Genomic DNA, 56,284 nt, shown 5'->3' on the forward strand with positions numbered 1-56,284 from the left:
CGCCCGGTTACATTCCGAACCCGGAAGCTAAGCCTTACAGCGCCGATGGTACTGCAGGGGGGACCCTGTGGGAGAGTAGGACGCCGCCGAACAATTTTTGGAAGGACCCCTGGTCCCCAGCGTTCAGCTGGGGCCAGGGGTCCTTTTGTTTTTCCGGAGCGCGACGGGTACCCGATTGCGCGAGAATGACTTGCAGTACCGAAGACAGGAGTCACCGATGTCCACCAACTCTCCCGACGACCGACCGGAGCGCGACCAGCGGCGACGGGACAGTGGTGACCGCGGAGATCGGGGCGACCAAGGCGGCTACCGCGGGGACCGCGGCGGAGACCGTGGCGGGGTCCGCCGGGACAACGATCGTCGCGACAGTGGTCGTGGTGGTAACGACCGCGGTGCCCAAAGCCGCGGTGCCAATGACCGTGGCAGTGGCGATCGTGGTGGTGACCGCGGGGGTTTCGTCCGCCGCGATGACCGGCGGGACGACCGTCGCGACGATCGCGGAGTCGGCGGTGATCGCGGCGGCTTCCGCCGCGACGACAATCGCGGGGGCCCGCGCCGGGATGACCGCCGTGACGACAACCGCGGGGGCGGCCCGCGTCGGGACGACCGCCGTGATGACCGTCGCGGCGACGACCGTGGGGATCGTGGTGGGTTCCGTCGCGACGACAGCCGTAGCGCCCCCGGTGGCCGGCGTGACGATCGGCCTGCTGACCGTCGAGTCGGCGGTGACCGCGGGCCTCGTCCGGCGTTCCGGCGGGACGACCGTCCTACTGGGCCGCGTCGGGACGACCGCGGCGGTGGCTTCCGGCGTGACGGTGACCGTCCTCCCTTCCGTCGTGATGACCGTCCCGACCGCCCCGACCGTGGGGAGCGCGTAGAGCGTCGGGGCGACGACCGGGGGGACCGCGGTGGTTTCCGCCGCGATGACAACCGTGGCGGGTCCGGCGCTCGGCGGGACGACCGTCGCGGTGACGACCGTGGTGGCTTCGCTCGCCGCGATGACAGGCGGGACGATCGCCCCGCAGAGCGCCGTGACAGCGGCGACCGCGGTGGCTTCCGTCGTGACGAGCGTGACCGCGGGGTCCGCAGCGATGACCGTCCTCCCTTCCGTCGCGACGACCGCGGTGACCGTGGGGGTTTCCGTCGTGACGACCGCGGCGATCGCGGTGGGTTCCGTCCCGCCGACCGTCGGGATGACCGACGCGACGACAGCCGTGGCGACCGGGGCGACCGTGGTGGGTTCCGTCCCGCCGACCGTCGGGATGACCGGCGTGACGACAGCCGTGGCGACCGGGGCGGTGAGCGCGGTGGGTTCCGTGGTCGGGACGACCGTGGCGGGCCCCGTGGGCCCCGGCGTGACGACCGTGGTGGACGTCCCGGTGGCTTCCGTGGAAGTGATGACCGTCGCGGTGGCGGGCGTTTCCGTGACGAGCGCGACCGGGACCGCGAGCCGATCAAGCGGCTGCCGATCCCCGAGGACGTCACCGGCGAGGAGATCGACAAGGACGTACGGCAGGAGCTGCAGAGTCTGCCGAAGGGGCTCGCCGAAGACGTCGCCAAGAACCTGGTGATGGTCGCGCGGCTCATCGACGAGGAGCCGGAGAGTGCCTACGCCTACTCGAAGGTGGCTTTGCGGCTGGCGTCGCGCGTGGCTGCCGTACGAGAGGCCGGCGGGTTCGCGGCGTACGCGAACCAGAAGTACAGCGAGGCGCTCGCCGAGTTCAGGGCCGCGCGGCGGATGACGGGCGGTGTCGACCTGTGGCCCGTCATGGCGGACTGTGAGCGTGGGCTCGGGCGGCCTGAGAAGGCGCTGGAGATGGCCGGTGCGCCCGAGGTGCGCAAGCTGGACAAGGCCGGGCAGGTCGAGATGCGGCTGGTCGCGGCCGGCGCCCGGCGTGACATGGGGCAGCTGGAGGCGGCCATCGTGACGCTGCAGAGCCCCGAGCTGGCCTCCAACTCCGTACAGCCGTGGACCGCGCGACTGCGGTACGCCTACGCCGACGCACTGCTGGCGGCCGGTCGTGAGGACGAGGCGCGGGAGTGGTTCGCGAAGTCCGCGGAGGCCGACAAGGACGGCGGCACGGACGCCTCGGACCGGCTCGCCGAGCTGGACGGGGTGGAGTTCGTCGACGCCTTCGACGAGAGCGAGGCGGAGGCCGAGGCCGAGGTCGAGGCGGAGGTCGACTCTGAAGTCGAGGCTGACGACGACGTCGAGTCCCACGACGCCCCCGTGCAAGCCGTCGAGGACGACGAGTACGACGAGGACGACGAGGACGCCGACGGTGACAAGGGCGAGTACAAGGACTGACGTCCTTGAGTGAAAGGGCGGGACCCCGGGTATGGGGTCCCGCCCTTTCGCATGTCAGGCGTTCAGTGAGCGCAGCACCAGGCCCGAGGCCGGCTTCGGGCCGAACGACGTCGACTTGCGGGGCATGGTGACGCCCTGGCGGGCGAGGTCGCGTACGACCTCCTCGAGGACCGGGTGCATCAGGACCGCCGTACCGCCGTCGCGTTCCGCCTTCTCGACCGTGGCGGCCGTGTCGTGGATGTAGGCGATGTGGGCGGGGGAGTCCTCGGGGATGTGCCAGACGTGGTCGAGGAGGGTGGCGTGCAGGACCGTCGCGTCCAGGGTGCGCCAGGCGGCCGGGCGGTCCGGGGGGATCGTGCGGGCCAGCACGGCGGGGTCGGGACGGTCGACGAGGTGGAAGGCACCGTCGCCGGCCAGCAGGAACGCGTTGCCCGCGCGGGCCGCGTCGGCCAGGGCGTCCAGGGCGTCGGCCAGCGGGACGTCGAGGTGGCGGACGCGGAAGAGGCCCTCCAGGGGCGCCAGGGCCTGTGTGACCGGCAGGTCGTGCAGGAGGCGGTGGATGGCGCGGACGCGCAGCGGGTAGCGGGCCGTGTCGACGAGGAGGACCAGGCCGTGGTCCCAGGGGCTGGGGGAGGGGTGCTCCGCGCGTAGACGCCGGTAGGTGGCCCAGCGGTGGTGGCCGTCGGCGATGAGGGCCTGGCGGTCGGCGAGGTCGGAGCGGATGCCGGCCAGGTCACCGGGATCGGTGACAGACCACAGGCGGTGGCTGAAGCCGTCCTCCGTGGTCGTCGCGAGCAGGGGAGGCTGTGCGGCCGTGCGTTCGACCACCTCGGCGGTGGCGGACGCGGATCCGTCGCCGCGATACGTCAGGAGCAGGGGCTCCAGGTTCGCGGAGGTGGCGCGCATCAGGGCCGCGCGGTCCGCGACGACGTGCGGCATGACGTCCTCGTGGGGCAGGACCACGCCCTCCGACGGTTCCGACAGGAGCAGGGCGCCGATGATGCCGCGCTGGAGCATGCCGTCGCCGTCGCGCTGCTCGTAGACGTACAGGCCCGGTTCGGGGTCGGTGGTGAGGATGCCCTCGGACAGCCATCGGTGCAGGGTGTCCGCGGCCTGTTCGTTGCGGACGTCGGGGGTGGCGGCCTGGGGCAGGATCAGCCTGACGATGTTGTACGGGTCGGCGGACTGGAGGTGGTACAGGCCGTCGGGGCGGACGACGACGTCGTACGGCGGTGAGGTCACGGCGGCCAGGCTGCCGACCCGGTCGGGGTCGTAGCGCAGGCCTCGGAACGGGGTGAGTTCCAGGCCTCGGCGCGCCGTTGCTTCCGAGTGACCTGCTGTGTTCATCCCGGCATCGTACGGGTGTCGGTGGCATGCGCGATGATCGGGGGAAAGCGAGCTAACGAGGAGCGATGCGGAATGAGCCAGGCCGTGAGGACGAAGCCCGAGGGCATGGGGCAGGCCCTGAGCGAGGAGTACGACACGGCGCTGCTCGATCTGGACGGGGTGGTGTACGCGGGAGGTAACGCGATCGCGTACGCCGTCGAGTCGCTCGCGACCGCGCGGGCGGGCGGGATGCATCTCGCGTACGTCACCAACAACGCGCTGCGGACGCCCGACGCCGTGGCCGACCACCTCACGGAGCTGGGTATACCGACGGAGGCGTCGGACGTCATCACCTCCGCGCAGGCGGTGGCCCGGCTGATCGCCGAGCAGGTGCCGGCGGGAGCGCGGGTGCTGGTGATCGGCGGGGAGGGGCTGCGGGTGGCGCTGCGCGAACACGGGCTGGAGCCCGTCGAGTCGGCGGACGACGATCCGGCGGCGGTCGTGCAGGGGTTCGGTGGGCCCGAGCTGCCGTGGGGCCGGTTCGCGGAGGCGAGCTACGCCGTCGCGCGGGGGGTGCCGTGGTTCGCGTCCAACACCGACCTGACGATTCCCAGCGCGCGCGGGATCGCGCCGGGCAACGGCGCGGGGGTGGCGGTCGTACGGATCGCCACGGGTGCCGAGCCGCAGGTGGCGGGCAAGCCGTTGCCGCCCATGCACCGGGAGACCATCCTGCGGACCGGCGCCGAGCGGCCGCTGGTGGTCGGGGACCGGCTGGACACGGACATCGAGGGCGCGTTCAACGGAGACGTGGACTCGCTGCTCGTCCTCACCGGGGTGACGGACGGCGCGCAGTTGCTCGCCGCGCCGCCGCAGCACCGGCCGACGTATGTCGACGCCGATCTGCGGGGGATGCTCACCGGGCAGCCCGAGGTCACCGAGGAGGGCGACGGGTTCCGGTGCGGTGGCTGGACGGCGGTGGCGGGTGCCGAGCGGCTGGAACTCGACGGTGAGGGCGAGTCCCTGGACGGGTTGCGCGCGCTGTGCGCGGCGGCCTGGACGGCGGCCGGAGAGGGTGTGTGCGCGCTGGACGGGGGAAAGGCGCTGGCGCGGCTTGGTTTGTGAGCCGTGGGCGCGGCTACCCGGGCGATCGTGACACGGGATCGTGGCCAAATACGAGGGTAGGCTAACCTAACCACGTGTTGGTCGACATTCCCCCCGAACAGCGCGCGGAGGCTGCCCCCGCGCCCCCGAACCGCCAGGCGATACGCGCCGTTGGGCTGCTGGTCTCCGTGGTGATCCTGGTGGTCGTCGCGTCGGCGAGCATCGCGATCGGAGCCAAGGCGCTGTCCATGGGGCAGGTCTGGCACGGCCTGTTCCAGGATTCGGGGACGTACGGCGACGTCGTGGTCGCCGACCGGCTGTCGCGGACCGTGCTGGGGCTGCTCGCCGGTGCCGCGCTCGGCCTGTCCGGGGCCGTGCTCCAGGCCCTCACGCGCAATCCGCTGGCCGATCCCGGACTGCTCGGCATCAACGCGGGAGCGTCCGCCGCGGTCGTCACCGCCATCACCTTCTTCGGCGTCACCTCGCTGAGCGGCTACGTCTGGTTCGCGTTCGTCGGTGCTGCCACGGTCGGGGCGATGGTCTGGTTCCTCGGCGGCAGCCGGGGAGCGACCCCGGTGCGGCTGGCGCTCGCCGGAACCGCGATCAGCGCCGCGCTCTACGGCTATCTCCAGGCCGTGATGATCATGGATGACGTGGCGCTGTCCAGGATGCGCTTCTGGACCGTCGGTTCGCTGGCCTCGGCGAACAACTCGGCCATCCTGCAGGTGCTGCCGTTCCTCGCGGTGGGCACCGTCCTCGCGCTCGCGCTCGCCCGGCCGCTGAACGCCATGGAGATGGGCGACGACACCGCCAAGGCCCTGGGCGCCAACCTCAACCGCACCCGGGCACTGGCCATGCTCTCCGCGACCGTGCTGTGCGGGGCGGCGACCGCCGCGTGCGGGCCGATCGTGTTCGTCGGTCTGATGGTCCCGCACGTCGTACGGTCCTTCACCGGGCCCGACCTGCGCTGGATCCTGCCGTACGCGACCGTCCTGTCGCCCGTGCTGCTGCTCGGTGCCGACGTCCTCGGCCGGATCGTCGCCCGGCCCTCGGAGCTCCAGGTCGGCATCGTCACCGCGATCCTCGGCGGCCCGGTCTTCATCTATCTCGTACGACGGCGGAGGACGGCGCAGCTGTGAAGACCAACCGTGCCCTCAGGACTCCGGGCGGGCTCTCGCTCCGTGTGGACGTCCGTGCCGTCACCGTCGTGGGCCTGCTGCTGCTCGCCGCGCTCGCCGCGAGCGTCGTGCTGATCGGCACCGGCGACTTCCCGATCCCGGCCGCCGACGTACTGAAGACGCTCGTCGGCGACGGCAACGCGGGACAGGAGTTCATCGTCAACGAACTGCGGCTGCCGCGGGTCCTCGTGGGGCTCCTGGTCGGCGCCTCCCTGGGCGTCGGGGGTGCGCTGTTCCAGGCCGTCTCCCGCAATCCGCTGGGCAGTCCGGACGTGCTCGGGCTCGGGCAGGGCGCCACGGCCGGCGCGCTCGTGGTGATCGTGCTGTTCTCCGGCAGCGCGGCGCAGGTCACCCTCGGCGCGCTCGTGGGCGGACTCGCGACCGGATTCGCCATCTATCTGCTCGCCTGGAAGCGGGGTGTGCACGGGTACCGGCTGGTTCTGGTCGGTATCGGTGTCTCCGCGATCGTCACCGCGATCAACGGCTATCTGCTCACCGTGTCCGACATCGTGGACGCCGCCCGTGCGGTCGTGTGGATGACCGGCTCGCTCGCCGGGCGTGACTGGGAGCAGGTCTGGCCGCTGCTCACGCTGTGCGCCGTGCTCGTGCCGCTCGTCCTCGCCAACGCGCGTGGGTTGCGGATGATGGAGATGGGCGACGACGTGTCCTACGCCCTCGGGGTGCGCGTCGAGCGCGTACGGCTGCTGCTGCTGGTCGCCGCCGTCCTGCTCACCGCGACCGCCACCGCGGCCGCCGGCCCCGTCAGCTTCGTGGCGCTCACCGCACCGCAGCTGGCCCGCCGCCTGACCCGCTCGCCCGGCCCGAACCTCCTGCCGTCCCTGTGCATGGGCGCCGCCCTCCTGGTCGCCGCCGACTGGGTCTCGCAGCGCACCTTCGGTGCGGACCAGGTGCCCGTGGGCGTGGTCACCGGTGTCCTCGGCGGCGTCTACCTGCTGTGGCTGCTGGTCGGCGAGCGCAAGGCGGGCCGGATATGAGCCCGCGGAAGCCGGAGACGAGCCCGCAGAAGGAACCCCGGCCCGAGACCCGCGGCACGGCGAACGAGAACCCCCGAAGGAGCACTGTGAACCGCCTGTCCGCCGAGAACGTGACCCTCGCCTACGACCAGCGGGTCATCGCCGAGGAACTGTCGGTCGAGATACCCGACAACTCCTTCACCGTGATCGTCGGCCCGAACGCGTGCGGCAAGTCCACGCTGCTGCGGGCGCTGTCGCGGATGCTGAAGCCGAACCAGGGCCGGGTGCTCCTCGACGGCGACGTCATCCAGTCGATGCCGGCGAAGAAGGTCGCGCGCACCCTCGGACTGCTCCCGCAGTCGTCGATCGCGCCCGACGGCATCACCGTCGCCGACCTCGTCGGCCGCGGCCGCTATCCGCACCAGGGCATCCTGCGCCAGTGGTCCACCGAGGACGAGCGGGTCGTCCAGGAGTCCATGACCCAGACCGGGGTCGCCGAACTAGCCGACCGGTATGTCGACGAGCTGTCCGGCGGTCAGCGCCAGCGCGTGTGGATCGCGATGGCGCTCGCCCAGCAGACCCCGCTGCTGCTGCTCGACGAGCCGACGACCTTCCTCGACATCCAGCACCAGATCGACGTCCTCGACCTGTGCGCCGAGCTGCACGAGGAGCAGGGCCGGACCCTGGTCGCCGTGCTGCACGACCTCAACCACGCCGCCCGGTACGCCACGCACCTGATCGCCCTGAAGGACGGCACGATCACCGCCGAGGGCGCCCCGAACGACATCGTCACCGCCGAACTGGTCGAGGAGGTCTTCGGGCTGCGCTGCCAGGTCATCGACGACCCGGAGACGGGCACGCCGCTGGTGGTGCCGGCGGCACGGAAGGCGCGTACGGAGGCGAAGGTCGTGGCCGCGGAAGCGAAGGCCGGGGCCGCCTGAGCGACGGTCGTGGCTAAAGGAGCTTCCTGAGCTGGAGCAGGTCCCGTAGGCCGGCCTCCAGCTTCACCCGGCCCGAACCCCAGGCCTTCGCGAAGTTGAGCTCGCCTGCGACCAGCGCCACCAGGTCGTCGCCGGCCATCGTCAGTCTGATCTGGGCCTTGTCCGGCGGAGGACCCTGGAGCGTGTCGGTCACCCGGATCCGGCCGCCGGTCATGCGGCCGACGAAGGTGACGTCCAGGTCGGTGATACGGCAGCTCACCGAGCGGTCCAGGGCCGCCGCCGTGCGGACGTCCCCTTCGGCGCTCTGCATGTTGTCCGAGAGCTTCTCGAGTGCGGCGCGGCACTCCTCGATCGTGGCCATCGCGCTCGACGGTACCGCAGCGCTTCAAGGTAGCGTCTGGGCATGAGCGACACAGTGCCGGAGAACGAGGCACCGCAGGACGCGCCGGTGGAGCCCGACGACGACCCCGCCGCCCCCGCCCCGCTGAACGTGCCCCGCGGCCCGACGGGCAACGCCGAGGTCGACGCCCTGCTGGAGCGGCTCGCCGATGCCGACCACCTCGCCACCGACGGACACCTCGAGGTGTACGAGGATGTACACGGGGGGCTGCGTGACGCGCTCACCGCGCTCGACGCCCGCCCGGGACCTCCGGCGCCCCCCGCGCCGTACCAGAGCAGGAGCTGAACCGAACGTGGCAGGAGTCGCACGCCGTCGTCTCGACGCGGAGCTGGTCCGCCGGAAGCTGGCGCGCTCGCGCGAACACGCCAGCCAGCTGATCGCCGACGGGCGGGTCACCGTCGGCAAGGCCGTCGCGACCAAGCCCGCCACACAGGTGGAGACCGCGGCGGCGATCCTGGTCGCGGTCGACGACGGCGATCCCGACTACGCCTCGCGCGGCGGCCACAAGCTGGCCGGCGCGCTCGAGGCCTTCGTGCCGGAGGGGCTGGTCGTCGAAGGGCGGCGGGCGCTGGACGCCGGCGCTTCCACCGGGGGCTTCACCGACGTCCTGCTGCGGTCGGGCGCGGCGCACGTCGTCGCCGTCGACGTCGGTTACGGCCAACTCGCGTGGTCTCTGCAGAGCGATGAACGCGTCACCGTCAAGGACCGTACGAACGTACGCGAGTTGACGCTCGAAGCGATCGATGGGGAGCCTGTGGATCTTGTCGTGGGGGACCTGTCCTTCATCCCGCTCGGCCTGGTACTGCCCGCCCTGGTGCGGTGCGTGAAGCCGGATGCCGATCTGGTGATGATGGTCAAGCCACAGTTCGAGGTGGGGAAGGAGCGGCTGGGCAGTGGGGGAGTCGTACGAAGTCCGCAGCTGCGGACCGAGGCCGTGAGCGCGGTGGCGCGGCGGGCGTGGGAACTGGGGCTCGGCGTGAAGGGTGTCACCGCCAGTCCGCTGCCCGGGCCGTCCGGGAATGTCGAATACTTTCTGTGGCTGCGGTCGGGGGCACCACCCCTGGACCCGGCCGACGTTGACCGTGCAGTGGCGGAGGGGCCGCGTTGAGCCAGAACCGAGCTCGTACTGTTTTCCTGCTCGCCCACACCGGGCGGCCCGCGGCGATCCGCAGCGCCGAACTGGTGGTGAAGGGACTGCTGCGCGAGGGCATCGGCGTGCGCGTCCTGGAGGCGGAGGCACTGGATCTGCCGCTGCCGGAAGAGGTGGAGCTGGTCAAGGAGGCGACCCCGCAGTGCCTCGACGGGTGCGAGTTGCTGATCGTGCTCGGGGGTGACGGGACGCTGCTGCGCGGCGCCGAGTTCGCGCGGGCGTCCGGGGTGCCGATGCTGGGCGTCAACCTGGGGCGGGTGGGCTTCCTCGCGGAGGCCGAGCGGGACGACCTCGACCGGGTCGTCGAGCGGGTGGCGACGAAGGCGTACGAGGTCGAGGAGCGGATGACCGTCGATGTCGTCGTGCATCGCAACGGGGACATCGTTCACACCGACTGGGCGCTGAACGAGGCCGCCGTGCAGAAGGTCTCCGCCGAGAAGCTGCTCGAGGTCGTGCTGGAGATCGACGGGCGGCCGGTCACCGGGTTCGGGTGTGACGGGATCGTGCTGTCCACTCCGACCGGGTCCACGGCATACGCGTTCTCGGCGGGCGGGCCCGTGGTGTGGCCCGAGGTCGAGGCACTGCTGATGGTGCCGATCAGTGCGCACGCGCTGTTCGCGAAGCCGTTGGTGACCTCGCCGGACTCCGTGCTGGCGGTGGAGGTGCTGCCGCACATTCCGCCGGGTGTGCTGTGGTGTGACGGGCGGCGGACGGTGGAGCTGCCGCCGGGGGCGCGGGTCGAGGTGCGGCGGGGGGCTGTGCCGGTGCGGTTGGCCCGGCTGCATCACGCGTCGTTCACCGATCGGCTCGTGGCGAAGTTCGCGTTGCCGGTTTCCGGTTGGCGGGGGGCGCCGCACTAGCGCTGCCAGAGGGGGCGCGGGGGTTGTTCGCGCGGCTGCGGGTGGTCCGTGGCTGGTCGCGCACTCCCCCGCGCCCCTGAGGCAGATCCACTCGCCCGGGTGACGAGTGAGGCCTGTGCGCATTCGTTACCTGCACCTTCACATGTCAGGGGCGGGGGCCGTCGCACTCCCCCTCCCCGACCTCGTAAGGTCGTGTCCGTGCTGGAGGAAATGCGGATACGGTCGCTCGGAGTCATCGACGACGCGGTCGTCGAGCTGTCGCCCGGGTTCACCGCTGTCACGGGTGAGACGGGTGCCGGCAAGACCATGGTGGTCACCAGCCTGGGGCTGTTGCTCGGTGGTCGTGCCGACGCGGCGCTCGTGCGGATCGGCGCCAAGAACGCGGTCGTGGAGGGGCGGATCAGTGTGTCCGCGGGCGACTCGGCCGCCGTACGGGCCGAGGAGGCCGGGGCCGAACTCGACGACGGTGCGCTGCTGATCAGCCGTACCGTTTCCGCCGAGGGGCGGTCCCGGGCGCACCTGGGCGGGCGGAGTGTGCCCGTGGGGGTGCTCGCCGAGCTCGCCGACGAGTTGGTGGCCGTGCACGGGCAGACGGATCAGCAGGGGCTGCTGAAGCTGTCCCGGCAGCGGCAGGCGCTCGACCGGTACGCGGGTGACGCGGTGGCCGGGCCGTTGGCCAAGTACACCGCGGCGTACCGGCGGCTGCGGGCCGTCTCCGTCGAGCTCGACGAGATCACCACGCGTGCGCGTGAGCGGGCCCAGGAAGCCGACATGCTGCGCTACGGGCTCGACGAGATCGCCGGCGTCGAGCCGCGCGCCGGGGAGGACGTGGAGCTCGCGGAGGAGGCGGAGCGGCTCGGGCACGCGGAGGCCCTGGCGTCCGCCGCCACGGCTGCTCACGCCGCGGTCGCCGGCAATCCGGAGGATCCCGAGGGCATCGACGCCGCCACGCTCGTCGCGGGCGCGCAGCGCGCCCTGGACGCCGTGCGGTCGTACGACCCGGCGCTGGCCGGGCTCGCCGACCGGGTCGGGGAGATCGGGATCCTGCTCGGCGACGTGGCGGGGGAGCTCGCCGGGTACGCCGACGACCTCGACGCCGATCCGCTGCGGCTGGCGGCCGTCGAGGAGCGGCGGGCCGCGCTGACCGCGCTGACGCGCAAGTACGGCGACAACGTCGCCTCGGTGCTGGACTGGGCCGAGCGCAGTGCCGCGCGCCTCACCGAGCTGGACGGCGACGACGACCGGATCGGTGAGCTGACCGCCGAGCGGGACGGGCTGCGGGTCGAACTCGGCGGCCTGGCACAGGCGCTGACGGACGCGCGGACGGAGGCCGCCGAGCGGTTCGCGGCCGCCGTGACCGCCGAGCTGGCCTCGCTGGCCATGCCGCACGCGCGCGTGTCCTTCGACATCCGGCAGACCGAGGACCCCGAGGGCGTCGAGGTCGGCGGGCGGGCGGTCGCGTACGGGCCGGCCGGTGTCGACGAGGTCGAGCTGCTGCTGGCCCCGCATCCGGGTGCGCCGCCCCGGCCGATCGCCAAGGGCGCGTCCGGTGGTGAGCTGTCGCGCGTGATGCTGGCGGTGGAGGTGGTCTTCGCCGGGACCGATCCCGTGCCGACCTATCTCTTCGACGAGGTCGACGCCGGGGTCGGTGGCAAGGCAGCGGTGGAGATCGGGCGGCGGCTGGCCCGGCTCGCGAAGACCGCGCAGGTCGTGGTGGTGACGCACCTGCCTCAGGTGGCCGCGTTCGCCGACCGGCAGCTGCTGGTGGAGAAGACCGACGACGGGTCCGTGACCCGGTCCGGCGTGAAGGTGCTGGAGGGCGAGGACCGGATCCGGGAACTGTCCCGGATGCTCGCCGGCCAGGAGAACTCCGAGACCGCTCGGGCGCACGCGGAGGAGCTGCTGGCGACGGCCAGGGCGGACGGGTGACGAACCGAGCTGAGCCGGGCTCGCTCCCGGCACCGTGCTGGCTGGGGTTGGGTTCTGGCACCGTGCCGGTTGGGGCTCGGTCCCGGCACCGCGTCGATTGAGGTTGGGTTCCGGTACCGCGTCGACTGGGGTTGGGTTCCGGTACCGCGTCGGCTGGGGTTGGGTTCCGGCACCGTTCCGGCCGGGGCTCGGTCCCGGCACCGCGTGGACCGCGGTGGGGTCCCGGCACCGTGCCGGCCGGGGTTGGGTTCCGGCACCGCGTGGACCGCGGTGGGGTCCCGGCACCGTGCCGGCCGGGGTTGGGTTCCGGTACCGCGTCGGCTGGGGTTGGGCTCTGGCACCGTTCCGGCCGGGGCTCGGTCCCGGCATCGCGTGGACCGCGGTGGGGTCCCGGCACCGTGCCGGCCGGGGTTGGGTTCCGGCATCGCGTCGACCCGGGCTCGGCCCGGCATCGCGGAGACGCCGGTCCTGTCCCGGCACCCCGTTGACAGGCCTCGTCACCCCGCGGTGTTGGCGACCCGCTGGTTCCCTGAGGTGGCGGCATGATCACGCGGATGAGGAGGAGCGCCGGCTTCGTCCTGGCGGCCGGGCCGGGCCGGGTGACCATGGCGGGACTGCGCGCCCCGGCCCCCGGCGGCCGGGACCGCGGGGAGCGGAAGAACTACGCCGGCCGGACCGTCGAGCTGTACGCGGGCCCCGCGTGCGTCGTGGCGGACGCGCTCGGGGCAGCCCGGGTCCGTCCCGCCGCCGGATTCGCAGTCCTCGCCGCCGGTGTCTGCGATGCCTACGACGATGTCGCCGGAGCCGGTGACCTTCGGCGCGGGTTCAGGGCGCACCTGTCCGCTCTCCGGGACGGCGAGGCCACCAGCGGGCAGTGAAGCTGTTCGGGGTCTCAGCGGCCGGGCTCGTCGCGGGAGCCCTGCTGAAGGAGCGGGCCGTCGACAAGGTGCTCGCGGACGTCGTGATCGCCGGGGCCGCGCATTTGGTGAACTTCGTGGACGTACGGCCGGGAAGGGCGGCCGCGGCGGTCCTCGTACTCGGGCGCGCCCGGACTGCTGAGGGCGGGGCCCGGGGCGGAGCTGTCCGCGGCCGCCGTGGGCGCTGCCGTGGCCGTACTGCCCGACGACCTCGGTGAGCGCGCGATGATCGGCGACACGGGCGCGCACGCGCTGGGTGCGGCCCTGGGCGCCGCCGTGGTCGCCGGCAACGGGCGCGCCGGGCTGCTCGCGCACGCCGTCGCGATGGTGGCCGCGGCGTGTACGGGGACGGGGTGAGCGAGGTGGCGCGCTCGGTGGGCGGTGGGCGACGGGATGCCAAAGAAGGGATCATGCCCCTTCCTCGGGTGGAACAGTGAGGGCACATATGTGCGGAACGCATCCCTCCTTCGCTCGTGTGGGTGACTCGACCCGCCCTGCCTCCGGGCCGGCCGGCACCCGGCGTTCCCGGAACACCCGTACGTACTGGCATCCTTGGCCTGGAACGCAGTAACGCGTAGGAAGCGCGCGGTACACCCCTCCGCCCGACACCTTCTGTACGTTTCCTCGTGACCGCCCGACGCCGAACCAGGAGCCCCGGCCACGTGACCCCCGTGAGCAGCCACTCACCGCACGGCCAGTCGCCGCTGCGCACCGTACAGGTGCTGGGCGGAGGCAACGCCGGCAGCAGCGCGCACGTGCGCTCCCTGACCTCGGGGCTGGTGGCGCGGGGCGTGCGGGTCACGGTGTGCGCCCCCGTCGAGGCGGATCGCGCCTACGACTTCACCGGGGCCGGTGCCGAGCACGTGCACGTACCGCGCAGCAGCGACCCGGGCTCCGTGGCCGCGCTGCGGATGGCGTGCACCAACGCCGACCTGGTGCACGCGCACGGGCTGCACGCCTCCTTCCGCGCGGTGCTCGCGCTGAGCGGGCGGCGTACCCCGCTCATCGTCACCTGGCACGACCGGGCGCACGCCGAGGGTGCTCGCGCCCATTTCCTGCGCCTGTTGGAGCGGCGGGTGGTGAAGGCCGCCGCCGTGGTGCTCGGCACCACCTCGGCCCTGGTGGACCGGGCGCGCCGGACCGGAGCGCGGGACGCCCGGCTCGCCGCCGTCGCCCTGCCCGGACCCCGTACGGCCGCCGAGCCCGAGGACCCCGACCGGCTGCGCCCCAAGGTCCGGGCCGAACTCGGCGCCACCGGACGCCCCTTGCTGATGGCCGTCGGCTCCCTCGACCGGCACCGCGGCTACGACCTCCTGCTGGACGCCACGCGCGTGTGGCGGCGCCTCGACCCGGCGCCGCTGGTGGTGATCGCGGGGGAGGGGCCGTTGCGCGGGGAGTTGCAGCGGAGGATCGAGGACGAGGGACTGCCCGTCCGGCTCATCGGGCGGCGGGACGACGTCACCGAGCTGCTCGCGGCCGCCGACCTCGCGCTGCTGCCGAGCAGTGGGGAGGCGCGGGACGTCCTCGCCCAGGAGGCCCTCCACGCGCGCGTGCCGCTCGTCGCCTCCGACGCGGGCGGTGTCCCCGAACTCGTCGGCGAGGCGGCCGAACTCGTCCCGGACGGGGACGCGGAGGCCTTCGCCGAAGCCGTCGTACGGCTGCTCGCGGATCCCGGGCGCCAGGAACTGCTGCGGGACAAGGGCGTGCGTCAGGCTGCCACCTGGCCGACCGAGGACGAGACCGTCGCCCAGGTCCTCAGTGTCTACGACGAGTTGACCCAGCCGCGGCCCCTGGGCTGAACAGGCGCCGGGCTACGGCACCAGCCGACGCGCCCGCAGGGCCAGGCTCAACGCCAGTACCGTCTGCGGGTCGTCGAGATCGGTGCCCAGCAACTCGCCGATGCGGGCGAGGCGGTTGTACAGCGTCTGCCGGTTGAGGTGGAGCTCGCGTGCCGTCTCCGCCTTGCGGCCCGCGTGCGCCAGATACGTCTCCAGGGTGGGCAGCAGCGGCGGCTTCGAACGGTTGTCGTGGTCGCGGACGGGGCCGATCGCGCGGTCCACGAAGGCCGCCAGGTCCGGATCGTCGCGCAGCCGCCACAGGAGCAGGTCGATGTCCAGCCGGCGGGCGTCGTACCACGGCCGGTCCGACAGCCCCTGCGCCGCGGTCGCCGTCTCCGCCGCGTGCCTGAGGCCGGCCGAGGCCGCCGCCCAGCCGCCCGCCACGCCGACGACGACCACCGGCGGCTGCGCCCCCGGCCGTTGTATGCCGGCCCGTTCCACGCCAGTCCTGAGCGCCGCCGCGACCCGGTCCGCGACCGCCGCCCGCTCCGACTCCGCACGCAGGCCCACGAGCAGCGGAACGCGGCCTTCCACGGGGCGTACGCCCAACAGGACCGGCACCCCCACGGACGCCAGTTCCTCCGCGACCGCACGCGCCAGGACCGCCCACCCGCCGCCGGGAGACAGGGCGTCGCCGACGCGCATCACCACCGGCAGCAGCGGGCTGTCGCCCGGTTTGAAACCCAGCACCCGGGCCTGGGCGGGCGCGTCCTCGGCCGCGACGCGTCCCTCGGCGAGGTCGGTCAGGAAATCCCCCCGTCCCCGCGCCGCCAGCTCCTCCTCCTGCCGGGCCTGCATCAGGACCACGGCCAGGATGCCCGCGGCCCGCTCGGCCGCCATCCGGTGCACGGGCGCGAGCGGGGCACGGACGGGCAGCAGGACGAGGCGGGCGCGGACCGAACCCGTCCCCGGCCCGCCGCCCGGTACGTCCACCAGGACCGAACCCGCGGGCGGGGTGTCCTTGTGCTGGCCGCGCAGGCCCTCCCACACCTGGAGCGGATCCGCGCCCTCGGGGCCGGCCCCGGCGGCGTACAGGAGCAGGCCGTCCGTCGTCTCCAGGAAGACCGGGTTGCCGGAGAAGTCGGCCAGGATGCCCAGTACCTGAGGGATACCGCCGCCGCCGAGCAGGGCCTCGGTACACCTCCGGTGCACCTCCTCCGCCCGCTGGAGCAGCGCGTAGTGGCCGTTGACGATCTCGGTGTGAATCTCCTCGGTGACCGCCACGAAGGCCACCTCGCGGTGCAGTTGGACCAGCGGCAGCCCGGCCGCGCGTGCCGTGTCGACCATGGCGGCGGGCAGCCGGGTGAAACGCGGGCCGAGCTCCACGACGAGGGCCGCGACGCCGCGCTCGGCGAGGGTGCGGACGAACGCGCGCTGTTCGGCCGGACGGGTGCCCAGGGCGTAGCCGGTCGTCAGCAGCAGCTCACCGCCCTTGAGGAGCGAGGCGATGTTGGGCACCTCGCCCGCGTGCACCCAGCGCACGGTGCGCTCCAGCCGGTCCGCACCCGCGAGGACCTCGGGCAGCCCGCTGCGCAGGCCGGGCAGCTCCAGGGCGCGCTGAACGGTGATCCCGGCACCCCGGCTCTCGAATCGGTGGTCCGTGCGGCTGTCCATGCAGCGGACGCTACCTGCGCCGCTCCGGGTTGGGGAGATCGCCGCCGGGTAGCGGCGGGGCATGGACATCAGCGTGGTCGCCGTGGGGCGCGAGGACGACAGTCCGGTCGACGAGCCGGTGCGGGTGGCGGTGCTCGCCGACCGGCTCGGATATCGCGAGGTGTGGGCGGGTGAGGGACCGACCTGGGACTCCTTCGTACTGGCGGCGGCGATCGGGCGGGCCACCGAACGGGTCGCGCTCACCGCCGGACCGGTCCCGGTGTCCGTGCGCGACCCGTTCACCATCGCCCGGGGCGCGGCAGGCGTCGCGGCCCTCATCGGCCGCCCGGCCGGGGTGGCGCTGGGCACGTCCAGCAAGCGGGTGGTGGAGGGCGTGCACGGGCGGCCGCGGGTCCGGCCGGCGGCCGTGATGGAGGAGAGCGCGGCGGCCGTACGGCGTCTTCTGCACGGTGTGCCGGGCGAGCCGGTCGTGCCGGGCAGCCCCTTCCGGCGCCGGCTCCCACCGCCCGGCGGCGGGCTCACCGTGGCGGCGTTCGGGGACCGCGCGATCGCCACGGCCGCCGCGCACGCCGACCGCATGCTGCTCGACCTCGTGTCGCCGGAGCAGGTGCGCGTGCTGCGGGCCAAGCTGCTCGCGGCGGCCGAGCGAGCCGGCCGCACCCCGCCCACGCTGGCCGCCTGGCTGCCCGCGGCCGTCGATCCGGCACCGGAGTCCCTCGCCCAGGTCATGGGAAGCATCGCCGGGTATCTGACCGTGCCGGGCTACAGCGACATGTTCACCGCGGCGGGCCTCGGCGAAGCGGTGGAGCTGGCCGCGGCCGGCGCCGGCCGGGACGCCCTGCTGCGCGTGCTCCCGCCCCGGGCCGCGGGCGCGGTCGGTCTGGTCGGGGACCTCGACGCCGTACGGGCCCGGATCGACGCCTATGCCGAGGCCGGGCTCGACGAGATCGCGCTGGTCCCGGCCACGGCGGGTGACGCGGCGGGGGAGCGGACGCTGACCGCGCTCAGGCCGGCGTGATGTTGTGGTTGAAGCGGAAGACGTTGTCCGGGTCGTACTGCCCCTTGACCGCCGCCAGCCGCCGGGCGTTCTCGGCGCCCAGCCCGGCCTCCACCCGGTCCGCGCCCTCGTCGCCGATGAAGTTGAGGTAGACCGCGCCGGTGCTCCACGGCCGGACGTCGGCGCGCACGTCCCGGACCCACTGGATGGCGCGTGCGTCGTCGGCCGCGTCCTCCCAGGCCGCGAACGGGTGCACCGCCCACGGCGCGTCCCGGTACGGCACGGGGTACTCGTGCGGCCCGTCGGCGATCGCGCCGCCCTGCGGGAACAGCACGTGCTGGGTGCCGGACGGTACGGGCATGGAGTGCGCGCGGTCGCAGAAGACGTTCACGAAGTCGTCGGGCGCCTGCGAGACGTACTCCGCCGACCAGTAGTTCCGCAGCCCGGGCGGATCGTCGATCATGCACTGGACGTCGGCGTACGGCATCGCCCCGACGATCTCCGCCTCGTGCGGCAGCGCCAGCAGCGGCTCGGCGAGCTTGCGCATGTCATCCTCGCCACCGGCGTACGTCAGCAGCATCCCGCACAGCAGCGTGCCGACGAGGTGCGGCGGGACGAAGTCCTCGGGCGGTCCGGTGAGATAGATGACCCCGCCGGCCGCCTCGACCGGGGCGACCGCGATCAGGTCGCGGTAGGTGCGGACGACCTCGGGGCCGTGCTCCGGCAGGTACAGGAGCAGGGCGATGGAGAACGCGGGCAGTTCGTGCAGCTTCAGCGTGAGCGCGGTGGCGATGCCGAAGTTGCCGCCGCCGCCGTGCAGGGCCCAGAACAGCTCGGGGTTCTCGTCGGCGTTCGCGTGGATCCGGTTGCCGTCGGCGGTGACCAGCTCGACGCCGAGCAGGTTGTCGATGGCGAGCCCGCAGCAGCGGTCCAGCCAGCCGGTGCCGCCGCCCAGGACGAAGCCGCCGACGCCGGTCGTGGAGGCCCGCCCGCCGGTGGTGGCGAGGCCGTAGGGCTGGGTGGCGCGGTCGAGGTGGCTCATCGTGGCACCGCCGCCGACCCGTACCGCCTCGGCTGCCGGGTGGACGGTCACCTCGTGCATCCGCCGTAGATCGACGACCAGCCCGCCGTCGTTCAGCGCCATGCCGGCCACGCTGTGCCCGCCACCGCGGACCGCGATGTTCAGGTCCAGCTCCCGCCCGAAGCGCACGGCCCGTACGACGTCGTCCTCGTCCACGCACTGTGCGATCACCGCGGGCCGCCGGTCGATCATGCCGTTGTGGACGACCCGGGCCTCGTCGTAGCCCGGATCCCCGGGAGCGAACACCCCTCCGGTCAGATCCTCGCGAAGCGCGGTGAGAGCCGCGCCCGCCTTCGAGAGGGAAGCCATGGCCGCCCCCTTCCGTGCGGGGGATAGGTGACTTCCAGCCTAGGCGGGAGCGGCGGGCCGGTCCTGTTCAGCCGCCGTAGGCTCCCGACGCCGTCAGACGCAGGGCCGTGTCGATCAGCGGCACGTGGCTGAACGCCTGCGGGAAGTTGCCGACCTGGCGTTGCAGGCGCGAGTCCCACTCCTCGGCCAGCAGCCCGAGGTCGTTGCGCAGGGACAGCAGCTTCTCGAACAGCTTGCGGGCCTCGTCGACGCGGCCGATCATCGCGAGGTCGTCGGCCATCCAGAACGAGCAGGCGAGGAAGGCGCCCTCGTCGCCGGGCAGTCCGTCGACGCCCTCGTCGGCCCCGTCCGTCGGGTAGCGCAGGATGAAGCCGTCCGACGTGGACAGCTCGCGCTGGATCGCCTCGATCGTGCCGATCACGCGCTTGTCGTCGGGGGGCAGGAAGCCCATCTGCGGGATCAGCAGCAGGGAGGCGTCCAGCTCCTTGGAGCCGTACGACTGCGTGAAGGTGTTGCGCTCCTTGTCGTAACCCTTCTCACACACGTCCCGGTGGATGTCGTCGCGCAGTTCGCGCCACTTCTCCAGCGGGCCGTCCGCGTCGCCGGACTCGATCAGCTTGATCGTGCGGTCGACGGCGACCCAGGCCATCACCTTGGAGTGCACGAAGTGGCGGCGCGGGCCGCGCACCTCCCAGATGCCCTCGTCCGGCTCGTCCCAGTGGTCCTCCAGGTAGCGGATGAGCTTCAGCTGGAGCAGGGAGGCGTAGTCGTTGCGGGCCAGGCCCGTCATGTGGGCCAGGTGCAGGGCCTCGGTGACCTCGCCGTACACGTCCAGCTGGAGCTGGTGCGCGGCGCCGTTGCCGACCCGGACCGGCCCGGAGTTCTCGTATCCCGGCAGCCAGTCCAGCTCGGCCTCGCCCAGCTCGCGCTCGCCCGCGATGCCGTACATGATCTGCAGGTTCTCCGGGTCGCCGGCGACCGCCCGCAGCAGCCACTCGCGCCAGGCGCGGGCCTCTTCGCGGTAGCCGGTGCGCAGCAGCGAGGACAGGGTGATCGCCGCGTCCCGCAGCCAGGTGTAGCGGTAGTCCCAGTTGCGGACGCCGCCGATCTCCTCCGGCAGGGAGGTGGTGGGAGCGGCGACGATGCCGCCCGTCGGGGCGTACGTCAGCGCCTTGAGCGTGATCAGGGAGCGGACCACCGCCTCGCGGTACGGGCCGTGGTACGTGCAGTGCTCGACCCAGTCCCGCCAGAAGTCCTCGGTGGCCTCCAGCGACTGCTCCGGCTCCGGCAGCGGCGGCGGCTGCTTGTGCGAGGGCTCCCAGGAGATGGTGAACGCGATCCGCTCGCCCGGGGCGACCGTGAAGTCCGCGTACGTCGTGAGCGACTTGCCGTAGGTCTCGGCCTCCGTGTCGAACCACACGGAGTCGGGGCCGGCGACGGCCACCGTACGGCCCTCGTGCTTGTGCACCCACGGGACGACCCGGCCGTAGCTGAAACGCATCCGCAGCGCCGAGCGCATCGGGACGCGGCCCGAGACGCCCTCCACGATCCGGATCAGCTGCGGGGCGCCGTCACGGGGCGGCATGAAGTCCGTCACACGGACCGTGCCACGGGGGGTGTCCCACTCCGATTCCAGGATCAGGGAGTCGCCGCGGTAGCTGCGCCGGGCCGCGGTGGGCGGCGCGGCGTCGGCAGCGTGCGCGGGTCCCAGCCGCCAGAAACCGTGTTCCTCGGTGCCCAGCAGACCGGCGAAGATGGCATGCGAGTCGAAGCGGGGCAGGCACAGCCAGTCCACCGTGCCGTCCCGGCAGACCAGGGCAGCGGTCTGCATGTCTCCGATGAGTGCGTAGTCTTCGATGCGCCCGGCCACGTGCAACTCCAGTCGAACGGCCACGTCGCCCCCGGAAAACGGGGGGCTGTCGCTAGTGCGGTCAAGGGGTCTTTGTCATACGTCGTTGAGTGGTGAAGCAAAACAGGCTGTGGTGCCGTGAGGCAAAACGACAACTGTTGCTCAACGAACTGACGAGCTCTCGTTGTTCCGGTGCTTACGGGCGGGGGTGGTGCCGTGTTGCCGGCCTGGCTCGTTCAGCGAGTGTCCGAGCAGGATACGACGCACGTAGATGATCCGCGTGCCCCTCCGGGCAACGCAGGTGCGCCGAACGGGTGAGCAAGGGGTGAGAAACGCGTGAGGCCGTGCAGGCTGTGCCGACCCGTGCGCGGAGCGTGGCCGGAAGCCATCTCGTCCGGGCGCTGATACCCTGGTAGCCCGTGGACCGGTGGGCAAGAAACCCCCGAACCGCAGCGACGGCTCCCCCAGAAAAACCCGGTGTCTCCGGGCCGGAAGCCGCCCCGCACCCCCAGACCGCGACCACGGGAGCCCCCTCTTGGCCATGACGCCCAAATCCACGACGACCAAGCACATCTTCGTCACCGGGGGTGTCGCCTCCTCGCTCGGCAAGGGCCTGACGGCCTCCAGCCTCGGCATGCTGCTCAAGGCGCGGGGCCTGCGCGTCGTGATGCAGAAGCTCGATCCGTATCTGAACGTCGACCCGGGCACGATGAACCCCTTCCAGCACGGTGAGGTGTTCGTCACCAACGACGGCGCCGAGACCGACCTGGACATCGGGCACTACGAGCGTTTCCTCGACCGTGACCTGGACGGCTCCGCCAACGTCACCACCGGCCAGATCTACAACACGGTGATCGCCAAGGAGCGGCGCGGCGAGTACCTGGGCGACACCGTGCAGGTCATCCCGCACATCACCAACGAGATCAAGCACCGCATCCGCCGCATGGCGACGGACGAGGTCGACGTGGTGATCACCGAGGTCGGCGGCACGGTCGGCGACATCGAGTCGCTGCCGTTCCTGGAGACGGTCCGCCAGGTGCGGCACGAGGTCGGTCGCGACAACGTCTTCGTGGTGCACATCTCGCTCCTGCCGTACATCGGCCCCTCGGGGGAGCTGAAGACGAAGCCGACCCAGCACTCGGTTGCGGCCCTGCGCAACATCGGTATCCAGCCGGACGCCATCGTGCTGCGCTGCGACCGTGAGGTCCCCACCGCGATCAAGCGGAAGATCTCGCTGATGTGCGACGTCGACGAGGCAGCCGTGGTCGCCTGCCCCGACGCCCGCTCGATCTACGACATCCCCAAGACCGTGCACGGCGAGGGCCTGGACGCCTATGTCGTCCGCAAGCTGGACCTCGCGTTCCGCGACGTGGACTGGACGACCTGGGACGACCTGCTCGACCGCGTCCACAACCCCGACCACGAGATCACCCTCGCCCTGGTCGGCAAGTACATCGACCTGCCCGACGCCTACCTGTCGGTCACCGAGGCGCTGCGCGCGGGCGGTTTCGCCAACAAGGCCCGCGTGAAGATCAAGTGGGTCACCTCGGACGACTGCAAGACGCAGGCCGGCGCCGCCCAGCAGCTCGGTGACGTCGACGGCATCTGCATCCCCGGCGGCTTCGGCGACCGCGGTGTGCTCGGCAAGGTCGGCGCCATCCGCTACGCCCGCGAGAACAAGATCCCGCTGCTCGGCCTGTGCCTGGGCCTGCAGTGCATCGTGATCGAGGCCGCCCGGAACCTGGCCGACATCCCCGACGCCAACTCCACCGAGTTCGACGCGGCCACCGGCCACCCCGTCATCTCCACCATGGCCGAGCAGCTCGACATCGTCGCCGGCGAGGGCGACATGGGCGGCACCATGCGCCTGGGCATGTACCCGGCCAAGCTGGCCGAGGGCTCGATCGTGCGCGAGGTGTACGACGGCAAGGAGTACGTCGAGGAGCGCCACCGGCACCGCTACGAGGTGAACAACACCTACCGCGCCGAACTGGAGAAGAAGGCGGGCATCCTGTTCTCCGGCACCTCGCCGGACGGCAAGCTCGTCGAGTACGTCGAGTACCCGCGCGAGGTCCACCCCTACCTGGTCGCGACGCAGGCGCACCCGGAGCTCCGCTCGCGCCCGACGCGTCCGCACCCGCTGTTCGCCGGTCTCGTGAAGGCCTCGGTCGAGCGGAAGAATTCGTAGCAGCACAACAGTTGTACGGTGGCCGGGGCGCGCGCATTCAAAAGGTGGGCGCCCCGGCCTCTTTGCGCACGTGGAAGGACAGGGCATGACGATCAAGGACACCCCCGAGGCGTGGGAGATCCGGTCCACCGAGACTCCTTTCGTGGGCAACAAGACCTCCGTCCGCACGGACGAGGTGGTCATGCCCGACGGTTCGGTGGTCGGCCGCGACTACCAGGTCCACCCCGGCTCCGTCGCCGTCGTCGCCCTCGACGGCGAGGACCGTGTCCTGCTCATCAAGCAGTACCGGCACCCGGTGCGGCAGAAGCTGTGGGAGATCCCGGCCGGCCTGCTCGACGTTCCCGGCGAGAACCCGCTGCACGCCGCCCAGCGCGAGCTGTACGAGGAGGCGCACGTCAAGGCCGAGGACTGGCGGGTCCTCACCGACGTGTACACGACGGCCGGCGGCTGTGACGAGGCCGTACGGATCTTCCTCGCCCGCGGTCTGTCCGAGGCGGAGGGGGAGCGCTTCGAGGTGGAGGACGAGGAGGCCGACATGGAGCACGCGCGCGTGCCGGTCGACGAGCTCGTCCGGGGCGTGCTCGCGGGGGACCTGCACAACAACTGCCTCGTCGTCGGAGTGCTCTCCCTGGTCGCCGCGCGCGGCGGGGACGGGCTCGAAGCGCTGCGTCCGGCCGAGGCGCCCTGGCCCGCGCGACCCTTCGAGTCCTGAACCCACAGACCCCGCCGCTCATGTGACCATCGGCTGATCCGATCGGGGGACGTGTCCGCCGCGCTCCACACGGAACGTAGCAGAGCGTGAACTAGGCTCTGGAAACGCCCGAACCGGAGTCCCGGCGGGCTTGCGCGTGCGGTGGGACGGGAGTGTGGCCCGTGACGGATCAGGCGGTGGACACAGGCGGCGTGCAGCTGTCCGGAAACGCTGCTGCGGAGTCTCGATTCCTGGGCCGTACAAGAGAGTTGAAAGAACTCCGCGCCGACATCGAGCGCGCCGGCCTGGACACCATCTCCGGCCGCAAGGCTCCCCGCGCACGCGTGCTCCTCATCGCGGGCAAACCCGGCTCGGGCCGTACGGCGCTCGCCGAGGAACTCGTCCGGCAGGTCGCGGACCGTTACCGGGACGGCGTCCTGCGGGCCCGGCTCAGCGAGCCCGACGGCACCCCCGTGCCGACCGAGTACGCCGCCCGCGAACTGTTGGTGGCACTGGAGCTGCCGACGCCCGCCGGAGCCGCCGAGGACGACCTCACGGCCGCCCTGCGCGAGGCCCTTGCCGACCGCAGGGTGCTGCTCCTGCTCGACGACGCGGCCACCGCCGAGCAGGTCGACGCCCTGCTGCCGGACACCCCGGACTGCCTGGTTGTGGCCGTCTCGGGGGGGCCGCTGACCGGGATCGCGGACGTTCGCCCGTGCACCCTGGGCGGCCTCGACACCAAGTCCGCCCTCGAACTGCTGTCCCGGCACACCGGTTCCGTGCGCATCACCGTCGACCCCCGGGCCGCCGAGGGCCTGGTCGAGGAGTGCCAGGCCCAGCCCGCCGCGCTGACGCTGGCCGGCGGCTGGCTCGCCGCCCGGCCCAAGGCGGCCGTCGCCGACCTCGCCAAGCACCTGCACACCGAGGGCGACGAAGGAGCGACCCCGCTCAGCAGGGTCTTCCGGCTTGCCTACATGTCCCTGCCCGCTCCGGCCGCCCGGATACTGCGACTGCTCTGCCTCGCCCCGGCCGGCCTGGTCGACCCGCACACCGCCGCCGCGCTCGCCGGCTGCTCGGTGGGCGGCGCCCGCACCACCCTGGACGACTTCGTCGCCCTCGGCCTGCTGCGCGCCGTGCCCTCGCCGCTGCCGCAGTACGAGGTGCCGGGCTGTCTCCAGCCGCTGCTGAAGGCGCTCGCCGAGTCCCACGACCGCCCCGCCGAGCTCCAGCTGGCCCGCGCCCGGATGCTGGAGCGGACCGTACGGCTGCTGCAGTCCTGCCGGGCGATCACCGAGACCGACGACCCCGGCACCCGCGAGAAGCTGCAGGGCATGCCGCGCTCCCTGCGCTTCCCGAGCCCGAGGGCGGCGGCCGACTGGCTGAGCATCCGCAGGCCCGCCCTGCTCGCCGCGGTCCGTCTCGCGGTCGCCGACGGCGAGCTGGACACCCTCGCCCGGCGCCTGATGTCCCAGCTCGTGCGGGCGATGGTCGCCCACTTCGGCACCCAGGCCGCCGCGCCCGATCTGTACGGCATCCACCGCCTCGTCCTGGACGTGGCCGAGCGCCGCCGGCTGCCCCGCGAGAAGGCCGCCGCGCTCCTGAACCTCGCCGACCTGGACGCCAGGACCGGCCGCACCACCAAGGCCCTGGCCCGCTATCGGGCGGCCCTGGACGCCGGACGGGAGGCGAACGACCCGTACGCGACCGGCCGCGCGATGGAATCCGTAGGCGGCGCGTACCTGGAGCTCGGGGACTACGACCGGGCCGCCGACTGGTACGGCCGGGCCCTCGTCCAGCGCCTCGCCCGGGACGAGCGCGCAGACGCAGCGCGGCTGTACGGCCGTATCGCGGCGGCCCACACCTACGCGGGCCGGTACGGCGAGGCGCAGCGCAACTGGCGGGCCGCGGTCGCCGGGTACCGCAGATACGGCGATGTGGCCGCCCACGCACGGGCGTTGAGTGAACTCGCGCGCGTCCAGGAGTACGCCGGACGGCCCGAGGAATCGTTGGACACCTGCCAGGAGGCCGTGGAGTGGGCGCGTCGCGCCGAGGACGTACGCCTGCAGGCCGCACTGGAGTTGCGGCTCGCCGACACGCTGGAGCACCTCGGGGATCCCGCGGCGGCGGCACTGCACAGGGGCGCGGCCGAGCGGCTGCTGGGGGAGGAGCCGCAGGGGCCTGACGGGGTCGCCGGGGAGGCCGATGGGGAGGCCGATCCGGTCCCGGAGCCCCCCAATCTACCGGAACACAGCGCTAACGCCTGCGAAATCCGTAGTACATCCGCTGAAGATTGATGCAATGAAAGGCTAGACAGCGGGAACACCTTCATTAGACTGGCTCTGCCGCACCTTCTCCTGCGGTGCATCCTGGTGTGCCCTCGCATGCCTGGGTATGTCTTGCAATGCCCCGACATCCTCTGAGCCAAGGACCGTGATCGACGTGAAGGTCGGCATCCCCCGCGAGGTCAAGAACAACGAGTTCCGGGTGGCCATCACCCCCGCCGGTGTGCACGAGCTGGTGCGCCACGGCCACCAGGTCGTCGTCGAGCGGGGTGCCGGTGCCGGTTCCTCGATCACGGACGACGAGTACGTCGCCGCCGGCGCCCGGATCCTTCCGACCGCCGACGAGGTGTGGGCCACGGCCGACCTGCTTCTCAAGGTCAAGGAGCCCATCGCCGAGGAGTACCACCGCCTCCGCAAGGACCAGACGCTCTTCACCTACCTGCACCTGGCCGCCTCCAAGGCGTGCACGGACGCCCTCATCGAGTCCGGCACCACCGCGATCGCATACGAGACGGTCGAGCTGCCCAGCCGCGCGCTCCCGCTGCTCGCTCCCATGTCCGAGGTCGCGGGCCGCCTCGCCCCGCAGGTCGGCGCCTACCACCTCATGGCCGCGAACGGCGGCCGCGGTGTGCTGCCCGGCGGTGTCCCCGGCGTGCTGGCCGGCCGGGCCGTCGTCATCGGCGGCGGCGTCTCGGGCTGGAACGCCGCGCAGATCGCCATCGGCATGGGCTTCCACGTGACCCTGCTCGACAAGGACATCAACAAGCTCAAGGAAGCCGACAAGGTCTTCGGTACGAGGATCCAGACCGTCGTCTCCAATGTCTTCGAGCTCGAGAAGGCCTGCCTGGAGGCCGACCTCGTCATCGGCGCCGTGCTCATCCCGGGCGCCAAGGCGCCGAAGCTGGTCACCAACGAACTCGTGTCGCGCATGAAGCCGGGAAGTGTCCTTGTCGACATTGCGATCGACCAGGGCGGCTGCTTCGAGGACTCCCGCCCGACCACCCACGCCGAGCCGACCTTCCCGGTCCACAACTCGGTCTTCTACTGCGTCGCCAACATGCCCGGCGCGGTGCCGAACACCTCCACCTACGCGCTCACCAACGCGACACTGCCGTACATCGTCGAACTCGCCGACCACGGCTGGGCGGATGCACTGCGCCGCGATCCCGCGCTGGCCAAGGGGCTCAACGCCCATGACGGCAGGGTCGTTTACCGTGAGGTCGCCGAAGCGCACGGCCTGGAGCATGTGGAGCTGGAGACGCTGCTCGGCTGAGCGGACACACGCCGCGAAGCCGCAGGTCGCGTCGCCAAGTCAGCATTCGGCAAAAGGCGATACGTCAACACGGTCGTCAACACCGCGTACCCGGCCGGACCTTGCCCGACAAAGGTCCGGCCGGGTGTGTGTATGGTCACTTTGCGGCTCTGGGTCAACTCGCCTCGAACGTAACCCTTGAACCGATTCGTACACCGGTGAAACCTGCCGTGCGACGGCCGTACGCCCTTGACAGAGGGATGTTTCATTGCCGACACATCCTGCCGGGTCCGGCGGATTGTGTTGCTGCGGACGCCCGACACGCCATAGAGTCGCCAACCGTCGGCATGGTGCCACGCTGACCTGTCTAGAAATTTCCTGGTCACCAAGGAGGTAAGACGACTTGTGAATGAGTCGACATTTTCTCCCGGGGGTGGTCAACCAGGAATGCCTGCACGGGCCGAGGGCCCCGCGGGGTTCGAGGCTGTCGGCTCCGTCGCGGTGCGCACCTTCGCAGCCCACAGGAGTCACCGGACCTCAGGGGTGACTCAGCCAGCACACCAGAGCATGGATGGCCATCACGTGAACGCCATGGCCGGCGACGGAAGTGGCGCGCCCCACAACCACTTCGCCGACTACGACGAACTGCCCGACGGGCACTTCTACGATCCCGACGCCGAATACGAGCCCGACCCCGAGTACGCGGCCACGCTCGCGCCCGACGCTGCCCGCCAGCGCCGTGAGCGCATCGGCCCGACCGGCCGTCCGCTGCCGTACTTCCCGATCCCGGGCCCGCTGACCGATCACGGACCCGCGAAGATCATCGCGATGTGCAACCAGAAGGGCGGCGTCGGCAAGACGACGTCCACCATCAACCTGGGTGCCGCCCTCGCGGAGTACGGCCGTCGTGTGCTGCTCGTGGACTTCGACCCGCAGGGCGCGCTGTCGGTGGGTCTCGGTGTCAACCCGATGGAGCTCGACCTCACGGTCTACAACCTGCTCATGGAGCGGGGCATGGCGGCCGACGAGGTGCTCCTGAAGACAGCGGTCCCCAACATGGACCTGCTGCCCAGCAACATCGACCTGTCCGCCGCCGAGGTCCAGCTGGTCTCCGAGGTGGCGCGCGAGTCGACGCTGCAACGCGCCCTGAAGCCGCTCATGGCCGACTACGACTACATCGTGATCGACTGTCAGCCCTCGCTCGGCCTGCTCACGGTGAACGCCCTGACGGCCGCGCACAAGGTGATCGTGCCCCTGGAGTGCGAGTTCTTCGCCCTCCGCGGTGTCGCGCTGCTGACGGAGACCATCGAGAAGGTCCAGGAACGGCTCAACCCGGAGCTGGAGCTCGACGGGATCCTCGCCACGATGTACGACTCCCGCACGGTGCACAGCCGTGAGGTGCTCGCGCGCGTGGTGGAGGCGTTCGACGACCACGTCTACCACACGGTCATCGGGCGCACGGTCCGCTTCCCGGAGACCACGGTCGCCGGCGAGCCGATCACCACGTACGCGTCCAACTCCGTGGGTGCCGCCGCCTACCGTCAGCTGGCCAGGGAGGTGCTCGCCCGGTGTCACGCCGAGTGAGTCTGCCGGGGGCCGACGAACTGTTCCGTACGACAGGGGGAATGGCGCTCCAGGCGTCCACTCCCCGGCGGGGGGCCAACGGCGAGGCCCGGGTGCCGGGTCCCGCGGGGGAGTCCGACGGGGCCGCGGGGGCATCGCCTCCGTCCTCGTCCGAGGACGCACCGCAGTCGGTGCCCGCCCAGGGCGGTGACGGCGACGGCGCGGAGCACGTGGCGACCGGCGCGGAGCCGGCCGAGACCGGCGAGTCCCGCAGCCGGGGCGCGGACCGCTCCGGACGTCGTCAGGACGAGCAGGAAGGTTCTGCCTCGGGCGCCGCCCCGCGCGGCAAGCGCGGACGGGCGGCCTCGCGCCGGCCCAGCGGGCGTGAGCGGCACGACGAGAAGATCACGGTGTACGTGTCCGCCGAGGAGCTCATGGATCTGGAGCACGCCCGTCTGGTGCTCCGCGGCGAGCACGGGCTGGCGGTGGACCGCGGGCGGATCGTCCGCGAGGCCGTCGCCGTCGTGCTGGCCGATCTGGAGTCCCGCGGGGACGCGAGCATCCTCGTACGACGGCTGCGCGGGCGGTAGCGGTAGCCTGCGGGGGCCATGACCTCGAACGACGTGCCCCCCGTCTCCGGCGCCACCGCCGGCCGTCGGCGTGCGCTGGGGAAGGGGCCGGGGGCAGGCCGAGCGCCCGTTGGGGCCCCGGCTCCGGAGCCGCCTCCCGTCACGGCGGAGCCTCCTGCTCCCGTCGCAGAGGATCCTGCTCCCGTCGTGGAGGCTCTGACGCCCGCGGAGCCTCCCGTCCACCCGGACGCCGGGGAGCCCTCCGACGGCGTCTTCAAGGTCCGTCTCTCCAACTTCGAGGGGCCCTTCGACCTGCTCCTCCAGCTGATCTCCCGGCACAAGCTGGACGTCACCGAGGTCGCCCTGTCCAAGGTGACCGACGAGTTCATGGCCCACATCAGGGCGATGGGCCCGGACTGGGACCTCGACCAGACGACCGAGTTCCTGGTCGTCGCGGCCACGCTGCTGGACCTGAAGGCGGCGCGGCTGCTGCCCGTCGCCGAGGTGGAGGACGAGGCCGACCTGGCGTTGCTGGAGGCCCGGGACCTGCTGTTCGCACGGCTCCTGCAGTACCGCGCGTACAAGCAGATCGCCGACATCTTCAGCGGACGCCTCGACGAGGAGGCCCGCCGCTACCCCCGTACCGTCGGACTCGAACCGCACCACGCCGAACTGCTGCCCGAGGTGGTCATCAGCATCGACGCCGAGGGGTTCGCGAGGCTCGCCGTCAAGGCGATGCAGCCCAGGCCCAAGCCGCAGGTGTACGTAGACCACATCCACGCGCCGCTGGTGAGCGTCCAGGAGCAGGCCCAGATCGTCGTCGCGCGGCTCAGGGAGCTGGGGGAGGCGAGCTTCCGGACACTGGTCGAGGACATCGACGACACCCTGACCGTCGTGGCGCGGTTCCTGGCCCTGCTGGAGCTGTACCGGGAGAAGGCCGTGGCACTGGACCAGGAGACCGCTCTCGGGGAGCTGCTCGTGCGCTGGACCGGTGGGGACGGGGACGCCCAGCCCGTGGTCACCGACGAGTTCGACCGGCCGCCCGAGGAGCCCAAAGAGGAGAAGAAGCCGTGAGCGAGGAGAACACCGGCGTTCCGGCCGGGCCGCGGGCCGTCGCCGGCCTCGACCTCAAGCCGGCCCTGGAGGCCGTCCTCATGGTCGTGGACGAGCCGGCGACCGAGGAGCACCTGGCGAAGATCCTCCAGCGGCCCAGACGGCAGGTCGGGGACGCGCTGCGGGAGCTGGCCGACGAGTACACCGTGCAGGGCCGCGGCTTCGAGCTGCGGCTGATCGCCGGCGGCTGGCGTTTCTACAGCCGCCCCGAGTACGCGGCGGCCGTCGAGGGCTTCGTCCTGGACGGCCAGCAGGCCCGACTCACCCAGGCCGCCCTGGAGACCCTGGCGGTGGTCGCCTACCGTCAGCCGGTCAGCCGCAGCAGGGTCTCGGCGGTCCGCGGAGTCAACTGTGACGGCGTGATGCGCACCCTCCTCCAGCGCGGTCTGGTCGAGGAGGCGGGCACGGAACCCGAAACAGGTGCGATCCTTTACACGACGACGAACTATTTCCTGGAGCGGATGGGCCTGCGCGGTCTGGACGAGCTCCCGGAGCTCGCGCCCTTCCTCCCGGAGGCGGAGGCGATCGAGGCCGAGACCCAGGAAGCCGTACCGTCGTTCGATCCGGATGCTCCGGAGCCGGACGACGGTCCCAGGACGAACATGCCGAACACGACAACGACGGAACTTTGATGCGAAGCAGTGGCAGCGGTAGCGGCAAGAGCGGCGGGCGCGGTAACCCCCGCGGGGCCGGCAACAACAGGGGCCAGAAGCAGGGCCCGGGCAAGGCTCAGGGGCAGGGCAGGGGCCAGGGTGGTCAGGCCAAGGGCCAGAGCCAGGGCCAGGGTCAGGGCCGTCCCAGCAAGCCCCGCCCCGAGGAGCGCCGCTACGACGTGGGCCCCAGCGCGTCTCATGAGGGCCCGAAGGCGGGGCGCGGCGGCGCGGCCCGCGGCGGTGCCAAGGGAGGGCCGAAGAGGCCCCAGCAGCGCGGCCGGTCGGTCCCGGCGACCTCCCGCGAGTACGAGACGCGGGCCGAGGAGCGCAACCGGGACCGGTACGCGGACAAGAAGGACGTCAAGCTGCCCAAGACCTTCCCGGGCGCCGAGCAGGAGGGCGAGCGGCTGCAGAAGGTCCTCGCGCGCGCCGGCTACGGCTCCCGGCGTGCCTGCGAGGAGCTGATCGAGCAGGCGCGGGTCGAGGTCAACGGCGAGATCGTCCTGGAGCAGGGCAAGCGGGTCGACCCGGAGAACGACGAGGTCAAGGTCGACGGCCTGACGGTCGCGACCCAGTCGTACCAGTTCTTCTCGCTGAACAAGCCGGCCGGTGTCGTCTCGACGATGGAGGACACCGAGGGCCGGCAGTGCCTCGGCGACTACGTCACCAACCGCGAGACGCGGCTCTTCCACGTCGGGCGGCTCGACACCGAGACCGAGGGCGTCATCCTGCTCACCAACCACGGCGAGCTGGCGCACCGGCTGACCCACCCCAAGTACGGCGTGAAGAAGGTCTACCTCGCGCACATCGTGGGCCCGATCCCGCGCGACCTGGGCAAGCAGCTCAAGAACGGCATCCAGCTGGAGGACGGGTACGCGAAGGCGGACCACTTCCGGGTCGTCGAGCAGACCGGCAAGAACTACCTCGTCGAGGTCACCCTCCACGAGGGCCGCAAGCACATCGTCCGCCGCATGCTGGCCGAGGCCGGCTTCCCGGTCGACAAGCTGGTCCGCGTCGCCTTCGGCCCCATCACCCTGGGCGACCAGAAGTCGGGCTGGCTGCGGCGGCTGTCGAACACCGAGGTCGGCATGCTGATGAAGGAAGTCGACCTGTAGTCCGCCCCTCCACGCGTGTGTGCGGCCGGTTCCGGATCGTTCTCGGGGCCGGCCGATCCGTTTTCGCCCTCCTGCGGGTCCGTACCGATGTCGCTGTCGCCCCCCGGGGGTTGTGGAGACACACCCGCCTCTTTATAGTCGTATTGACTATTAAGAAGGTGGGTGCGGGTGAACGGCGGCAAGGAGGTCTACGACAAGTACGCCCACGAGCCCTTCGCCGTCACCGTCGACCTCGCCGTACTCACCCTTCGCGCGGGCGCGTTGCAGGTGCTGCTCGTCGAGCGCGGGCAGGAGCCGTACGCCGGGCACTGGGCGTTGCCCGGCGGGTTCGTGCGGCCGGACGAGTCGGCGGAAACGGCCGCTCGGCGGGAACTCGCCGAGGAGACCGGCCTCACGGACGTGTCCGGGCTGCACCTGGAGCAGCTGCGGACCTACAGCGAGCCCGACCGGGACCCCCGGATGCGGGTCGTGTCGGTCGCCTTCGCCGCGCTGCTGCCCGACCCTCCCGAACCGCACGGCGGCAGTGACGCGGCGCAGGCCGGCTGGGTGCCGTACGCCTCCGTCCGGCCGCTCGCCTTCGACCACGACCGGATCCTGGCCGACGCCCATGAACGGGTCGGCGCCAAGCTGGAGTACACCTGCCTCGCCACCGCCTTCTGCCCGCCCGAGTTCACGCTCGGCGAGCTGCAGCAGGTCTACGAGGCCGTGTGGGGCACCGCGCTCGACCGGCCCAACTTCCGGCGCAAGGTGCTCGCCACGCCCGGGTTCGTCGAAGCGGTACCCGGTGCCGCCCGGCTGACCGGCGGCCGTGGCAAACCGGCCGCACTGTACCGGGCGGGTCCGGCCACCACCCTGCAACCGCCTCTCCTCCGACCGTCCCGGGAAGGACGTCCCGCATGACCACGACCCTCACCAAGCGCGCTGCCACGGGCTCGCTCATCGGGCTCGCCCTCGGTGACGCGCTCGGATATCCGACCGAGTTCCAAGGCGTGGCGTCGATCATCGACAGGTTCGGGCCCTGGCGGGACATGTCGCTGCCGACACCCGCTCTCGTCACCGACGACACGCAGATGACGCTGGCGCTGGGCAAGGGGCTGCGGGCGGCGACGGACCGCGGAGTGCTCGGGCCCGACATGGCCGAGCCGGTGCGGCGGGAGTTCATCGCCTGGAACCGCTCCCCGGAGAACAACCGTGCCCCGGGCAACACCTGCCTGCGGGCCTGCGCCCTTCTCGAGCGTCCGGACCTGCCCTGGCAGGACGCCAGCCAGATCGGCTCCAAGGGCTGCGGCGCCAACATGCGGGTCGCGCCCGTCGGGCTGCTCCCGGGGCTGAGCGACGAACAGCGCGCGGGCGCCGCCCAGTTGCAGTCCGCCCTCACGCACGGGCATCCGACGGCCCTCGCCGCCTCCGACCTCACCGCGCACGCGGTACGGCTGCTCGCGCACGGGGCCGAGCCGGGGGAACTGGTCGGACTGCTGCGGTCGTACGCCGAGGACAACCGGAGCCGGTACCACGAGCGCTGGCTCGGCGACCTGTGGACGCGCAGCCAGGACCCCGGCCCCGAGCACTTCATCGCCCGGGGGTGGGACGAGTGCCTGGCGATCCTGGACCGCCTCCAGGAGGCCCTGCGCACCCCCTCGCCCGAGACCGACCCGTGCCTGGCCACCGGTGAGGGGTGGATCGCCGAAGAGGCCATGGCGACCGGGCTGTTGAGCTTCCTGCTCTTCGCCGACGAGCCGGTGACCGCCCTGCGCCGGGCCGCCTGCACGGCCGGCGACTCGGACTCGATCGCGTGCCTGGCGGGCGCCTTCGCCGGCGCGTACCTGGGTGCGGAAGCCTGGCCGGCCGAGTGGGCGGACCGGATCGAGTACCAGAGCGAGCTGGTGACCTTCGGGGCGCTCTGGGACGCCTGACCGGTCCGGGGCGGGAAGCGGTGGTCAGGCCAGGGTGATCGAGTCCCCGGACACCTTGATCTGCTTCGCGGGCAACGGCTTGGTTGCCGGCGGGTTCTGCACCGCGCCGTCCGTGATGCTGAACTTGCTGCCGTGGCAGGAGCAGTTGATGGTGCCGTCGGAGACGTCGGCCACCGGGCACTGCTGATGGGTGCAGATGTTCGAGAAGGCCTTGAACTCGCCCTTCTTCGGCTGCGTGACGACGATCTTCTCGTCCGCGAAGATCTTGCCGCCGCCGACCGGGATCTCGCTCGCCTTCGCCAGTTCCTGCCCGGCGGAGGCGTCGACGGACGACGAGGACGAACCGGAGTCCTCGTCGCCGTACTCGCTGCATCCGACGGTGAGTGCCGCCGCACCCGTCGCGAGGAGAACCGTGCGCCGCGTCGGGCCTTGAGTCATGTCGTCACTCCGAAGGTGCGGAAGAACCAGAGGGCAGAGGTGAGCCAGATGATGGTGAGCGCGGTGAAGACCAGACCGCCGACCAGCGGCAGCAGCCAGCCGGGGAGTCGCTCCGAGCGGAGCAGCAGCATCTTGGCACTGAAGGCACCGAAGAAGAAGCAGCCCAGCAGAGAGTGCCACAAAACGCGCGAGTCGTACGTCTGATAGCCGAAAGCGTACAGACAGTGCACCGCTACCGGAATCGACACCAAGAACGCCACCCGGCCCGACCACCGGTGCAGGGTCGACGACCAGCGAGGGCCCGGCAGCCTGCCGTACACCATCGCCGCCGAGACCACCTGGACGAGTGCGAAGAAGAACGCGACGGTGGCCAGCCACGACTTCACCGCCCCGGTGCTGCTGAAGCCGGCCAGGTTGAAGGCGGTCCCGGCCGGGTCGTGGACCTTGCCGTACACGCCGAGGCCCACCGCCACCGCGGCGGCGACGAGCGCCGGGACCAGGTAGCGGGCCGGGTGCGGGCGACGGTGGTCGGGCTCTGAGGGGGGAAAGCTCTGGGTGGCGGCGTTCGGGTCGACGGTCATGAACGACTCCGGGAAGGGTCAAGGGGTGACAGGGCGTGCCGTGAGCTGCTGTCCGTCGACCGTCACCGCGCCGGTCTCCGGGTCGATCCGCGGTGCCGGGGAGGGTTCGTCGTCACGGGTGAGGATGCCGACCTGCCGGCCGTCCGGCAGGACGATCCAGCCGCCGTCGACCTTCGCGCCGCGCACCGTCGCCGTGGCCCGGTACAGCCCGGACGGCTTCTTCGCCTTGTCGGCGGTGAAGCCGTACCGGTCGCCGTCGATGTCGACGGTTCCACTGATCCGCTTGCCCTCCTTGAGGGTGCCGTTCAGCTCGGCGCCGTGCTTGCCGGTGAGCTTCATCGTGCCGTCGTCCTCGACGTCACCCTTCAGCCAGGACTCCTTCGCGCGGCCGTCGCAGAAGTACGCGACCGCCTTGCCGTCGCTCAGCGTCACGGCGACGGCTGCGGAGTCGTCGGTGGTGCGGCCCGCGTAGTCGGCGTCGGGGACCGGGACGCGGGAGGGGGACGCCGAGGACGGTGCAGGGGACGCGGTCGTCCCCGTGGGCGTCGGGGAGGCCGTGGCCTCCGGTGACGGTTCGGCGTACGAGGTGGAGGCGCTCTTCTTCCCCGTCGTCGCGTTCAGCGACAGCACGAACAGGCCGAGCAGCAGTCCCGCGAGCAGAGTGACGAGTGGTCCGGAGCGCTTCATGAAGGGCCTCCCCCGAGGCGAGCTTCCTGCCATCAGAGCGGACCGGGGGCCTCGCGTCCAGAGGCGCACGGGGGCGTTCTCACCCCAAGTAGCGGATTTGCGCCGTACGAGTGACGTTGGCAGGGTTCGCCGCGCGACGTGGGCCCTGTCTCAGCGGGCGGGCGCCGCGCACCGGCTCCACGGGGGCTGACTAGGCTGGATGCACCAAGAGCCGTACATCAGCAAGGAGCATCGTCGTGGCGGTACGAGCGGTGAGGGGCGCCGTCCAGCTCGAGCGGGACGAGGCCGGCCACATGGACGAGCAGGTCGGGGCCCTGCTCACCGCGGTCCTGGAGCGCAACGGCCTCACCCCGGACGACCTGATCAGCATCTGGTTCACGGCCACGCCCGACCTGCACAGCGACTTCCCGGCCGCCGCGGCGCGCAAGCTCGGCACGGGCTTCGCCGACGTACCGCTGATCTGCGCCCAGGAGCTGGAGATCGAGGGCGCCATGCCCCGCGTCGTCCGCGTCCTCGCGCACATCGAGTCCAACCGGCCCCGCGCCGACATCGCGCATGTCTACCTCGGCGCAGCGGCCGCCCTGCGCAAGGACATCGCCCAGTGAGGACCGCCCTCGTCATCGGCACCGGGCTCATCGGCACGTCCGCCGCCCTCGCCCTGTCCCAGCGGGGCGTCGTCGTCCACCTCGCCGACCACGACCCGGAGCAGGCCCGTACGGCGGCCGCGCTCGGCGCCGGCACCGACGAGGCGCCCGAGCAGCCCGTCGACCTCGCGATCGTCGCCGCCCCGCCCGCCCACGTGGCCGCGGTGCTCGCCGACGCGATGCGCCGGGGCCTGGCCCGCGGCTACCTCGACGTGGCCAGCGTCAAGGGCGGCCCGCGCCGCGAGCTGGAGGCGCTCGGCCTCGACCTGTCGTCGTACATCGGCAGCCACCCCATGTCGGGCCGCGAGAAGTCGGGCCCGCTGGCCGCCACCGGCGACCTCTTCGAGGGCCGCCCCTGGGTGCTGACGCCGACCCGGGACACCGACACCGAGGTACTGAACCTGGCCCTCGAACTGGTCTCGCACTGCCGTGCCGTGCCGGTCGTCATGGACGCCGACGCCCACGACCGTGCCGTCGCCCTCGTCTCCCACATGCCCCACCTGGTCTCCAGCATGGTCGCCGCCCGTCTGGAGAACGCCGAGGAGGCCGCCGTACGGCTGTGCGGGCAGGGCATCCGGGACGTGACCCGGATCGCCGCGTCCGACCCCGGGATGTGGATCGACATCCTGTCCGCGAACCCGGGGCCGGTCGCCGACCTCCTCGCGGACGTCTCCGCCGACCTCGACGAGACGGTCCGGGCGCTCAGGGCCCTGCAGTCCTCCGACGAGGGCAAGCGGCGCGAGGGCACGACCGGCATCGAGGGCGTCCTGCGACGCGGCAACGCGGGCCAGGTCCGGGTGCCCGGCAAGCACGGGTCCGCCCCGCGGGTGTACGAGGTCGTGGCCGTCCTCATCGACGACCAGCCGGGCCAGCTGGCCCGCATCTTCGCGGACGCGGGGATGGCCGGGGTCAACATCGAGGACGTACGGATCGAGCACGCGACCGGGCAGCAGGCCGGTCTGGTGCAGCTGACGGTGGAGCCGAAGGCGGTGCCGGTCCTGACGGCGGCGCTGCGGGAGCGGGGCTGGGCCATCCGCCAGTAGGAGGCCCACGGCACAAGAGGAAGACCCCTCGGCAGCCGCCAGTAAGGAGGCCTCCGGCGAGCCAGTAACCTTGTGCGGGGTGCTTTCGGGTCCCCGCACACTCCCACCACGCACCAGGAAGGTGTCCTCCCGTGGAAAACGGCGTCGCCCCGCCCGTGATTGTCGCCATTGACGGCCCCTCCGGCACGGGCAAGTCGAGCACGTCGAAGGCCGTCGCCGCCCAGCTCGGCCTGAGCTACCTCGACACCGGCGCCCAGTACCGGGCGATCACCTGGTGGATGGTGAGCAACGGGATCGACACCGAGGACCCGTCGGCGATCGCCGCGGCGGCCGGCAAGCCCGACATCGTCTCCGGCACCGACCCGGCGAACCCCACGATCACGGTCGACGGCACCGACGTGGCCGCCCCGATCCGCACCCAGGAGGTCACCTCCAAGGTCAGCGCGGTCAGCGCGGTGGCGGAGGTGCGCGCCCGGATCACCGAGCTGCAGCGCTCCATCGCGGCGACCGCCGAGGAGGGCATCGTCGTCGAGGGCCGCGACATCGGGACGACGGTGCTGCCCGACGCCGACCTGAAGATCTTTCTCACCGCCTCGCCGGAGGCGCGGGCGGCCCGCCGCAGCGGTGAGCTGAAGGGCGCCGACGTCAACGCCACCCGCGAGGCCCTGATCAGGCGGGACGCGGCCGACTCCAGCCGCAAGACCTCGCCGCTCGCCAAGGCGGACGACGCGGTCGAGGTGGACACCACCGAGCTCACCCTGGCGCAGGTCATCGAGTGCGTCGTCACGCTCGTCGAGGAGAAGCGGGCCTCGAAGTGAGCGCCTCGTCCGTGCCCTCGGAAAAGGGCGCCGAGGTCGGGAGGCGCATCGGCGTCGGCCTGATGTACGGGCTGTGGAAGCCGCGCGTGCTCGGCGCCTGGCGGGTCCCCGCGACCGGCCCGGTGATCCTCGCCGTCAACCACTCCCACGTCATCGACGGTCCGATGGTCATGGGCGTGGCGCCCCGGCCCACGCACTTCCTGATCAAGAAGGAAGCCTTCATCGGACCCCTCGACCCCTTCCTGCTCGGCATCGGGCAGGTCAAGGTGGACCGTGACACCACCGACCGTACGGCGATCACCCAGGCCCTGGGTGTGCTGGCGGACGGCGGCGTCCTCGGGATCTTCCCGGAGGGCACCCGCGGCGAGGGCGACTTCGCCGCACTGCGCGCCGGGCTCGCGTACTTCGCCGTACGCGGCGGTGCCCCGATCGTCCCGGTCGCCGTACTGGGAAGTTCCGACCGGCCCGGACGGTTGACCAAAGGGCTGCCTGCGCTGCGCAGCCGCGTCGACGTCGTCTTCGGCGACCCGTTCGAGGCCGGCGACGGCAGCGGACGACGTACGCGCAAGGCGCTCGACGAGGCGACCGAACGCATCCAGAAGCAGCTCACCGCACACCTGGAAAACGCCAGGCGCCTGACCGGGCGCTAGGCGACACTGAGTAGTGGATCAACCCGGACAAACGGTTGGGTGTTCCACCGATCACCACGATGAACGAGGTACGGACTTCATGAACGACCACATCCACTCCGACGGCTCGGGCGAGGAGCACGACCACGGAGCGCTTGGCGACGCCGAGTACGCGGAGTTCATGGAGCTCGCCGCGGAAGAGGGCTTCGACGTCGAGGACGTCGAGGGAGCGATCGAGGCGGCCGGTCACGGACCGCTGCCCGTTCTCGCCGTCGTCGGCCGCCCGAACGTCGGCAAGTCGACTCTGGTGAACCGCATCATCGGCCGCCGCGAGGCCGTCGTCGAGGACAAGCCCGGTGTCACCCGGGACCGCGTCACCTACGAGGCCGAGTGGGCGGGACGCCGCTTCAAGCTCGTCGACACCGGCGGCTGGGAGCAGGACGTCCTCGGCATCGACGCCTCGGTGGCCGCGCAGGCCGAGTACGCGATCGAGGCGGCCGACGCGGTCGTGTTCGTCGTGGACGCCAAGGTCGGCGCGACCGACACCGACGAGGCGGTCGTACGACTGCTGCGCAAGGCCGGCAAGCCCGTGGTGCTGGCCGCCAACAAGGTCGACGGCCAGAGCGGCGAGGCCGACGCGGCCTACCTGTGGTCCCTGGGCCTGGGCGAACCGCACCCCATCTCCGCGCTGCACGGCCGCGGCACCGGCGACATGCTGGACGCCGTCCTGGAGGCCCTGCCGGAGGCGCCCGAGCAGACCTTCGGCACCGCGGTCGGCGGTCCGCGCCGCATCGCCCTCATCGGCCGCCCGAACGTCGGCAAGTCCTCGCTGCTGAACAAGGTGGCGAACGAGGAGCGCGTCGTCGTCAACGAGGTCGCGGGCACCACCCGCGACCCGGTCGACGAGCTGATCGAACTCGGCGGCATCACCTGGAAGTTCGTCGACACGGCGGGCATCCGCAAGCGGGTCCACCTCCAGCAGGGCGCCGACTACTACGCCTCGCTGCGCACCGCGGCCGCCGTCGAGAAGGCCGAGGTGGCGGTCATCCTGATCGACGCCTCCGAGTCCATCTCGGTCCAGGACCAGCGCATCGTCACCATGGCGGTGGACGCGGGCCGCGCCCTCGTCATCGCCTACAACAAGTGGGACACCCTCGACGAGGAGCGCCGCTACTACCTGGAGCGCGAGATCGAGACCGAGTTCGCCCAGGTCGCCTGGGCGCCCCGGGTGAACGTGTCGGCGCTCACCGGACGCCACATGGAGAAGCTGGTCCCGGCGATCGAGACGGCGCTGGCCGGCTGGGAGACCCGCGTCCCCACGGGCCGCCTGAACGCCTTCCTCGGCGAGCTGGTCGCCGCCCACCCGCACCCCATCCGGGGCGGCAAGCAGCCCCGCATCCTGTTCGGCACCCAGGCCGGCACCAAGCCCCCGCGGTTCGTGCTCTTCGCCTCCGGCTTCATCGAGGCGGGCTACCGGCGCTTCATCGAGCGCCGTCTGCGTGAGGAGTTCAGCTTCGAGGGGACGCCGATCCACATCTCGGTGCGGGTGCGCGAGAAGCGCGGCAGGAAGAAGTGACGCAGGCATGAAACAGGGCGGCCCCCCAGACCGGGGAGCCGCCCTCTTTCCTGCCTCAGATGCCCCTGCGCAGTCCGGGCGGCAGCGCCGCCGGTACGTGGTGCATCCCGGTGCTGTGCTGCGGTCCGATCTGCCCCACCCGCTGCCACTGCGACTGCTGACGGGCGTTGTGCGCCCCCACGCTGTAGGCGCTGTAGGAGGTGCTGAACGAGCCCGTACTGTGCGGGATGTTCCCGAAGGCGGTGAAGCCCAACTCGTCCTCGCCACTGCGGTCACCCGGCAGGGAACGGAACGACTTGACGTACTCGGCGTAGAGCGCGTCGTAGATCGGCGTGGCCGATGGGCCGCCGGAGGGCTCCTGAGCCGACCGTGCAGACGGGATCGGCTGGAAGGAGTGGCGGCGGGGAACGTCGTAGGTGTGCACGTATGTCCAAACGACCCCGCACATGAAGAGATGCGGTCGGGCGGCAGGCCTTCAGGGGCGCGACCAGCCGTGCACCACCCGTAGCCGCGACGGTCGCACAGCTCCCTCCCGGCCCGCGCGGTCAGGTGCCCGCAAGCGGCATCGCGGCCGCCACCAGCTTCCCGTTGGCCGCCGCCTTGTCCAGCGCGTCCCGCAGCAGGTCCTCCCGCGGCTGCCGCCCGATCGACCCCACCGGCGCGGCGAACATCAGCACCTGCTGGTGCTTGTTCGCGGCGGCCCGCCAGCTCTCGGTCACCTGCAACGGCTGATGCGCCTGCCACCACGCCACCGGTTGTCCGCCGTTCGGCGAGGGCTGGAGCACCGCGTGCAGCCGGCCCACGGCCAGCAGCACCGACCAGCCGTGCAGCACGGAAGGCGCGGAGTCGATCGTCGTCAGCGGCATGAACCCCTGCTCGATGAGCAGCGGCAGGAAGTCGTCGCCGACCCCCGTCGCACCGGGCCGCACGATCGGCGCGGTCGGCTCGACCACCAGCGCCGGGTACAACTCCCCGTTGATCAGGACGAGTCCGCTGGTCACACCGAGCACGGCCTGCTCGGGCGCGATCTTGTCCGGCTCCAGGTCGACGGTGTCGCCGGTGATGGACTTCACCGCTCCCTGGAGCTGCTCCTCGGTGACCTGGACGACCTGCGAGGGCAGGCAGCTGGCGTGGGCGAAGGCGAGGACGGCGGTCTCGTCGCCGATGAACAGGACGGTGCTGGTGCGCTCCTGCTGGGAGTCGCCCTGGGTGCGGCAGGAGGTGCAGTCGTAACTGCCGGGGGCGTTCTCTCCGGCGAGCAGCCGGTCGGCTTCTTCGTCGCCGATCTCGGCGCGTACCTCGTCGCTGACGTCGAGCATGCGCGGCACGGGTGGCTCCCTCGGGATGTGGTGCGTGGCGGGGCCGGGTGGCTCCCGGCCCGTGAACCGGGTGGGTCCCGGGCTCATGAAGGAGACAACGGGTGATCTGTGGCGGGAGTCACGCTCCACGGCGAACGGAATCGAACCATCAACAGGGCGAGGTCACCTGTGCTAAAGGATCCGGAATTCACCACCAACTCCTCCAAAACCAAAGGAGGTTGACTGGGCGGAGTGGGTCGCGGCTCGTCGAGGCGACTGGTCGACAAATCACGAAATCGGCGAATGAAGTGGGTGGCCGAAAAATGTTGATGCCCGAGGTCACGGCGAACGCTCGCTTCGGGCGACCCCGGGTCCCCGCCCGGTCCGCCGACCGGGTGGGCCGCCGAGCGCACCGGACGCGCCGCAACGGGGATCCGGCCGACGCTGCTTAGCGTGGGCCGATGCACCCGAAGCCGATCAAGCTCGCTCTGGCCGCGGCCCTGTTCTGCGCCCTCGTCTCCGGCGTCGCGCACGCGGCACCGCCACCACCGGCTCCCGGACCGTCCTCGTCCCGCGTGCCCTACGAGTGTGCCGAGGACCAGTGGCCCTGGGGCTGCATCGCCGAGTGCGAGAGCGGCGGGCGGTGGAACGTCAACACCGGAAACGGCTTCTACGGGGGACTGCAGTTCTGGCAGCCCACCTGGGAGGAGTTCGGCGGACTGAAATACGCCCCGCGCGCCGATCTCGCCACCCGCGAGGAGCAGATCGCCGTCGCCCAGGAGGTGGTGGCCGTGCAGGGCTGGGAAGCCTGGCCCGTCTGTTCCAAGAGGTACGGGCTCAAGGGCCGTATGCACACGGTGAAAGCCGGCGACACACTCGCGGCCATCGCGCGCAGGTACGACGTCAAGGGCGGCTGGCAGGAGCTCTACCAGGCGAACAAGGACATGATCGGCGGCTATCCGGACCGTCTGAACCCGGGCACGCTGCTGGTCATCCCGAAGGGCTCGGCCCGGGCCTCCGCCGTGTTCGGCCCGCCGCTTCCCGCAACCGGAACTCGCCCGCCTCTCCACTGAACGCCACGGACCCGCGGCGCAGTTCGTACACCACCGCGGTCCGCCCGTGCAGTGCGGGCGGCAGCCGCTGCTCGGCGATGACCACGCACGCGTCGAGCGAGGTCAGCAGCGCGTACGTGCGGGCCGCGACCGTGGGTGACATGCCCTGCGCGGGCTCGTCGACGAGCACCACGCGCGCGCGTGCCAGCAGGGCGCGGGAGAGGGCGAGCATGCGCTGCTCGCCGCCGGAGAGCGTGCCGGCGCGGCGCGCCAGGAGGGGCGCGAGCTGTGGATAGGCGTCCAGGGCGAGGTCGTACGCCGGTGCCGTGAGTTCGAGGTTCTCGCGCACGGTGAGGGATCCGAACACCGCCTGCCGTTCGGGGACCAGGCACAGGCCGCCGCGGGCCCGCTCGAACGCCGGCACGCGGGTCACGTCGGTGCCGTCCCAGAGCACCGCGCCGCCGGACAGCGCCACGGTGCCGGACAACGCCCGCAGTACGGTCGTCCGGCCGGAGCCGTTGCGGCCCAGCAGGACGGTGAGGCCGGGACCGGGAGCGGCGAGGGTGACGCCGTGCAGGGCTTCCAGGGGGCCGTAGCGCACGCGCGCGTGGCGCAGTTGCAGAGCGGCGGTCATGCGGGGGCCTCCTGGGCGCCGAGGGCCTCGAGGACGCGGGCGGGCGGGCCGGAGGCGACGATGCGGCCCGCCGTCATCACGTGCACGACATCGGCGAGGTCGGCGACCAGATCCAGGTCGTGCTCGACGACGAGCAGGGCGGTGCCGTCGGCGGCGAGTGCCTTCAACACCTTGGCGAGCGCGGTGACCTCGGCGGTGTCCAGGCCGGCGGCGGGCTCGTCGAGCAGCAGGACGCGCGGGCTGCCGGCCAGGGCCCGGGCCAGTTCGACGCTGCGCAGGGTGCCGGTCGGCAGATCGGCGGCGGGCAGCGCGCGCACCGGCCCGTCGAGCGCCAGCAGCCGCAGGGCCCGCTCCACGGCGCCGGGGTCGGTGACGCGGCCCTGCTCCGCGCCCACCCGAACGTTCTCGGCCACGGTCAACGACGGGAAGACGGCCAGTTGCTGGAAGGTGCGGGCGATGCCGAGCCGCGTGCGGGCGTGTGCGGTGAGCCGGGTGATGTCCCGGCCGCCCAGCAGGACCTGGCCGTGCGAGGGGCGGTGGGTTCCGGCGAGGCAGTGGAAGAGGGTGCTCTTTCCGGCGCCGTTGGGACCGACGATCGCGGTGATCCGGCCGGGGAGGACGTCGAGGTCCACGCCGTCGAGGGCGGTGAAGCCGTCGTAGCGGGCACGGAGGTGGCGGGCCGTGAGGGTGGGTGCGGGCGCGGGTGTGTGGGGCGGCACCCGGCCCCCGGCCGGGGTTTTCGGGTCTTCACCCGCACCACCCGTGCGGCCTTCGTGGCCGGGTGCGGGTGGCGCTGGTGGGGGCGGAGCGCCGTCGGCGGGTGCGGGCCGTCGGTCCACCGGCCCGAGCCGTGACCGCACCCGTTCTCCGAGCGGCGTCAACACGGCCCTTCGGCGCAGCCGTAGCCGCCCACCCGCCGTCCGCAGCGCCTCGTACGGTCCCCCCGGGAAGCGGCCGACCAGCACCGCCAGGACCCCGATCAGCGCCGCCGCGACGCCACCCCGGGCGCCCGCGTCGAGGCCCACCAGCAACGCGGCCGCGGCCAGTGCGCCCAGGGTGCTGTCGGCGCCCAGGACGACGACCGCGGCGAACCAGAGCAGGCCGCGGACGGGGTCGTAGGCGCCGGGGTCGAAGGCGCGCAGGCCCATGCCGAGCATGCCACCGCCGAGGGCGGCCAGGGCGGCGCCGGCGACGAAGGCGAGGAGTTTCAGGGACGGGACGTGGACGCCCGCGGCCGACGCGCCCGCCTCGTGGTCGCGCATGGCGGCCAGGGCGCGTCCGGTACGGCCCCTGCGCAGGGCGTACGTCGCCAGCAGCGCGGCCGTCAGCAGGAACAGCTCCAGGACGTAGTACGCGCGGTCGCCGTCGAAGCCGGCCGGGCGGCCCAGCGACAGCCCGGAGACGGCGTACGGCTGGGCGAAGACGAAGCGGCTCACCCCGACGCCCACGGCGAAGGTCGCGAGCGCGAGGGCCAGGCCCCGGCGGCTGATCGCGGGCCAGCCCGTCAACAGGCCCAGGGGAGCGACCAGGAGGACCGCCACGGCCAGCGCGGCCAGTTCGGGCAGGCGGGGCAGTCCGGGGAAGCGCCCGGCCGCGAGCAGGGCCGTGAAGAGTGCCCCCAGGCCCGCGTACGCCGCCTGCCCCAGCGAGATCTGGCCGCCCCGGCCGGTGACCACCACCAGGGACAGCAGCACCACGCCGAGCGCCGGCACCTGGACCGCCGTGTGCAGGTCCGAGCCCGCGAAGCCGAGCGGCAGCAAGAACAGCACGGCGGCCACGACCAAGACGCCCGGCGGCGTCGGCACGCGCGCGGTGGCCGTGCGCGGCAGGGCGTCGCGCGCGCCGATCCGGGGCAGGGCCAGCGCCGTGAGCAGCAGGGCCACGACGAAGAGGTTGGCGCCGACCGCCTGGAGCAGCGGCTCGCCCCAGCCCGACGGGTGCAGCCTCGTCAGCTGGCTCTGCGCCACCCCGATGCCCAGCGCCACCACCACGGCCACCGCCAGGCTGCGCATCCGCGCGGCCACCGCGACCGCCACCACCTCCATGACGAGCAGCGGCAGGCCGTACGGGTCCAGGCGTACGTACGGCGCCAGCAGCACGCCCGTCAGACCGGCCGTGAACGAGCCGAACGCCCAGCCCGCCGCGGCCACCCGGTCCGCGTCGATCCCGCCGAGCACGGCGAGCCGCCGGTCGTCGACCACGGCCCGCAGTTCCCGCCCGAAACGCGTCCAGCGGATCACCGCGGCGACCGCCACGGCCAGCACGAGCACCACCGCCAACTGCCCCCACGGGCCCGCCGACACCAGCTCCGGAGCGTCGTCCCGCGCGCCCTGCCCCCAGACCAGCGCGGCCCCGCCGACCAGGAGCACGAACACGCCGATGGACGCGACCAGTGTCTGCGCGGGGTCGCTGCCAAGCACCGACAGCGGGCGGAAGACGAAGCGTTCCAACGCCATACCCAGGCCCGGCGCCAGCACCAGCACCGTGACCGCCGCCCCCGCCCACAGCGGCCAGCCCCACTCGACCACGCACTGCCGCAGCACGTACGCGCACACCATCGCGATCGCGCCGTGCGCGAAGTTGAGCACGCCGGTCGCGCGGTACGTCACGATCAGGCCGATCCCGGTCAGGGCGGCGGCGCTGCCGACCGAGAGACCGGCGAGCGTGAGGTCGTACGTCAGGCCGGACATCAGTCGGTTTCTTCGGCGGGCTCGCAGATGGGGCAGGGACCCAGTTCGCCGCTCGCCACCAGCTTGGAGTCCACCGGCACGGCCTCCGCCTTCCCCGAGACCAGCGGGCAGTCCGCCCGGTGCCACAGGGTGCCGCCCGGCACCATCAGCAGGTCCCCGCTGACCGCCAGGGGCGCGGACACCGGCTGCGCCGGTTCCTCCGCGTCGGCGGCCTCGGCGGCCACCAGAAGGCCGTGCAGTTCCTCCACGCGGGCGGCGGCGAGTGCGGTGCGGCCGTGGGTGAGCAGGACGGCGCCCGCGACGATCAGCGCGGCGCCCGGGACCGTGCAGGAGGCGAGGTAGGGCAGCTGCCGTTCGGCGAAGCGCTCGCCCGAGACGCCGTACCAGCCGAGCACGCACAGCACCGCGCCCGCGGCGAGCGCGGCCCAGCCGGCCCACAGGACGGGGTGCACGGTCCGCAGTCGGGCTGTCCGCATCTCTGGCTCCCACACGTCATGTGTCTGTCCATGTCAGCCGATGGCTTGCACTATGCCTCTTGCAAGCCGACCCTGAAAGCACCGGGCGCCTACGGCCCGGACCGACACCCGGTGGTGAGCCAGATGGTTCTCGGGAGCGACCTCAAGCGGAGGAACGGCGGCCGAGGGCTGGTGGTGGGGGTGCTCCTCCTCGCCTCGGCCCTCACAGCGTGCTCCGACGACAGCGGCGGCGGCGACACCACTGCGCCCACACCCTCGGTGGAGACCTCCACCAGCGCGGAGCCGAGCCCGACCGCTCCGGAGGACCCCGCGGCGGCCGAGCAGGAGATCAAGCAGAACTGGATGAAGTTCTTCGATCCGGCCGTCCCGGTCGAGGAAAAGCGGGCCGTCCTGGAGAACGGCGACCGGATGGGCCAGGTCCTGGACGGTTTCAGCGGCGACGAGCGCGGCGGCCAGGTGGAGGCGAAGGTCAGCAAGGTCGAGTTCACCTCATCGACCGAGGCGAACGTGACGTACACGCTCACCCTGAAGGGCGCCACCGTCATGCCCGACGCCGCCGGCACGGCCGTCGAGCAGGACGACGTGTGGAAGGTCTCGGTCAAGACGCTGTGCGGGCTGGTCGGCCTGAGCGGCAATGCCTCGCCGGGCCCGGGCTGCTGAGACGGCCGTCGCGGGCCTGCTGCTCCTCCTGGGCACGGCCTGCGGCAGCCGGCTCCCGGAGAGCGACTTCGAGCACCGAGACCGGACGCCGGCGCCCACGCGCAGGGACGGCACCCCCCTCCGCGTCGGCATCATCACCAGCGCCACCAGCCCGGTCGGCGGCAACGCGTTCACCGGCCCGCGCGACGGCGCCAAGGCCTACTTCGACCGTCTCAACGCGCGCGGGGGCGTCGACGGCCGTCCGGTCGAGGTGCGGCTGTGCGACGACGGCGGCAGCGGCGTCGGCAACAACACCTGCGTCCACCAGCTGATCGAGGAGGACAAGGTCGTCGCCCTGGTCGCCACCACCGCCCTCGACTACGCCGGCGCCTCCCGCGTCTCACGCGCGCGCGTGCCCGACATCGGGGGACAGCCCATCGGGTCCGCCTACGACACCTGGCCGCACCTGTACGGCATCTACGGCAGCCTCGCGCCCCGCCGGGGCACCACCGGCTGGGACGGCGAGCAGTACGGCGGCACGGAGGTGTACCGCTACTTCAAGCGCGAGCACGGCGCCCGTACGGCTGCCGTCGTCTCCTACAACCAGGCCGCGTCCGCCGCCTACGCCTCACTGGTCGAGCGGGGGCTGAAGGCCGAGGGCTACCGGGTGGTCACCGAACAGGTCGACTTCGCGCTGCCCAACTTCCGGGCGGTGGCCGCCGACTTGAAGGAGCAGGGTGTCGACCTCGTCTTCGACGCGATCGACACCCACGGCAACGCCCGGCTGTGCGCGGCGATGGACGACGCCGGCGTCCAGGTCACCGCCAAGGTCACGAACGTACAGAACTGGACGTCGACCGTCCCCGACGACTACGAGGACGCCCCGCGCTGCCGCAACGCACTGTGGGCGACCGCGTCCAGCCGCAACCACGAGGACACCGGCCATGCGGCCGTACGGGAGTTCCGGGACGCCACCAAGGGCCTGAAGACGCACTCCCAGTGGCAGTTGGAGGGCTGGGCGGCCGCGAGGTGGTTCACGGACGCGGCGAGGTCCTGCTCCACAAGCGGCGTCACGCGCGCGTGCGTGGACGCCTTCATGAACCGCGGCGGGGCATACACCGCGGACGGGTTGCTCGTACCGGTCGTGTTCGAGCGTCGTGCCGAACCACCGAAGACCCGCAGGACCTGTCTGTCGGTGGCCCGCTGGGAGGACGGCCGGGGATGGGTGTCCCAGGGGGACATGGACAGCACCTGCTTCGACGTCCCACAGCTGGCGTATCGGCCCTGAGGTCATCCGGGCCGGTTCCCGACGCCCCTTGCGGACAACGGCTGTCCGCAAGGGCTGGCAGACTCGGCCCCATGTTGGAGACCTCGGCACGACTGCTGCGCCTGCTCTCGCTCCTCCAGGCCCACCGCGAATGGACCGGCCCCGACCTGGCCGACCGCCTCGGTGTCACCACGCGCACCGTCCGGCGGGACGTGGACCGGCTGCGCGAGCTGGGCTATCCGGTCAACGCCAGCCCCGGCACGGGCGGCGGCTACCAGCTGGGCGCCGGTGCCGAACTGCCCCCGCTGCTCCTGGACGACGACGAGGCCGTGGCGGTCGCCGTGGGGCTGCGCACGGCCGCCGGACAGGGCATCGACGGCATCGGCGAGACCTCGGTGCGGGCCCTCGCCAAGCTGGAGCAGGTCCTGCCGAGCCGGCTGCGCCGCCGGGTGAGCGCCCTGAACGCCTTCACCGTGCCGATGCTGCGCGGCCCGCTGCCCTCCTCCGTCGATCCGGCCGTCCTCACCGAGCTCGCCAACCTCTGCCGGGACGCCGAACGGCTGCGCTTCGAGTACCGCGACCACGACGGCACCCCGACCCGCCGCAGCGCCGAACCGCATCGCCTGGTGTGCAGCGAGCGCCGCTGGTACCTGGTGGCCTGGGACCTCGACCGTGACGACTGGCGTACGTTCCGCGTCGACCGCATCACTCCCAGGCAGCCGCACGGCCCGCGCTTCGCACCGCGCACACCGCCCGCCGACGACCTCGCCGCGTACGTCTCCCAGGGCGTCTCCACGCGCGTGTACGCCTCGCACGCCGTCATCCGGCTGCTGGCGCCCCTGGAGGAGGCCGCGGAGCGGGTCTCGCCCTCCGCCGGCACCTTGGAAGCCTCCGACGAGAACAGCTGCATCCTGCGCACGGGAGCCGCGAGCCTGGACGTGATGGTGCTCCACGTGATGATGCTGGGCTTCGAGTTCGAGGTGCTGGAGCCGGCCGAGCTGACGGAGGCGGTCAGGACGGCTCGCGACCGGCTTGCTCGCTCTCTGGCTCGGGCTGGGGAGTCTGCGCCGCGTACTCGGGATGGTGCAGGTCGAACGCCGGTGACTCGGAGCGGACCCGGGGCAGCGTGGTGAAGTTGTGCCGGGGCGGCGGGCAGGAGGTCGCCCACTCCAGGGAGCGGCCGAAGCCCCAGGGGTCGTCGACCTCGACCTTCTCGCCGTATTTGGCGGTCTTCCACACGTTGTAGAGGAAGGGCAGCGTCGAGATGCCGAGCAGGAACGCGCCGATCGTCGACAGGGTGTTGAGCGCGGTGAACCCGTCGGCGGCGAGGTAGTCGGCGTACCGGCGGGGCATCCCCTCCGCGCCCAGCCAGTGCTGCACCAGGAACGTGGTGTGGAAGCCGATGAACAGCGTCCAGAACTGGATCTTGCCGAGGCGTTCGTCGAGCATCCTGCCGGTGAACTTGGGCCACCAGAAGTAGAAGCCGGCGAAGGTCGCGAAGACGACCGTGCCGAAGACGACGTAGTGGAAGTGCGCGACCACGAAGTACGTGTCGGTGACGTGGAAGTCCAGCGGTGGCGAGGCGAGGATCACCCCGGTCAGACCGCCGAAGAGGAACGACACCAGGAAGCCGGTCGCCCACAGCATCGGCGTCTCGAAGGACAGCGAGCCCTTGAGCATGGTGCCGGTCCAGTTGAAGAACTTCACGCCGGTCGGCACCGCGATCAGGAAGCTCATGAACGAGAAGAACGGCAGCAGCACCGCGCCGGTGGCGAACATGTGGTGCGCCCACACGACCACCGACAGGCCGGTGATGGACATGGTCGCCGCGACCAGCGTGAGGTAACCGAACATCGGCTTGCGGCTGAAGACCGGGATGATCTCCGTGATGATGCCGAAGAACGGCAGCGCGATGATGTACACCTCGGGGTGCCCGAAGAACCAGAACAGGTGCTGCCACAGGATCGCCCCGCCGTTGGCCGCGTCGAACACCTGCGAGCCGAACCGCCGGTCCGCCTCCAGGACCAGCAGCGCGGCGGCCAGCACGGGGAACGCCAGCAGGATCAGGATCGACGTGAACAGGGTGTTCCAGACGAAGATCGGCATCCGGAACATCGTCATGCCGGGCGCGCGCATCCCGATGATCGTGGTGATGAAGTTGACCGCGCCGAGGATCGTGCCGAACCCGGACAGGGCCAGGCCCATGATCCACAGGTCGGGGCCGACGCCGGGGGAGTGCACGGAGTCGTTGAGCGGCGCGTAGGCGAACCAGCCGAAGGCGGCCGGGCCGGAGGGCACCAGCAGCGAGCCGAGCACGATCAGGCCGCCGAAGAGGAACAGCCAGTACGACAGCATGTTCAGGCGGGGGAAGGCGACGTCGGGCGCGCCGATCTGCAACGGCATCAGTTCGTTGGCGAAGCCCGCGAAGCTCGGGGTCGCGAACAGCAGCAGCATGATCGTGCCGTGCATCGTGAAGAGCTGGTTGAACTGCTGGTTGTCCACGATCTGCAGACCGGGCCGGGCGAGTTCGGCGCGCATCAGCAGCGCCATCACACCGGCGATCAGGAAGAACGCGAACGACGTGATCAGGTAGAGATGGCCGATCTTCTTGTGGTCGGTGGTGGTCAGCCAGTCGACGACCACCCGGCCGTGCTGATTGGTTCGCACGGGTCGTGCCGTCGCCTGCACGGTCTGCGTCCCCATCGCTCGCTCGCCCCTTCGCTCGCCTGTCCCGGGCCCGCCGAAGCCCGCGCCACGCGTACCCGCGAGCTCACGTCATGATGCTCGCGTCGTCGCGTGGTCCGACAGGGCGCCTACGGGGGGTTCTGTGCCAAAACCGGCTGTTTCTCATGCGGCATCAGCACCCGCCGGCCTCCGCGGAATCAACGGGAAAAGGGGGTCGGGGAACGGTTCTTCCGGGACTTTCCGTCGGGTTTTTCTCACGACCCTCACGACACGCGGGAATTGCGTTCGATTACCTGCGGAAGGCCTACGGAACCGCTCGTACGTGTGACGGCCCGCTGCGGCAGCCGTTGATGTCATGGGGTCGGATTCGGGTGTCGTGATTCTGTGACAGAAGCGTGACCGGAGAGGGACACGTGACGCTGGGTGCGTGTGCCCGGGCTTCCCCGGTCGTCGGACAGGGCCTAGCGTGGCCGTATGGCACCGATTCCGAGTCCCTCCGCCGAACCCGACGACAGTCCGGACACCTATGTCGGCCTCGTCTCCGACCAGGCCGAACGGCTCGCGCGCGAGCGGGGGTGGTCGACCGTGCGGTCGCTGCCGCCGGGGGCGATCATCACCATGGAATACCGCGTGGGACGGCTGAACTTCGAGGTCAAGGACGGGCAGGTGGCCCGAGCCTGGAAGGGCTGACCCGTCGAACACGGCGACGGCCCCGGCTCTCTTTCCGAGAGCCGGGGCCGTCGCCGTGCGGGGTGGGAGCGTGTGCGTACCGGTCCCGCTGCCTCGGGTCAGCCGCCGCCTGTCAGGGGACGGGCCGTCGAGGCCGGACCGCGCACCCCGCGGTCCGTCTGGGGTGGGCGCCGGCTGCCGGCGGGGGTGACCGGGGTGCGTTCCGAGCGGGCCGTGTGCGGGCCCGGGGCCAGGTAGACGGGCGCGCGCGGCGTCGCGGCGCGCGCCGCGGTCTCGTTCTGCGAGGCCGGGCGCGGCTTGAGCCGCACGGGCGTCTCGACGGGCGACAGACGTACCGGAGCGGTGAGGCCGCCGCGGGCGCGCCAGCGGTCCCGCAGGTCGAAGATCCCGGCCTCCGCGCGCGCGATCAGCGGCTCCACCCAGGGGAGGGCCAGCAGGACCAGCAGGCCGGCGGCCCAGCCGAGGAGGACGTCGCTCAGCCAGTGCGTACCGAGGTAGACCGTGGCCAGGCCGACGCCGAGGGAGGTCACCGCGGACACGGCGGACAGCCAGCGGCGGGCCCACGGGGCGGAGGCCATATAGGCCAGGATTCCCCAGGTCACCACGGCGTTGGCGGTGTGGCCGCTGGGAAATATATCGCCGCCCAGACCCATCTCGTTCGAGCCGATGGCGGTCGCGTAGTGCGGCCCGAGTCTGCCCATGCCGAGCTTGGCGGCGCCGACCGTGATGTTCAGCAGCAGCAGGGCCGCGCCCAGGGTCAGCAGCGGGCGCAGCGTGTGCTGCCGCCAGGAACGCCAGCCCAGCCAGGCGGCGACCATCACCGCGGTCGGGCCGCGCTGGCCGAGCACCACGTAGTAGTCGACGAACCAGTGGATGCCGGCCCACTGCTGGTACGGCCGGAAGAACATGACCTGCCAGTCGAGCCGGACCAGCCAGGAGGTGATCACCACGAGCCACACGATCGCCAGGTAGAAAGCCAGGGTTCCGGCGAGCAGCGCGACGCGGTGCCGGCTCATCTTCGGCACGTCGATGTGAGCCGGCCGTTCCGGCTCACGGTCCAGCCTCGCGAACACCCGGTCCAGACGGGTGAGGTTTCGTTCGGTACGCACCCAATCGACGTTACAGCGAGTGAGGTCTGTTCCCGGGCGATTCCACGGCTTTGTGATGACGATGTGATGTGGGATTCCTCTCAGAGAGAGGTTTATTTCCAATGATTCCGCAATGCCGGCCGCCGGTGTCCTTCAATTCCTTTGATCGTTCTGGGTTGCGGTTTTATCCCGCTTATGAATTCGTTCACCGAATCATGGGGTGGAATTCTCCGGGCGCTCATGGCGTTCCGGCGCCGGTCAGGGCGGGCCGGAGCCGTTCAGCCAGAACGCCCCGTACACGGCCGACGCCACCGCGAGCGTCCCGAGCGCCGGGGCCGACCTGGTCGTACGCAGCCGGGCCAGGGCGAGGGCGAGCGGCAGCAGCAGGGGGAAGGCGGGCATCAGCAGGCGCGGTTTCGAGCCGAAGTAGCTCGACGCGCACAGGGCGAGGGCGGTGACGACACCCGCGTACACCAGGAGCGGGAGCGGTTGGCGTTGCCGTACACAGACGACGTACAGCCAGACGATCAGTCCGACCCCGACGATCAGCCCGACTCCCGCGAGGGCCGACGGAAACGACGTGAACTTGTCGGCGACGAAGCGGGCGAAGGCCAGGCCGCCGTCGAACCCGTTGCGCCAGCCGGCCTGGACGTCGAGGTAGCCGAGCGGGCCGCGGCCGGTGCGGTGGCCGACCCACAGGACGTAGGCGGCGGCGCCGAGGGGGGCGAGGAGCATGCCGAGGACGCGACGGGCGCCGGGGGCGCGGTGCGTGCCCCGGGCGTGTTCCTGGAATGGGGCGCCGTCCACTCGCGCCGGGCTCCCGTCGCCCACCGACGAGGGAGCGCCCGCCGCGCTGCGGTCCCGCACGAAGGCGACGGTCGCCGCCGCCCACACGGCCGCGACGACGGCGAGGCCCACCGGACGGGTCAGGCCCGCCAGCAGGGCCAGGGCGCCCGCCGTCACCCAGCGGCCGGTCAGGACCGCGTACAGCGACCAGGCGGCCAGGGCCGTGAACAACGACTCGCTGTACGCCATCGACTGCACGATCCCGACCGGGAGGACGGCCCACAGCAGCACCGCGCAGACGCCCGCCCGGCGGCCGTGCAGGTGATCGGTGACCGCGAAGATCCCCCAGGCCGCCGCGAGCGAGGCGAGCAGGGAGACGAGGAAGCCCGCGTCGGCGGGGGACAACGGGGTCACCGCGGCCGGCAGCCGCTCCAGCCAGGGCAGCAGCGGGAAGAAGGCGAGGTTGGAGTGCACGTCGCCGTTGGGCAGGCGGACCTCGTAGCCGTACCCCAGCTCGGCGACCCTCGTGTACCACAGGGAGTCCCAGCGGGCGGTCAGCAGCGTGTACGCGTTCTTGTCGCGCGCCGCGCTCCACAGGGCCAGCGCGAGCAGCCCCAGGGCGCGTACGGCCGCGTACCCGAGGAGGGCCGGGGCGGCCCGGCGCAGGCTCGGGGCGCCGGGCGGTGCCGCGCGCGTTTCAAGATCGGTCACGGGCTCGATTATCGACGGCGTACGGAACCGGGCGGCCGGCCGGGTCGGGGTGCGGCCGAGAGGAGTGGTGCATGCCACAGGGGTTCCGTGCAACCACTGAGAGGTCCGCCACTTGGTCCCGGCACGAACTCGCGTACGCTGACGTGTCACTCGCCATCGTTGCGCGGGCCGGAGACCACCGCTCCTCTCCGGCCGAGTCACGGGGAGTCCCCGCCCTGTGAACCCGCCGAACGCGAGGGAACATCTGGGAGGTACGTACATGTCCGGGACGACCACGGCCGCCGCTGGGTTGCGCCGTCGGGCGGCCGGGGCCGGTGCCAACCGCTGGGTCGTCCTCGTCGTCCTCTGTACCAGCCTGCTCCTGGTCGCCCTCGACGCGACCGTGCTGCACGTGGCGGTCCCGGCCGTCTCCGAGGACCTCAGGCCCAACGGGATAGAGCTGCTCTGGATCGTCGACATCTATCCGCTCGTCTGCGCCTCGCTGCTGATCCTCTTCGGCACGCTCGGCGACCGCGTGGGCCGCAGACGGGTCCTGCTCCTCGGCTACGCCCTCTTCGGCGTCGCCTCCGCGATGGCCGCCCTCGCCGAGACCGCCCAGGTGCTGATCGTGGCGCGGGCGCTGCTCGGCGTCGGCGGCGCGATGATCATGCCCGCGACGCTGTCGATCCTGCGCCAGGTCTTTCCCGACCGGCGGGAACGGGCGCTGGCGATCGGTATCTGGAGCGCCGTGGCGGCGGTCGGCGCGGCGATCGGCCCGCTGCTCGGCGGCTTCCTGCTTGAGCACTTCTGGTGGGGCTCGGTCTTCCTCGTCAACATTCCGTTGATGCTGGTCAGTCTGCCGATCGGGCGATTGTTGCTGCCCGAGTCGAAGGGCGACGGGCGCGGGCCCTGGGACGTGGTCGGCGCGCTGATGGCGGCGGCCGGACTGTTCTGCCTGGTACTCGGCGTCAAGCGGCTCGGCGGCGGGGAGCTGGGCCTGTTCACGGTGGTGCCGCTGGTGGTCGGCACGGTGCTGGTCGTCTTCTTCGTACGGCGTCAGCGGCGCCGGGCGCATCCGCTGGTGGACCTGCGGATGTTCGCGCGGCCGGCGTTCAGCACGTCGGTGGGCTGCATCGTGCTGGCGATGCTCGCGCTGGTGGGCCTCGAACTGATCGCGGCGCAGTATCTGCAGCTGGTGCTCGGGCTGTCTCCGCTGGAGACCGGTCTGCGGCTGCTGCCGCTGACCATCGCCGCGATGGCGGCGGGCCTCGCGGGGGCGAGGATGCTCCGGCGGTTCGGGCCGCGTCGGATGGTGAGCTGCGGATTCCTGCTGACGGCGGTGGCCGTGCTGCTGCTGACGGCGATGGACGGCGAGGACAACGCCGGTCTGATGTTGTCCGGGTTCGTGCTGCTGGGCTTCGGGCTGGAGACGACTCTCTTCGGGGCGTACGAGTCGATGCTGAGCGAGGCTCCGCCGGAGCAGGCGGGTGGGGCGGCGGCGATCGGGGAGACGTCGTACCAGCTGGGTGCGGGCATCGGGATCGCGCTGCTCGGGAGCGTGATGAACGCGGCGTACGCACCTGGGGTGACGTCGGTGCCCGGTGTTCCGGCGTCGGCGTCGGCGGCCGCCGGGCATTCGCTGGGCGAGGCGTACGAGGTTGCCGGGCGGCTCGGCGGGTCGGCCGGAGTGGCCCTGCGTCGGACCGCCCGGGAGTGTTTCGTGCACGGGTTGCATGTGACGTTGCTGGTCAGCGCCGGGTTG

Annotated in this window: 50 protein-coding genes, 1 rRNA gene and 2 pseudogenes (1 of these 53 cut by a window edge); 37 read left to right on the forward strand and 16 right to left on the reverse strand. The window is 71.9% G+C overall.

The genetic code is table 11. The annotated features are described in order from the left end of the window. The 4 genes from rrf to ACZ5XS_RS21230 form a co-directional block, all read left to right on the forward strand. Nucleotides 1–92: ribosomal RNA gene (gene rrf, locus ACZ5XS_RS21215) — 5S ribosomal RNA — on the forward strand; the annotation flags it as partial. Nucleotides 93–413: 321 nt separating this feature from the next. Continuing rightward, entirely contained in the window at nucleotides 414–878 is a 465-nt protein-coding gene (locus ACZ5XS_RS21220; RefSeq protein ID WP_468653782.1) for a hypothetical protein, read from the forward strand. A 45-nt stretch (nucleotides 879–923) separates the two neighbouring features. Further along, nucleotides 924–1,571: a hypothetical protein gene (locus ACZ5XS_RS21225; protein WP_468653784.1), complete on the forward strand. Its 648-nt coding sequence runs from the start codon at nucleotides 924–926 to the stop codon at nucleotides 1,569–1,571. Next, on the forward strand, nucleotides 1,463–2,308 hold the full coding sequence (locus ACZ5XS_RS21230) for a tetratricopeptide repeat protein (RefSeq protein ID WP_468653777.1): 846 nt from the start codon (nucleotides 1,463–1,465) through the stop codon (nucleotides 2,306–2,308). Before ACZ5XS_RS21225 ends, ACZ5XS_RS21230 begins: the two co-directional genes overlap by 109 nt. 54 nt (nucleotides 2,309–2,362) lie before the next feature. Here the strand turns inward: ACZ5XS_RS21230 and ACZ5XS_RS21235 are convergent, their stop codons facing one another. Then, nucleotides 2,363–3,655 (reverse strand): DUF1015 family protein, encoded by a 1,293-nt coding sequence (locus tag ACZ5XS_RS21235; protein WP_468653501.1) that lies wholly within the window; start codon nucleotides 3,653–3,655, stop codon nucleotides 2,363–2,365. 72 nt (nucleotides 3,656–3,727) lie between these two features. Here ACZ5XS_RS21235 and ACZ5XS_RS21240 point away from each other — a divergent pair, with 72 nt between their 5' ends. From ACZ5XS_RS21240 to ACZ5XS_RS21255, 4 genes are all read left to right on the forward strand, one after another. After that, entirely contained in the window at nucleotides 3,728–4,756 is a 1,029-nt protein-coding gene (locus ACZ5XS_RS21240) for an HAD hydrolase-like protein (RefSeq protein ID WP_468653503.1), read from the forward strand. Nucleotides 4,757–4,830: 74 nt separating this feature from the next. Then, on the forward strand, nucleotides 4,831–5,874 hold the full coding sequence (locus ACZ5XS_RS21245) for a FecCD family ABC transporter permease (protein WP_468653504.1): 1,044 nt from the start codon (nucleotides 4,831–4,833) through the stop codon (nucleotides 5,872–5,874). After that, complete coding sequence (locus ACZ5XS_RS21250; RefSeq protein ID WP_468653506.1) at nucleotides 5,871–6,908, forward strand: FecCD family ABC transporter permease; 1,038 nt, start codon at nucleotides 5,871–5,873, stop codon at nucleotides 6,906–6,908. Before ACZ5XS_RS21245 ends, ACZ5XS_RS21250 begins: the two co-directional genes overlap by 4 nt. Continuing rightward, nucleotides 6,905–7,828 carry an ABC transporter ATP-binding protein gene (locus ACZ5XS_RS21255; protein WP_468653508.1) on the forward strand — a complete coding sequence of 308 codons (924 nt, stop codon included), beginning with the start codon at nucleotides 6,905–6,907 and terminating at the stop codon, nucleotides 7,826–7,828. Before ACZ5XS_RS21250 ends, ACZ5XS_RS21255 begins: the two co-directional genes overlap by 4 nt. Before the next feature lie 13 nt (nucleotides 7,829–7,841). Here the strand turns inward: ACZ5XS_RS21255 and ACZ5XS_RS21260 are convergent, their stop codons facing one another. Then, nucleotides 7,842–8,189 carry an SCP2 sterol-binding domain-containing protein gene (locus tag ACZ5XS_RS21260; protein ID WP_217242290.1) on the reverse strand — a complete coding sequence of 116 codons (348 nt, stop codon included), beginning with the start codon at nucleotides 8,187–8,189 and terminating at the stop codon, nucleotides 7,842–7,844. A gap of 42 nt (nucleotides 8,190–8,231) precedes the next feature. Between ACZ5XS_RS21260 and ACZ5XS_RS21265 the strand changes: the two genes are divergently transcribed. The 6 genes and pseudogenes from ACZ5XS_RS21265 (at nucleotide 8,232) to ACZ5XS_RS21290 (ending at nucleotide 14,883) form a co-directional block, all read left to right on the forward strand. Beyond that, a complete protein-coding gene (locus ACZ5XS_RS21265) occupies nucleotides 8,232–8,513 on the forward strand; it encodes a hypothetical protein (protein WP_468653510.1) in 282 nt (93 codons plus the stop codon). A gap of 7 nt (nucleotides 8,514–8,520) precedes the next feature. Then, complete coding sequence (locus ACZ5XS_RS21270; RefSeq protein WP_468653512.1) at nucleotides 8,521–9,336, forward strand: TlyA family RNA methyltransferase; 816 nt, start codon at nucleotides 8,521–8,523, stop codon at nucleotides 9,334–9,336. Beyond that, nucleotides 9,333–10,238, forward strand: coding sequence for an NAD kinase (locus ACZ5XS_RS21275; RefSeq protein WP_217242293.1), 906 nt, complete (start codon nucleotides 9,333–9,335; stop codon nucleotides 10,236–10,238). Before ACZ5XS_RS21270 ends, ACZ5XS_RS21275 begins: the two co-directional genes overlap by 4 nt. A gap of 210 nt (nucleotides 10,239–10,448) precedes the next feature. Further along, complete coding sequence (gene recN / locus ACZ5XS_RS21280; RefSeq protein WP_468653778.1) at nucleotides 10,449–12,167, forward strand: DNA repair protein RecN; 1,719 nt, start codon at nucleotides 10,449–10,451, stop codon at nucleotides 12,165–12,167. A gap of 542 nt (nucleotides 12,168–12,709) precedes the next feature. Then, nucleotides 12,710–13,521 (forward strand): annotated as a pseudogene (locus tag ACZ5XS_RS21285) (hypothetical protein). Nucleotides 13,522–13,746: 225 nt separating this feature from the next. Continuing rightward, nucleotides 13,747–14,883 carry a glycosyltransferase family 4 protein gene (locus ACZ5XS_RS21290; protein WP_468653514.1) on the forward strand — a complete coding sequence of 379 codons (1,137 nt, stop codon included), beginning with the start codon at nucleotides 13,747–13,749 and terminating at the stop codon, nucleotides 14,881–14,883. 12 nt (nucleotides 14,884–14,895) lie between these two features. Here the strand turns inward: ACZ5XS_RS21290 and ACZ5XS_RS21295 are convergent, their stop codons facing one another. Further along, entirely contained in the window at nucleotides 14,896–16,536 is a 1,641-nt protein-coding gene (locus ACZ5XS_RS21295) for a PucR family transcriptional regulator (RefSeq protein WP_468653516.1), read from the reverse strand. 61 nt (nucleotides 16,537–16,597) lie between these two features. Between ACZ5XS_RS21295 and ACZ5XS_RS21300 the strand changes: the two genes are divergently transcribed. Next, a complete protein-coding gene (locus ACZ5XS_RS21300; RefSeq protein WP_468653518.1) occupies nucleotides 16,598–17,554 on the forward strand; it encodes an LLM class F420-dependent oxidoreductase in 957 nt (318 codons plus the stop codon). On the opposite strand, the gene ACZ5XS_RS21305 is transcribed toward ACZ5XS_RS21300, so the two are convergent. Next, nucleotides 17,541–18,923 carry an FAD-binding oxidoreductase gene (locus ACZ5XS_RS21305; protein ID WP_468653520.1) on the reverse strand — a complete coding sequence of 461 codons (1,383 nt, stop codon included), beginning with the start codon at nucleotides 18,921–18,923 and terminating at the stop codon, nucleotides 17,541–17,543. The two genes, ACZ5XS_RS21300 and ACZ5XS_RS21305, sit on opposite strands and share 14 nt — an antisense overlap. Nucleotides 18,924–18,990: 67 nt before the next feature. Further along, nucleotides 18,991–20,793, reverse strand: a complete 1,803-nt coding sequence (locus ACZ5XS_RS21310; RefSeq protein WP_217238776.1) for a glycoside hydrolase family 15 protein — start codon at nucleotides 20,791–20,793, stop codon at nucleotides 18,991–18,993. A gap of 520 nt (nucleotides 20,794–21,313) precedes the next feature. Here ACZ5XS_RS21310 and ACZ5XS_RS21315 point away from each other — a divergent pair. The 11 genes from ACZ5XS_RS21315 to ACZ5XS_RS21365 all read left to right on the forward strand — a co-directional run bounded on the left by ACZ5XS_RS21315 (nucleotide 21,314) and on the right by ACZ5XS_RS21365 (nucleotide 34,111). Beyond that, nucleotides 21,314–22,960, forward strand: a complete 1,647-nt coding sequence (locus ACZ5XS_RS21315) for a CTP synthase (RefSeq protein WP_217238777.1) — start codon at nucleotides 21,314–21,316, stop codon at nucleotides 22,958–22,960. A gap of 85 nt (nucleotides 22,961–23,045) precedes the next feature. After that, on the forward strand, nucleotides 23,046–23,672 hold the full coding sequence (locus tag ACZ5XS_RS21320; RefSeq protein WP_468653522.1) for an NUDIX domain-containing protein: 627 nt from the start codon (nucleotides 23,046–23,048) through the stop codon (nucleotides 23,670–23,672). 161 nt (nucleotides 23,673–23,833) lie between these two features. After that, nucleotides 23,834–25,945, forward strand: coding sequence for a tetratricopeptide repeat protein (locus ACZ5XS_RS21325; RefSeq protein WP_468653524.1), 2,112 nt, complete (start codon nucleotides 23,834–23,836; stop codon nucleotides 25,943–25,945). A gap of 136 nt (nucleotides 25,946–26,081) precedes the next feature. Then, a complete protein-coding gene (gene ald, locus ACZ5XS_RS21330; protein WP_468653526.1) occupies nucleotides 26,082–27,206 on the forward strand; it encodes an alanine dehydrogenase in 1,125 nt (374 codons plus the stop codon). Between the two features lie 426 nt (nucleotides 27,207–27,632). After that, nucleotides 27,633–28,769: a ParA family protein gene (locus ACZ5XS_RS21335; protein ID WP_468653528.1), complete on the forward strand. Its 1,137-nt coding sequence runs from the start codon at nucleotides 27,633–27,635 to the stop codon at nucleotides 28,767–28,769. Next, complete coding sequence (locus ACZ5XS_RS21340) at nucleotides 28,754–29,338, forward strand: hypothetical protein (RefSeq protein WP_217238782.1); 585 nt, start codon at nucleotides 28,754–28,756, stop codon at nucleotides 29,336–29,338. Before ACZ5XS_RS21335 ends, ACZ5XS_RS21340 begins: the two co-directional genes overlap by 16 nt. Before the next feature lie 18 nt (nucleotides 29,339–29,356). Further along, the gene (locus tag ACZ5XS_RS21345; protein WP_468653530.1) at nucleotides 29,357–30,391 is read left to right on the forward strand and encodes a segregation and condensation protein A; all 1,035 of its coding nucleotides are present in this window, start codon (nucleotides 29,357–29,359) and stop codon (nucleotides 30,389–30,391) included. Next, nucleotides 30,388–31,062, forward strand: coding sequence for an SMC-Scp complex subunit ScpB (gene scpB, locus ACZ5XS_RS21350; RefSeq protein ID WP_468653532.1), 675 nt, complete (start codon nucleotides 30,388–30,390; stop codon nucleotides 31,060–31,062). The genes ACZ5XS_RS21345 and scpB overlap by 4 nt, the downstream gene beginning before the upstream one ends. Further along, nucleotides 31,062–32,198, forward strand: coding sequence for a pseudouridine synthase (locus ACZ5XS_RS21355; RefSeq protein ID WP_468653534.1), 1,137 nt, complete (start codon nucleotides 31,062–31,064; stop codon nucleotides 32,196–32,198). The genes scpB and ACZ5XS_RS21355 overlap by 1 nt, the downstream gene beginning before the upstream one ends. A 168-nt stretch (nucleotides 32,199–32,366) precedes the next feature. Then, nucleotides 32,367–33,098, forward strand: a complete 732-nt coding sequence (locus tag ACZ5XS_RS21360; RefSeq protein WP_468653536.1) for an NUDIX hydrolase — start codon at nucleotides 32,367–32,369, stop codon at nucleotides 33,096–33,098. Further along, entirely contained in the window at nucleotides 33,095–34,111 is a 1,017-nt protein-coding gene (locus tag ACZ5XS_RS21365) for an ADP-ribosylglycohydrolase family protein (RefSeq protein WP_468653538.1), read from the forward strand. Before ACZ5XS_RS21360 ends, ACZ5XS_RS21365 begins: the two co-directional genes overlap by 4 nt. A 24-nt stretch (nucleotides 34,112–34,135) precedes the next feature. Here ACZ5XS_RS21365 and ACZ5XS_RS21370 read toward each other — a convergent pair whose 3' ends face one another. Genes ACZ5XS_RS21370 through ACZ5XS_RS21380 form a run of 3 tightly spaced genes read right to left on the reverse strand, consistent with a single transcriptional unit; the run spans nucleotide 34,136 to nucleotide 35,817 of the window. Beyond that, the gene (locus tag ACZ5XS_RS21370; RefSeq protein WP_468653540.1) at nucleotides 34,136–34,549 is read right to left on the reverse strand and encodes a Rieske (2Fe-2S) protein; all 414 of its coding nucleotides are present in this window, start codon (nucleotides 34,547–34,549) and stop codon (nucleotides 34,136–34,138) included. Continuing rightward, on the reverse strand, nucleotides 34,546–35,130 hold the full coding sequence (locus tag ACZ5XS_RS21375; RefSeq protein WP_468653542.1) for a DUF6529 family protein: 585 nt from the start codon (nucleotides 35,128–35,130) through the stop codon (nucleotides 34,546–34,548). Before ACZ5XS_RS21375 ends, ACZ5XS_RS21370 begins: the two co-directional genes overlap by 4 nt. Nucleotides 35,131–35,148: 18 nt before the next feature. After that, nucleotides 35,149–35,817: a hypothetical protein gene (locus ACZ5XS_RS21380; protein ID WP_468653544.1), complete on the reverse strand. Its 669-nt coding sequence runs from the start codon at nucleotides 35,815–35,817 to the stop codon at nucleotides 35,149–35,151. Between the two features lie 236 nt (nucleotides 35,818–36,053). Between ACZ5XS_RS21380 and aroH the strand changes: the two genes are divergently transcribed. The 5 genes from aroH (at nucleotide 36,054) to der (ending at nucleotide 40,527) form a co-directional block, all read left to right on the forward strand. Next, nucleotides 36,054–36,422 (forward strand): chorismate mutase, encoded by a 369-nt coding sequence (gene aroH / locus ACZ5XS_RS21385; protein WP_468653546.1) that lies wholly within the window; start codon nucleotides 36,054–36,056, stop codon nucleotides 36,420–36,422. Beyond that, entirely contained in the window at nucleotides 36,419–37,504 is a 1,086-nt protein-coding gene (locus ACZ5XS_RS21390; protein ID WP_468653547.1) for a prephenate dehydrogenase, read from the forward strand. The genes aroH and ACZ5XS_RS21390 overlap by 4 nt, the downstream gene beginning before the upstream one ends. A gap of 131 nt (nucleotides 37,505–37,635) precedes the next feature. Then, nucleotides 37,636–38,322, forward strand: a complete 687-nt coding sequence (gene cmk / locus ACZ5XS_RS21395; protein WP_468653549.1) for a (d)CMP kinase — start codon at nucleotides 37,636–37,638, stop codon at nucleotides 38,320–38,322. A 62-nt stretch (nucleotides 38,323–38,384) separates the two neighbouring features. Then, on the forward strand, nucleotides 38,385–38,972 hold the full coding sequence (locus ACZ5XS_RS21400) for a lysophospholipid acyltransferase family protein (protein WP_254401670.1): 588 nt from the start codon (nucleotides 38,385–38,387) through the stop codon (nucleotides 38,970–38,972). 79 nt (nucleotides 38,973–39,051) lie between these two features. Continuing rightward, nucleotides 39,052–40,527 (forward strand): ribosome biogenesis GTPase Der, encoded by a 1,476-nt coding sequence (gene der, locus ACZ5XS_RS21405; RefSeq protein WP_468653551.1) that lies wholly within the window; start codon nucleotides 39,052–39,054, stop codon nucleotides 40,525–40,527. A 55-nt stretch (nucleotides 40,528–40,582) separates the two neighbouring features. Here the strand turns inward: der and ACZ5XS_RS21410 are convergent, their stop codons facing one another. Both ACZ5XS_RS21410 and ACZ5XS_RS21415 read right to left on the reverse strand, forming a co-directional pair. Then, nucleotides 40,583–40,951 carry a hypothetical protein gene (locus tag ACZ5XS_RS21410; protein ID WP_468653780.1) on the reverse strand — a complete coding sequence of 123 codons (369 nt, stop codon included), beginning with the start codon at nucleotides 40,949–40,951 and terminating at the stop codon, nucleotides 40,583–40,585. A gap of 121 nt (nucleotides 40,952–41,072) precedes the next feature. Next, nucleotides 41,073–41,855, reverse strand: a complete 783-nt coding sequence (locus ACZ5XS_RS21415; protein WP_468653553.1) for a hypothetical protein — start codon at nucleotides 41,853–41,855, stop codon at nucleotides 41,073–41,075. Nucleotides 41,856–42,286: 431 nt separating this feature from the next. Between ACZ5XS_RS21415 and ACZ5XS_RS21420 the strand changes: the two genes are divergently transcribed. Then, nucleotides 42,287–42,898: a transglycosylase family protein gene (locus ACZ5XS_RS21420; RefSeq protein WP_468653555.1), complete on the forward strand. Its 612-nt coding sequence runs from the start codon at nucleotides 42,287–42,289 to the stop codon at nucleotides 42,896–42,898. On the opposite strand, the gene ACZ5XS_RS21425 is transcribed toward ACZ5XS_RS21420, so the two are convergent. From ACZ5XS_RS21425 to ACZ5XS_RS21435, 3 genes are read right to left on the reverse strand one after another with little or no spacing between them, the layout of a single operon-like run. Further along, nucleotides 42,816–43,511, reverse strand: a complete 696-nt coding sequence (locus tag ACZ5XS_RS21425) for an ATP-binding cassette domain-containing protein (RefSeq protein WP_468653557.1) — start codon at nucleotides 43,509–43,511, stop codon at nucleotides 42,816–42,818. The two genes, ACZ5XS_RS21420 and ACZ5XS_RS21425, sit on opposite strands and share 83 nt — an antisense overlap. Beyond that, nucleotides 43,508–46,201, reverse strand: a complete 2,694-nt coding sequence (locus tag ACZ5XS_RS21430) for an ABC transporter permease subunit (protein ID WP_468653559.1) — start codon at nucleotides 46,199–46,201, stop codon at nucleotides 43,508–43,510. The genes ACZ5XS_RS21425 and ACZ5XS_RS21430 overlap by 4 nt, the downstream gene beginning before the upstream one ends. Next, entirely contained in the window at nucleotides 46,201–46,677 is a 477-nt protein-coding gene (locus ACZ5XS_RS21435) for a hypothetical protein (RefSeq protein WP_468653561.1), read from the reverse strand. The genes ACZ5XS_RS21430 and ACZ5XS_RS21435 overlap by 1 nt, the downstream gene beginning before the upstream one ends. A gap of 123 nt (nucleotides 46,678–46,800) precedes the next feature. Here ACZ5XS_RS21435 and ACZ5XS_RS21440 point away from each other — a divergent pair, with 123 nt between their 5' ends. The 3 genes from ACZ5XS_RS21440 to ACZ5XS_RS21450 all read left to right on the forward strand — a co-directional run bounded on the left by ACZ5XS_RS21440 (nucleotide 46,801) and on the right by ACZ5XS_RS21450 (nucleotide 49,716). Continuing rightward, nucleotides 46,801–47,337 carry an MTB12 C-terminal domain-containing protein gene (locus tag ACZ5XS_RS21440; RefSeq protein ID WP_468653562.1) on the forward strand — a complete coding sequence of 179 codons (537 nt, stop codon included), beginning with the start codon at nucleotides 46,801–46,803 and terminating at the stop codon, nucleotides 47,335–47,337. Next, on the forward strand, nucleotides 47,312–48,604 hold the full coding sequence (locus ACZ5XS_RS21445; protein ID WP_468653563.1) for an ABC transporter substrate-binding protein: 1,293 nt from the start codon (nucleotides 47,312–47,314) through the stop codon (nucleotides 48,602–48,604). The genes ACZ5XS_RS21440 and ACZ5XS_RS21445 overlap by 26 nt, the downstream gene beginning before the upstream one ends. A 71-nt stretch (nucleotides 48,605–48,675) precedes the next feature. Then, complete coding sequence (locus ACZ5XS_RS21450; protein WP_468653564.1) at nucleotides 48,676–49,716, forward strand: helix-turn-helix transcriptional regulator; 1,041 nt, start codon at nucleotides 48,676–48,678, stop codon at nucleotides 49,714–49,716. Here ACZ5XS_RS21450 and ctaD read toward each other — a convergent pair. Beyond that, nucleotides 49,715–51,286 (reverse strand): annotated as a pseudogene (gene ctaD / locus ACZ5XS_RS21455) (aa3-type cytochrome oxidase subunit I); the annotation flags it as partial. The gene ACZ5XS_RS21450 and the pseudogene ctaD sit on opposite strands and share 2 nt — an antisense overlap. A gap of 456 nt (nucleotides 51,287–51,742) precedes the next feature. Between ctaD and ACZ5XS_RS21460 the strand changes: the two are divergent. Then, nucleotides 51,743–51,958, forward strand: a complete 216-nt coding sequence (locus ACZ5XS_RS21460; protein ID WP_468653565.1) for an I78 family peptidase inhibitor — start codon at nucleotides 51,743–51,745, stop codon at nucleotides 51,956–51,958. A 98-nt stretch (nucleotides 51,959–52,056) separates the two neighbouring features. Here the strand turns inward: ACZ5XS_RS21460 and ACZ5XS_RS21465 are convergent, their stop codons facing one another. Then, the gene (locus ACZ5XS_RS21465; RefSeq protein WP_468653566.1) at nucleotides 52,057–53,067 is read right to left on the reverse strand and encodes a phosphatase PAP2 family protein; all 1,011 of its coding nucleotides are present in this window, start codon (nucleotides 53,065–53,067) and stop codon (nucleotides 52,057–52,059) included. Nucleotides 53,068–53,304: 237 nt separating this feature from the next. Next, nucleotides 53,305–54,543 carry a mannosyltransferase family protein gene (locus ACZ5XS_RS21470; RefSeq protein ID WP_468653568.1) on the reverse strand — a complete coding sequence of 413 codons (1,239 nt, stop codon included), beginning with the start codon at nucleotides 54,541–54,543 and terminating at the stop codon, nucleotides 53,305–53,307. A 259-nt stretch (nucleotides 54,544–54,802) separates the two neighbouring features. Here ACZ5XS_RS21470 and ACZ5XS_RS21475 point away from each other — a divergent pair, with 259 nt between their 5' ends. Further along, a protein-coding gene (locus ACZ5XS_RS21475) for an MFS transporter (protein WP_468653570.1) crosses the window boundary here: on the forward strand, nucleotides 54,803–56,284 show its 5' portion. It continues 123 nt past the right edge of the window; 1,482 of the gene's 1,605 nt are visible here — the first part of the coding sequence; its start codon is at nucleotides 54,803–54,805; its stop codon lies beyond the right edge, outside the window.

Source organism: Streptomyces sp. NPDC033131 (assembly GCF_055578365.1).

Excerpts from the sequence above, each read along its gene's own strand:
- ACZ5XS_RS21320 (WP_468653522.1), top strand. The coding sequence starts at position 23,046 with ATGACGATCAAGGACACCCCCGAGGCGTGGGAGATCCGGTCCACCGAG.
- ACZ5XS_RS21430 (WP_468653559.1), bottom strand. The coding sequence starts at position 46,201 with ATGTCCGGCCTGACGTACGACCTCACGCTCGCCGGTCTCTCGGTCGGC.
- ACZ5XS_RS21435 (WP_468653561.1), bottom strand. The coding sequence starts at position 46,677 with ATGCGGACAGCCCGACTGCGGACCGTGCACCCCGTCCTGTGGGCCGGC.
- ACZ5XS_RS21450 (WP_468653564.1), top strand. The coding sequence starts at position 48,676 with ATGTTGGAGACCTCGGCACGACTGCTGCGCCTGCTCTCGCTCCTCCAG.
- ACZ5XS_RS21440 (WP_468653562.1), top strand. The coding sequence starts at position 46,801 with ATGGTTCTCGGGAGCGACCTCAAGCGGAGGAACGGCGGCCGAGGGCTG.
- ACZ5XS_RS21345 (WP_468653530.1), top strand. The coding sequence starts at position 29,357 with ATGACCTCGAACGACGTGCCCCCCGTCTCCGGCGCCACCGCCGGCCGT.
- ACZ5XS_RS21460 (WP_468653565.1), top strand. The coding sequence starts at position 51,743 with ATGGCACCGATTCCGAGTCCCTCCGCCGAACCCGACGACAGTCCGGAC.
- ACZ5XS_RS21255 (WP_468653508.1), top strand. The coding sequence starts at position 6,905 with ATGAGCCCGCGGAAGCCGGAGACGAGCCCGCAGAAGGAACCCCGGCCC.
- ACZ5XS_RS21220 (WP_468653782.1), top strand. The coding sequence starts at position 414 with ATGACCGTGGCAGTGGCGATCGTGGTGGTGACCGCGGGGGTTTCGTCC.
- ACZ5XS_RS21375 (WP_468653542.1), bottom strand. The coding sequence starts at position 35,130 with ATGACCGTCGACCCGAACGCCGCCACCCAGAGCTTTCCCCCCTCAGAG.
- ACZ5XS_RS21305 (WP_468653520.1), bottom strand. The coding sequence starts at position 18,923 with ATGGCTTCCCTCTCGAAGGCGGGCGCGGCTCTCACCGCGCTTCGCGAG.
- ACZ5XS_RS21295 (WP_468653516.1), bottom strand. The coding sequence starts at position 16,536 with ATGGACAGCCGCACGGACCACCGATTCGAGAGCCGGGGTGCCGGGATC.
- recN (WP_468653778.1), top strand. The coding sequence starts at position 10,449 with ATGCGGATACGGTCGCTCGGAGTCATCGACGACGCGGTCGTCGAGCTG.
- ACZ5XS_RS21355 (WP_468653534.1), top strand. The coding sequence starts at position 31,062 with ATGCGAAGCAGTGGCAGCGGTAGCGGCAAGAGCGGCGGGCGCGGTAAC.
- ACZ5XS_RS21235 (WP_468653501.1), bottom strand. The coding sequence starts at position 3,655 with ATGAACACAGCAGGTCACTCGGAAGCAACGGCGCGCCGAGGCCTGGAA.
- ACZ5XS_RS21365 (WP_468653538.1), top strand. The coding sequence starts at position 33,095 with ATGACCACGACCCTCACCAAGCGCGCTGCCACGGGCTCGCTCATCGGG.
- ACZ5XS_RS21300 (WP_468653518.1), top strand. The coding sequence starts at position 16,598 with ATGGACATCAGCGTGGTCGCCGTGGGGCGCGAGGACGACAGTCCGGTC.
- ACZ5XS_RS21425 (WP_468653557.1), bottom strand. The coding sequence starts at position 43,511 with ATGACCGCCGCTCTGCAACTGCGCCACGCGCGCGTGCGCTACGGCCCC.
- ACZ5XS_RS21265 (WP_468653510.1), top strand. The coding sequence starts at position 8,232 with ATGAGCGACACAGTGCCGGAGAACGAGGCACCGCAGGACGCGCCGGTG.
- ACZ5XS_RS21315 (WP_217238777.1), top strand. The coding sequence starts at position 21,314 with ATGACGCCCAAATCCACGACGACCAAGCACATCTTCGTCACCGGGGGT.
- ACZ5XS_RS21445 (WP_468653563.1), top strand. The coding sequence starts at position 47,312 with ATGCCTCGCCGGGCCCGGGCTGCTGAGACGGCCGTCGCGGGCCTGCTG.
- ACZ5XS_RS21370 (WP_468653540.1), bottom strand. The coding sequence starts at position 34,549 with ATGACTCAAGGCCCGACGCGGCGCACGGTTCTCCTCGCGACGGGTGCG.
- ACZ5XS_RS21240 (WP_468653503.1), top strand. The coding sequence starts at position 3,728 with ATGAGCCAGGCCGTGAGGACGAAGCCCGAGGGCATGGGGCAGGCCCTG.
- ACZ5XS_RS21380 (WP_468653544.1), bottom strand. The coding sequence starts at position 35,817 with ATGAAGCGCTCCGGACCACTCGTCACTCTGCTCGCGGGACTGCTGCTC.
- ACZ5XS_RS21420 (WP_468653555.1), top strand. The coding sequence starts at position 42,287 with ATGCACCCGAAGCCGATCAAGCTCGCTCTGGCCGCGGCCCTGTTCTGC.
- ACZ5XS_RS21335 (WP_468653528.1), top strand. The coding sequence starts at position 27,633 with ATGCCTGCACGGGCCGAGGGCCCCGCGGGGTTCGAGGCTGTCGGCTCC.
- ACZ5XS_RS21225 (WP_468653784.1), top strand. The coding sequence starts at position 924 with ATGACAACCGTGGCGGGTCCGGCGCTCGGCGGGACGACCGTCGCGGTG.
- der (WP_468653551.1), top strand. The coding sequence starts at position 39,052 with ATGAACGACCACATCCACTCCGACGGCTCGGGCGAGGAGCACGACCAC.
- ACZ5XS_RS21400 (WP_254401670.1), top strand. The coding sequence starts at position 38,385 with ATGTACGGGCTGTGGAAGCCGCGCGTGCTCGGCGCCTGGCGGGTCCCC.
- ACZ5XS_RS21260 (WP_217242290.1), bottom strand. The coding sequence starts at position 8,189 with ATGGCCACGATCGAGGAGTGCCGCGCCGCACTCGAGAAGCTCTCGGAC.